At 38.9% G+C, this 55,150-nt stretch carries 70 protein-coding genes and 2 pseudogenes (1 of these 72 cut by a window edge); 55 read left to right on the forward strand and 17 right to left on the reverse strand.

The genetic code is table 11. The annotated features are described in order from the left end of the window. The 30 genes and pseudogenes from AB5903_RS10045 to AB5903_RS10190 form a co-directional block, all read left to right on the forward strand. Positions 1-200, forward strand: a 200-nt coding sequence (locus AB5903_RS10045; RefSeq protein ID WP_368117825.1) for an XRE family transcriptional regulator, incomplete at its 5' end; no start/stop codon positions are given. Position 201: 1 nt separating this feature from the next. Next, the gene (locus AB5903_RS10050) at positions 202-753 is read left to right on the forward strand and encodes a response regulator transcription factor (protein ID WP_005850390.1); all 552 of its coding nucleotides are present in this window, start codon (positions 202-204) and stop codon (positions 751-753) included. Positions 754-1,007: 254 nt separating this feature from the next. Then, the gene (locus AB5903_RS10055) at positions 1,008-1,295 is read left to right on the forward strand and encodes a hypothetical protein (protein WP_021971513.1); all 288 of its coding nucleotides are present in this window, start codon (positions 1,008-1,010) and stop codon (positions 1,293-1,295) included. Next, a complete protein-coding gene (locus tag AB5903_RS10060; protein WP_021971514.1) occupies positions 1,292-3,286 on the forward strand; it encodes an ATP-binding protein in 1,995 nt (664 codons plus the stop codon). The genes AB5903_RS10055 and AB5903_RS10060 overlap by 4 nt, the downstream gene beginning before the upstream one ends. 11 nt (positions 3,287-3,297) lie before the next feature. After that, positions 3,298-4,287, forward strand: a complete 990-nt coding sequence (locus AB5903_RS10065; RefSeq protein ID WP_050440888.1) for a recombinase RecT — start codon at positions 3,298-3,300, stop codon at positions 4,285-4,287. Further along, positions 4,287-5,021, forward strand: a complete 735-nt coding sequence (locus AB5903_RS10070) for an MBL fold metallo-hydrolase (RefSeq protein ID WP_005850380.1) — start codon at positions 4,287-4,289, stop codon at positions 5,019-5,021. Before AB5903_RS10065 ends, AB5903_RS10070 begins: the two co-directional genes overlap by 1 nt. Positions 5,022-5,023: 2 nt before the next feature. After that, positions 5,024-5,389 (forward strand): hypothetical protein, encoded by a 366-nt coding sequence (locus AB5903_RS10075; protein ID WP_005850378.1) that lies wholly within the window; start codon positions 5,024-5,026, stop codon positions 5,387-5,389. Further along, on the forward strand, positions 5,379-5,831 hold the full coding sequence (locus AB5903_RS10080) for a hypothetical protein (protein ID WP_195657409.1): 453 nt from the start codon (positions 5,379-5,381) through the stop codon (positions 5,829-5,831). The genes AB5903_RS10075 and AB5903_RS10080 overlap by 11 nt, the downstream gene beginning before the upstream one ends. A gap of 119 nt (positions 5,832-5,950) precedes the next feature. Further along, entirely contained in the window at positions 5,951-6,532 is a 582-nt protein-coding gene (locus tag AB5903_RS10085; protein WP_368117826.1) for a hypothetical protein, read from the forward strand. Then, complete coding sequence (locus tag AB5903_RS10090; RefSeq protein WP_005850373.1) at positions 6,529-6,903, forward strand: hypothetical protein; 375 nt, start codon at positions 6,529-6,531, stop codon at positions 6,901-6,903. The genes AB5903_RS10085 and AB5903_RS10090 overlap by 4 nt, the downstream gene beginning before the upstream one ends. After that, positions 6,900-7,328 carry a hypothetical protein gene (locus AB5903_RS10095; RefSeq protein ID WP_005850371.1) on the forward strand — a complete coding sequence of 143 codons (429 nt, stop codon included), beginning with the start codon at positions 6,900-6,902 and terminating at the stop codon, positions 7,326-7,328. The genes AB5903_RS10090 and AB5903_RS10095 overlap by 4 nt, the downstream gene beginning before the upstream one ends. A gap of 29 nt (positions 7,329-7,357) precedes the next feature. Further along, entirely contained in the window at positions 7,358-8,116 is a 759-nt protein-coding gene (locus AB5903_RS10100) for a hypothetical protein (protein ID WP_036633285.1), read from the forward strand. Positions 8,117-8,126: 10 nt separating this feature from the next. Beyond that, positions 8,127-8,960: a hypothetical protein gene (locus tag AB5903_RS10105; protein ID WP_227080982.1), complete on the forward strand. Its 834-nt coding sequence runs from the start codon at positions 8,127-8,129 to the stop codon at positions 8,958-8,960. After that, complete coding sequence (locus tag AB5903_RS10110; RefSeq protein WP_227080981.1) at positions 8,884-9,540, forward strand: AAA family ATPase; 657 nt, start codon at positions 8,884-8,886, stop codon at positions 9,538-9,540. Before AB5903_RS10105 ends, AB5903_RS10110 begins: the two co-directional genes overlap by 77 nt. Next, positions 9,537-10,100, forward strand: coding sequence for a hypothetical protein (locus tag AB5903_RS10115; protein WP_151851151.1), 564 nt, complete (start codon positions 9,537-9,539; stop codon positions 10,098-10,100). The genes AB5903_RS10110 and AB5903_RS10115 overlap by 4 nt, the downstream gene beginning before the upstream one ends. Positions 10,101-10,119: 19 nt before the next feature. After that, positions 10,120-10,607, forward strand: a pseudogene (locus AB5903_RS10120) (DNA N-6-adenine-methyltransferase). Between the two features lies 1 nt (position 10,608). Then, entirely contained in the window at positions 10,609-11,064 is a 456-nt protein-coding gene (locus AB5903_RS10125) for a hypothetical protein (RefSeq protein ID WP_195657406.1), read from the forward strand. Between the two features lie 4 nt (positions 11,065-11,068). Further along, on the forward strand, positions 11,069-11,335 hold the full coding sequence (locus AB5903_RS10130) for a hypothetical protein (protein WP_032532890.1): 267 nt from the start codon (positions 11,069-11,071) through the stop codon (positions 11,333-11,335). A gap of 139 nt (positions 11,336-11,474) precedes the next feature. Then, the gene (locus AB5903_RS10135; protein ID WP_005850354.1) at positions 11,475-12,287 is read left to right on the forward strand and encodes a ParB/RepB/Spo0J family partition protein; all 813 of its coding nucleotides are present in this window, start codon (positions 11,475-11,477) and stop codon (positions 12,285-12,287) included. Then, complete coding sequence (locus AB5903_RS10140) at positions 12,284-12,856, forward strand: 3'-5' exonuclease (protein WP_005850352.1); 573 nt, start codon at positions 12,284-12,286, stop codon at positions 12,854-12,856. Before AB5903_RS10135 ends, AB5903_RS10140 begins: the two co-directional genes overlap by 4 nt. Positions 12,857-12,860: 4 nt before the next feature. Continuing rightward, the gene (locus AB5903_RS10145) at positions 12,861-13,253 is read left to right on the forward strand and encodes a hypothetical protein (RefSeq protein ID WP_022400721.1); all 393 of its coding nucleotides are present in this window, start codon (positions 12,861-12,863) and stop codon (positions 13,251-13,253) included. Between the two features lie 83 nt (positions 13,254-13,336). Then, positions 13,337-13,690: a hypothetical protein gene (locus tag AB5903_RS10150; RefSeq protein ID WP_227080980.1), complete on the forward strand. Its 354-nt coding sequence runs from the start codon at positions 13,337-13,339 to the stop codon at positions 13,688-13,690. 74 nt (positions 13,691-13,764) lie between these two features. Continuing rightward, positions 13,765-14,127: a hypothetical protein gene (locus AB5903_RS10155; RefSeq protein ID WP_368117827.1), complete on the forward strand. Its 363-nt coding sequence runs from the start codon at positions 13,765-13,767 to the stop codon at positions 14,125-14,127. 1 nt (position 14,128) lies between these two features. Then, positions 14,129-15,247: a DUF4417 domain-containing protein gene (locus AB5903_RS10160; protein ID WP_005850346.1), complete on the forward strand. Its 1,119-nt coding sequence runs from the start codon at positions 14,129-14,131 to the stop codon at positions 15,245-15,247. Next, entirely contained in the window at positions 15,225-15,836 is a 612-nt protein-coding gene (locus tag AB5903_RS10165) for a hypothetical protein (protein ID WP_118441066.1), read from the forward strand. Before AB5903_RS10160 ends, AB5903_RS10165 begins: the two co-directional genes overlap by 23 nt. 36 nt (positions 15,837-15,872) lie before the next feature. Beyond that, positions 15,873-16,112 (forward strand): hypothetical protein, encoded by a 240-nt coding sequence (locus AB5903_RS10170; RefSeq protein WP_005850342.1) that lies wholly within the window; start codon positions 15,873-15,875, stop codon positions 16,110-16,112. A 103-nt stretch (positions 16,113-16,215) separates the two neighbouring features. After that, positions 16,216-16,683: a hypothetical protein gene (locus tag AB5903_RS10175; RefSeq protein WP_005850340.1), complete on the forward strand. Its 468-nt coding sequence runs from the start codon at positions 16,216-16,218 to the stop codon at positions 16,681-16,683. Beyond that, complete coding sequence (locus tag AB5903_RS10180; RefSeq protein WP_032532885.1) at positions 16,670-18,097, forward strand: phage terminase large subunit; 1,428 nt, start codon at positions 16,670-16,672, stop codon at positions 18,095-18,097. Before AB5903_RS10175 ends, AB5903_RS10180 begins: the two co-directional genes overlap by 14 nt. A gap of 11 nt (positions 18,098-18,108) precedes the next feature. Continuing rightward, positions 18,109-19,533 carry a phage portal protein gene (locus AB5903_RS10185; protein WP_368117829.1) on the forward strand — a complete coding sequence of 475 codons (1,425 nt, stop codon included), beginning with the start codon at positions 18,109-18,111 and terminating at the stop codon, positions 19,531-19,533. Between the two features lie 174 nt (positions 19,534-19,707). Next, positions 19,708-22,170, forward strand: coding sequence for an ADP-ribosyltransferase domain-containing protein (locus AB5903_RS10190; RefSeq protein WP_036633296.1), 2,463 nt, complete (start codon positions 19,708-19,710; stop codon positions 22,168-22,170). A gap of 86 nt (positions 22,171-22,256) precedes the next feature. Here AB5903_RS10190 and AB5903_RS10195 read toward each other — a convergent pair whose 3' ends face one another. The 15 genes from AB5903_RS10195 to AB5903_RS10265 all read right to left on the reverse strand — a co-directional run bounded on the left by AB5903_RS10195 (position 22,257) and on the right by AB5903_RS10265 (position 30,435). Then, complete coding sequence (locus AB5903_RS10195; protein ID WP_133303542.1) at positions 22,257-22,760, reverse strand: hypothetical protein; 504 nt, start codon at positions 22,758-22,760, stop codon at positions 22,257-22,259. Between the two features lie 324 nt (positions 22,761-23,084). Further along, on the reverse strand, positions 23,085-23,405 hold the full coding sequence (locus AB5903_RS10200) for a hypothetical protein (protein ID WP_005850329.1): 321 nt from the start codon (positions 23,403-23,405) through the stop codon (positions 23,085-23,087). 1 nt (position 23,406) lies between these two features. Continuing rightward, entirely contained in the window at positions 23,407-24,171 is a 765-nt protein-coding gene (locus AB5903_RS10205) for an ADP-ribosylglycohydrolase family protein (protein ID WP_195292006.1), read from the reverse strand. 1 nt (position 24,172) lies between these two features. Further along, a complete protein-coding gene (locus tag AB5903_RS10210; RefSeq protein ID WP_022402227.1) occupies positions 24,173-24,418 on the reverse strand; it encodes a hypothetical protein in 246 nt (81 codons plus the stop codon). Positions 24,419-24,443: 25 nt separating this feature from the next. Continuing rightward, a complete protein-coding gene (locus tag AB5903_RS10215) occupies positions 24,444-25,631 on the reverse strand; it encodes an RtcB family protein (RefSeq protein WP_120136939.1) in 1,188 nt (395 codons plus the stop codon). 309 nt (positions 25,632-25,940) lie between these two features. Next, positions 25,941-26,225 (reverse strand): hypothetical protein, encoded by a 285-nt coding sequence (locus AB5903_RS10220; protein WP_005850316.1) that lies wholly within the window; start codon positions 26,223-26,225, stop codon positions 25,941-25,943. Then, positions 26,222-26,527, reverse strand: coding sequence for a hypothetical protein (locus tag AB5903_RS10225; protein ID WP_005850314.1), 306 nt, complete (start codon positions 26,525-26,527; stop codon positions 26,222-26,224). Before AB5903_RS10225 ends, AB5903_RS10220 begins: the two co-directional genes overlap by 4 nt. Further along, on the reverse strand, positions 26,524-26,991 hold the full coding sequence (locus AB5903_RS10230; RefSeq protein ID WP_005850312.1) for a DUF551 domain-containing protein: 468 nt from the start codon (positions 26,989-26,991) through the stop codon (positions 26,524-26,526). Before AB5903_RS10230 ends, AB5903_RS10225 begins: the two co-directional genes overlap by 4 nt. Before the next feature lie 180 nt (positions 26,992-27,171). Then, positions 27,172-28,242, reverse strand: a complete 1,071-nt coding sequence (locus AB5903_RS10235; protein ID WP_195574588.1) for a DNA cytosine methyltransferase — start codon at positions 28,240-28,242, stop codon at positions 27,172-27,174. Positions 28,243-28,254: 12 nt separating this feature from the next. Then, positions 28,255-28,461, reverse strand: a complete 207-nt coding sequence (locus tag AB5903_RS10240; RefSeq protein WP_005850304.1) for a hypothetical protein — start codon at positions 28,459-28,461, stop codon at positions 28,255-28,257. Between the two features lie 11 nt (positions 28,462-28,472). Continuing rightward, positions 28,473-28,904, reverse strand: coding sequence for a hypothetical protein (locus AB5903_RS10245; RefSeq protein WP_005850302.1), 432 nt, complete (start codon positions 28,902-28,904; stop codon positions 28,473-28,475). Between the two features lie 18 nt (positions 28,905-28,922). Next, on the reverse strand, positions 28,923-29,450 hold the full coding sequence (locus AB5903_RS10250) for a helix-turn-helix domain-containing protein (protein WP_005850300.1): 528 nt from the start codon (positions 29,448-29,450) through the stop codon (positions 28,923-28,925). Between the two features lie 194 nt (positions 29,451-29,644). After that, on the reverse strand, positions 29,645-29,884 hold the full coding sequence (locus tag AB5903_RS10255; RefSeq protein WP_005850295.1) for a hypothetical protein: 240 nt from the start codon (positions 29,882-29,884) through the stop codon (positions 29,645-29,647). Between the two features lie 41 nt (positions 29,885-29,925). Next, the gene (locus tag AB5903_RS10260) at positions 29,926-30,066 is read right to left on the reverse strand and encodes a hypothetical protein (protein WP_005850293.1); all 141 of its coding nucleotides are present in this window, start codon (positions 30,064-30,066) and stop codon (positions 29,926-29,928) included. 3 nt (positions 30,067-30,069) lie between these two features. After that, entirely contained in the window at positions 30,070-30,435 is a 366-nt protein-coding gene (locus AB5903_RS10265) for a hypothetical protein (RefSeq protein WP_005850291.1), read from the reverse strand. Positions 30,436-30,813: 378 nt separating this feature from the next. Here AB5903_RS10265 and AB5903_RS10270 point away from each other — a divergent pair, with 378 nt between their 5' ends. From AB5903_RS10270 to AB5903_RS10390, 25 genes are all read left to right on the forward strand, one after another. Further along, positions 30,814-31,401, forward strand: coding sequence for a hypothetical protein (locus AB5903_RS10270; protein ID WP_005850289.1), 588 nt, complete (start codon positions 30,814-30,816; stop codon positions 31,399-31,401). 11 nt (positions 31,402-31,412) lie between these two features. Continuing rightward, positions 31,413-32,060: a hypothetical protein gene (locus tag AB5903_RS10275; protein WP_005850287.1), complete on the forward strand. Its 648-nt coding sequence runs from the start codon at positions 31,413-31,415 to the stop codon at positions 32,058-32,060. 13 nt (positions 32,061-32,073) lie between these two features. Beyond that, a complete protein-coding gene (locus AB5903_RS10280; protein ID WP_195292012.1) occupies positions 32,074-33,300 on the forward strand; it encodes a hypothetical protein in 1,227 nt (408 codons plus the stop codon). A 12-nt stretch (positions 33,301-33,312) separates the two neighbouring features. After that, positions 33,313-33,660: a hypothetical protein gene (locus AB5903_RS10285; RefSeq protein WP_022402213.1), complete on the forward strand. Its 348-nt coding sequence runs from the start codon at positions 33,313-33,315 to the stop codon at positions 33,658-33,660. A gap of 3 nt (positions 33,661-33,663) precedes the next feature. Next, positions 33,664-33,990, forward strand: coding sequence for a DUF6706 family protein (locus AB5903_RS10290; protein ID WP_005850280.1), 327 nt, complete (start codon positions 33,664-33,666; stop codon positions 33,988-33,990). Between the two features lie 3 nt (positions 33,991-33,993). Continuing rightward, on the forward strand, positions 33,994-34,305 hold the full coding sequence (locus tag AB5903_RS10295) for a hypothetical protein (RefSeq protein WP_005850278.1): 312 nt from the start codon (positions 33,994-33,996) through the stop codon (positions 34,303-34,305). Then, on the forward strand, positions 34,305-34,739 hold the full coding sequence (locus tag AB5903_RS10300) for a hypothetical protein (protein WP_022402211.1): 435 nt from the start codon (positions 34,305-34,307) through the stop codon (positions 34,737-34,739). Before AB5903_RS10295 ends, AB5903_RS10300 begins: the two co-directional genes overlap by 1 nt. Beyond that, a complete protein-coding gene (locus AB5903_RS10305) occupies positions 34,736-35,143 on the forward strand; it encodes a hypothetical protein (RefSeq protein ID WP_005850274.1) in 408 nt (135 codons plus the stop codon). Before AB5903_RS10300 ends, AB5903_RS10305 begins: the two co-directional genes overlap by 4 nt. A 3-nt stretch (positions 35,144-35,146) precedes the next feature. Next, complete coding sequence (locus AB5903_RS10310; RefSeq protein WP_195292014.1) at positions 35,147-35,620, forward strand: hypothetical protein; 474 nt, start codon at positions 35,147-35,149, stop codon at positions 35,618-35,620. Between the two features lie 7 nt (positions 35,621-35,627). Continuing rightward, positions 35,628-36,161 (forward strand): hypothetical protein, encoded by a 534-nt coding sequence (locus tag AB5903_RS10315; RefSeq protein WP_032532877.1) that lies wholly within the window; start codon positions 35,628-35,630, stop codon positions 36,159-36,161. 53 nt (positions 36,162-36,214) lie between these two features. Beyond that, the gene (locus AB5903_RS10320) at positions 36,215-36,373 is read left to right on the forward strand and encodes a hypothetical protein (RefSeq protein WP_154400022.1); all 159 of its coding nucleotides are present in this window, start codon (positions 36,215-36,217) and stop codon (positions 36,371-36,373) included. After that, positions 36,366-41,204 carry a tape measure protein gene (locus AB5903_RS10325; protein WP_368117830.1) on the forward strand — a complete coding sequence of 1,613 codons (4,839 nt, stop codon included), beginning with the start codon at positions 36,366-36,368 and terminating at the stop codon, positions 41,202-41,204. The genes AB5903_RS10320 and AB5903_RS10325 overlap by 8 nt, the downstream gene beginning before the upstream one ends. Then, positions 41,201-42,169 (forward strand): hypothetical protein, encoded by a 969-nt coding sequence (locus AB5903_RS10330; protein ID WP_032532873.1) that lies wholly within the window; start codon positions 41,201-41,203, stop codon positions 42,167-42,169. The genes AB5903_RS10325 and AB5903_RS10330 overlap by 4 nt, the downstream gene beginning before the upstream one ends. Beyond that, positions 42,159-42,896: a hypothetical protein gene (locus AB5903_RS10335; protein WP_032532872.1), complete on the forward strand. Its 738-nt coding sequence runs from the start codon at positions 42,159-42,161 to the stop codon at positions 42,894-42,896. Before AB5903_RS10330 ends, AB5903_RS10335 begins: the two co-directional genes overlap by 11 nt. 1 nt (position 42,897) lies before the next feature. After that, a complete protein-coding gene (locus AB5903_RS10340) occupies positions 42,898-43,659 on the forward strand; it encodes a hypothetical protein (protein WP_032532871.1) in 762 nt (253 codons plus the stop codon). A gap of 38 nt (positions 43,660-43,697) precedes the next feature. Further along, entirely contained in the window at positions 43,698-45,125 is a 1,428-nt protein-coding gene (locus tag AB5903_RS10345; protein ID WP_368117831.1) for a hypothetical protein, read from the forward strand. A 297-nt stretch (positions 45,126-45,422) separates the two neighbouring features. Then, entirely contained in the window at positions 45,423-46,463 is a 1,041-nt protein-coding gene (locus tag AB5903_RS10350) for an RNA-directed DNA polymerase (protein ID WP_032532866.1), read from the forward strand. Further along, on the forward strand, positions 46,444-46,821 hold the full coding sequence (locus AB5903_RS10355) for a hypothetical protein (RefSeq protein ID WP_032532865.1): 378 nt from the start codon (positions 46,444-46,446) through the stop codon (positions 46,819-46,821). The genes AB5903_RS10350 and AB5903_RS10355 overlap by 20 nt, the downstream gene beginning before the upstream one ends. After that, positions 46,821-47,135, forward strand: coding sequence for a hypothetical protein (locus AB5903_RS10360; protein ID WP_032532864.1), 315 nt, complete (start codon positions 46,821-46,823; stop codon positions 47,133-47,135). The genes AB5903_RS10355 and AB5903_RS10360 overlap by 1 nt, the downstream gene beginning before the upstream one ends. A 5-nt stretch (positions 47,136-47,140) precedes the next feature. Continuing rightward, positions 47,141-51,157 carry a hypothetical protein gene (locus AB5903_RS10365; RefSeq protein WP_032532863.1) on the forward strand — a complete coding sequence of 1,339 codons (4,017 nt, stop codon included), beginning with the start codon at positions 47,141-47,143 and terminating at the stop codon, positions 51,155-51,157. A gap of 4 nt (positions 51,158-51,161) precedes the next feature. Continuing rightward, complete coding sequence (locus tag AB5903_RS10370) at positions 51,162-51,644, forward strand: hypothetical protein (protein ID WP_149922828.1); 483 nt, start codon at positions 51,162-51,164, stop codon at positions 51,642-51,644. A 75-nt stretch (positions 51,645-51,719) separates the two neighbouring features. Continuing rightward, positions 51,720-52,334, forward strand: a complete 615-nt coding sequence (locus AB5903_RS10375; protein ID WP_050440884.1) for a hypothetical protein — start codon at positions 51,720-51,722, stop codon at positions 52,332-52,334. Then, positions 52,331-52,597 carry a hypothetical protein gene (locus AB5903_RS10380; RefSeq protein ID WP_022402196.1) on the forward strand — a complete coding sequence of 89 codons (267 nt, stop codon included), beginning with the start codon at positions 52,331-52,333 and terminating at the stop codon, positions 52,595-52,597. The genes AB5903_RS10375 and AB5903_RS10380 overlap by 4 nt, the downstream gene beginning before the upstream one ends. Then, positions 52,594-53,193, forward strand: coding sequence for an N-acetylmuramoyl-L-alanine amidase (locus AB5903_RS10385; protein WP_032532860.1), 600 nt, complete (start codon positions 52,594-52,596; stop codon positions 53,191-53,193). The genes AB5903_RS10380 and AB5903_RS10385 overlap by 4 nt, the downstream gene beginning before the upstream one ends. After that, a complete protein-coding gene (locus AB5903_RS10390) occupies positions 53,186-53,773 on the forward strand; it encodes a DUF6549 family protein (protein WP_032532859.1) in 588 nt (195 codons plus the stop codon). The genes AB5903_RS10385 and AB5903_RS10390 overlap by 8 nt, the downstream gene beginning before the upstream one ends. A gap of 243 nt (positions 53,774-54,016) precedes the next feature. On the opposite strand, the pseudogene AB5903_RS10395 reads toward AB5903_RS10390, so the two are convergent. After that, positions 54,017-54,799 (reverse strand): annotated as a pseudogene (locus tag AB5903_RS10395) (CapA family protein); the annotation flags it as partial. A gap of 8 nt (positions 54,800-54,807) precedes the next feature. Beyond that, positions 54,808-55,150 carry the 3' end of a bifunctional methylenetetrahydrofolate dehydrogenase/methenyltetrahydrofolate cyclohydrolase FolD gene (gene folD / locus AB5903_RS10400; protein WP_272710013.1) on the reverse strand. Its footprint extends 539 nt past the window's final position, so 343 of the gene's 882 nt are visible here — the last part of the coding sequence; the start codon falls outside the window, past its right edge; the stop codon is at positions 54,808-54,810.

A 55,150-nucleotide genomic window follows, 5' to 3' on the forward strand; every position in this document is an offset into this window, starting at 1 on the left:
ATAAGAATTTGCCCGAAAGAAGTAGTATCAAAGCTCCTAAAACTGAATTTGTAGAAAAGGTGGCTAAGATTACTAAGAAGTCCGTAAAAACCGTGCGGTGTTGGATCGCTGGAACACAAAAGCCGGATGCGTTGGCGCAATCTGTTTTAGAGAAAGAGTTTAAAGTTCCTGCCAAGTATTTATTCCCTGAAGCATCGTAATATGAAACCTATCGAATTTTACACCACACCAGAAGGCGAAGTTACTATGCGTCCTTTAGGTGAAGCGGAAAGGCAACTTAGAGAAAGTGATACTGAGTTTATCCAGGCTTTCTTGGAAATACTGAGAGAATTTTATACTGAGGCTTATACGGCTTTAATGGAAATTTACTCAAAGAGTTCTGAAAATAAGCGTTACCGTGATTTTTTGGCTGTACGGAGATTTATAAAGTGCAACTTTGGTCTATACGATAATGTGATAGATATTGATGAGAACTGGAATTTCCGTTTTGAATTTGTCGGGTGTCCTCTACGTGGCGAGTGTAAAAGCGATAAGATCATTTGCGCCCCCAAATTTAATTCAAAGCTATCGGATAGACAGCTTGAAGTGATGAGGCTGCTTTATGAAGGCAAATCAGATTCAGAAATAGCAGACAAATTATTTATCTCTTTGAATACCGTTAATAATCACCGAAAAAACAGTTTTAGAAAAGTCGGTGTACACTCGTTCCCTGAGTTTATGCGGTATGCTATGCAAAACAACTTATTCAAATAACAATAATGCAACATTGATATGAGTTCGGACACGTTTTTAAATTTGGTTGGTTGCTCCATATTCGGTGCTTTAGGGGTTACTTGCCTGGTATGCGCTATTGCGTTCTCAGCTTCGCACCAACTTCTATTTACGGCTATGTGCTTCCTGATGTTCTATGTACTTTATACAGATAACCAGTACAATACAGAAAGCGTACAGCACTATTTCAGAAAAATGTTGAGGGCTAAAAGATTACGGAAAAGGAAATGTAGATAATGGGTATTGTACTGGAGCTATACGAGCTTAAAAATCTCTGTAAAGATATGGCTGAGCTTGGAGCTGCCAATTACGCAAAAATGGTATTTCCGGCAAAAGATCTCATTTCCCAAAGGGAGGCTTATAAATCATTCGGTGAGGCTCGTGTAAAACGGTGGGTACGCCAGCAACTTGTACACCCTACAAGGAATGGAGCAGAGAAACGCTCCAAAATACTATACTCCAGAGCTGAATTATTAACTATCGAAAAGACAGAGAAAATAGACACTTATATAAACAAATTATGAAAGAAGTATTCTTAAAGAAATTGATCCTAAAGAATTTCAAGAAAATTCAGGATCTAACAGTAGAGTTTACAGATAAAAATACCTTTATCTGTGGTGGAAATGGCACAGGAAAGACAACGCTTCAAGATGCGTTCTTGTGGCTGTTATTTGGGAAGGACAGCACGAATAGGGCTGATACCAACTTTAACATTAAAACGTTGGGAGAAGATGGAAAACCAATCTTACACCTTGTACATAGCGTAACTGGTGTATTGTCTATCAATGGCAGAGATGTTGAACTGCAACGTAACTATGTTGAAAAATGGGGAAGTGGTGTAAACGCTGGTGTCCTTCAAAACCATGCTACAGAGTTTTATTTGAATGGTGTAAAACTCAAAACGAAAAAGGAGTATGATGCGGAAGTAGCAGCGATCTTGCCGGAAGATGTTTTTAGAATGATTACTAACCCGTTATATTTCCCGACCATGAAGGCGCAAGATCAGAAAGCTATGTTGCTTGAAATGGCTGGTAACGTTACGAATGAGGAAGTAGCCAATATCAATCCAAAGTTTCAAGAGCTGATTAGTCTTATTTCAGGCAGAACCTTAGAGCAATTAGCAAAAGAAATAGCCTCTAAGAAATCAGCTATCAAAGATGAGTTAAAGGGTATTCCTGGTAGAATTGATTCGGTACGTGATGCAATGCCTGAAAGTGAGGACTGGGCGGTTTTGGAGAAGGAAATAGCCGACAAAAAAGAGAAAATTAAAGATATTGATAGCCAGTTAGCCGATAAAAGCAAACAGATAGAAGCAGAGTTCAAAGCCAAATCTGAGTTGCAAAAGCAAATCGGGAACAAAAAACTTGCCAAGTCGCAAAGAGAAAATGAGATAAGACAAAATGCCAATAAATCCTACCATGACGTACTGGATAATATTTCAAAGCTGGAATATCAAGTTAAAAGCAAGGATGCTGAAATATCCCGTAAACAAGAGGATCATTCTCGTATCAAAGCTACTATCGAAGCTCTAAATAATGATTTGGAAGTATTGAGAGGTAAGTTCTATGCCATAGATGCGGAAACGTTACAGTACCCGGAAGGAGCTTTTATTTGCCCGACTTGTAAAAGAGAGTTGGAGGTAGAAGATATTCAAGCCAAGCAACAAGAATTACAGGACAACTTTAATCTCAACAAGGCAAACCGACTGAAAGCAGTGCAAAATGAAGGCAAGGAAAAAGCTGCAAAAGTTGAAGAGCTTAAAAAGCAGTGTTCAATTATTCAAGCTGCTATAACTCAGTTGAGTAACGAGAAAGAAATATTGGTGCATAATATCAATGAATGTAAAGGGAATATGCCGGAAGAACAAGATACACAAAAGATCATTCTTTCCGATCCTACCTGGCTTTCTCTCAGTAATGAAATCGTAGATCTTGAAAACCAGTTAAAGGCAGAAGCCAAACCTATAGACACAACAGAGTTGAAAGAAGCTAAGGCTATTCTTTCTGAGGCTATAGATGAGCTGAATAAGAAGCTGGGCAAACGTGATACTATAGAACGTTCCAATAAAGTTATTGAGGATCTGGAGGATAGAAGAGATAAAAACAATGAAGCTCTGGCAGAACAAGAACGTTTGGAGTTTTTGGTACAAGACTTCCAGAAAGAAAAAGACAACAAGCTGATGGAACGTATTAACGGAATGTTCTCTTTGGTTAAGTTCTCATTTATCAGCGAAAAGTTGAATGGGAATGAGGCTATAACCTGCTTTTGCTCTGTAGATGGTGTGCCGTTTGCCGATGTAAACAATGCTTCAAAAATCAATGCCGGGCTGGATATAATAAACGCTATATGTCGATCTGTAGGTATCACAGCACCCATTTTCATTGATAATCGGGAAAGTGTGAACGATCTTATACCTACCATGTCGCAAGTAATAAACCTCGTGGTTAGCAAAGATAAATCTTTGATGATACGTGTTGCCGGAAATGGAACAATGGAAGAATACAAACAACTTTAAATAATAATTTTATGACACAAGAAAATTCAAGTGGTACACAAGTAGTTAGTACCCAATCAACGAAAATGCCAGCACAGGCAAAAAAAATAGATGTGCTGAAAACTATGCTTAACGCTCCTTCTGTAATGGAACAATTTAAAAATGCGCTGTCTAAGAATGCTTCCACATTTGTTGCTTCCATTATTGATCTATACAACTCGGATTCAAATTTACAATTATGCGAGCCGAAAGCGGTTGTAGCGGAATGTCTGAAAGCTGCTGTTTTGAAATTGCCAATCAATAAGGCTTTGGGGTACGCTTTCATTATCCCCTTCAATAACAGCAAAAAAGTAGATGATTTGGACGAAAAAGGTAAGCCCAAAATAGGCTCAGACGGTAAGCCTATCCAAAAGTATATCAAGGTTATGGAGCCAACGTTTCAACTGGGGTACAAGGGTTATATTCAGCTTGCGGAAAGATCCAATCAATACCGTACCATTAACGCAGATGTCGTTTTTGATGGTGAAGTTCGTAAAGTGAACAAACTTACTGGCGAGATCGCTTTTGACGGAGAAAAGAAGTCTGATAAGATCATAGGTTACTTCTGCTATTTTGAATTGCTTAACGGCTTCTCTAAGACGTTGTACATGACTGTTGAACAAATGGCTACCCACGCCAAACGCTACTCCAAAGGGTTAAAGAAGGAAACAACCGTAGAAAGCCTTATGAAACTTGCCGAACTGCCTTTCTCGGCAGACAGTAAAACCGTTGGATGGCTCGGTAATTTTCATGGGATGGCTATCAAAACCGTTATCAGAAATTTACTTAGTAAATACGGCTATCTCTCTATAGAAATGCAACAAGCATTTGAAAATGATGTTGAGGGTGCGGAAGAACATACAGACGCTATGCCCACAATGGGAACACAACGTTTTGATGTATCAGATGTTAGCTTTGAGGAAGTTTCTAATACCAGTGCCAATACTGCAACGGCTTCCAATGAAAATAAGCCAGGTTTCTAATGGGAATGGAATTAAGAGTTTTGGGCAGCTCGTCCAGTGGTAATTGCTACATACTGGATAACGGCAATGAGGCTTTGATTATCGAGGCTGGAATACGTTTCATAGACGTAAAAAAGGCTTTGGATTTCAATATTCGCAAAGTCGTAGGCTGCTTAATAACTCATCAGCATAACGATCATGCTAAATATGCTAAGGCAATGGTAGATTGTGGCTTTCATGTATTGGCTCTTCCAGAAGTGATAGAAAGCAAGGAATTGAAAGGTTCCAGAGTAAAAGCCATTAAAATAGGATCGGGCTATCTGCTTGGTGGTTTTCGGGTGATCCCCTTCCCTGCTTTCCATGATGTACCTTGTGTTGGCTATTTCATTAAGCACCCGGATTGTGGTAGTATTATGTTTTTAACGGATAGTTGCCAGTCTGGATATACTTTTTCTGGATTGAATCATATACTGATTGAATGTAATTACTCTGATACAAAACTGATAGAAAGCATTAATGCCGGGCGTGTCCTTCCTACACAAAGAAACAGATTAATGGTTTCTCACATGGAGCTGGAAAGTTGCAAACAAGCTCTAAAAGAAAACGATTTGAGCAACGTTGCAAACATAGTTCTTTTACACCTCTCATCTAATAACAGCGATGAGCATTTATTTGTATCTGAGGTGCAAAAAATTACTGGAAAGGCGGTTTATGCTGCTAAACCAGGTTTGAGTATAACCTTAAACAATTTTTAGGTATGATACAAGGATTTTCAGAGCAAACAAAACCTCTAACCGATTATGAGGACAAAGTTATTCTGCCTCTCATAGTACAAGGACTTCACGGTAAGGTAGGTAAATATAAAGCGATTACAAATAAAGCGATGTGTTCGGCTTTAAAGTCTTATGGGTGTAAAATTGATAGTCCACGAATAAGAAAGATTATCAACCATATTAGACTTTCGGGTATGGTGATTGGGCTGATCGCCACAAGTGAAGGCTACTATATCGCAGAAACACGTAAGGAGCTGGAAGATTACCTGAGAAGCCTTGAAGGTAGAGAAGGTGCTATACACGCAGTTAGAAAGAGTTTAGAAAAACAGCTACAGCTATATGACAAATAAAGTTTTGATAGAAAAGAAGGGTGGGCTATTCAACCTTAGACCGTTATACGACTTGTTTTCTCATTCGGTAGATGGGATTTACCAGGTAATAGTGAAAAAGGTTAGGAAGCCACGTTCCAACGATCAAAACGGCTGGCTATGGGGGTGTATCTATCCAATGCTGTTAGATGGGTTGCTTAATGCCGGATGGGAGTTTACAAGCGTGGAACAAGTACACGAGTTTTTTAAGGCTCAAATGACTAAAGACAAAGTAGTAAACAAACATACGGGTGAGATTATAGAATTTCCCGGATCAACTGCAACAATGGACACGTTAATATTCTCAACATATTGCGAGAAGCTCAGAGAGTATGCTTTGGAATACTTGAATATAGAAATACCTGATCCCGATCCTAACTGGAGGAAAGCCGATGAAGAAAATACCCAATCACTTGGTAAATGAGCTTATCCGGCTTATTCCAGTGCTAATAGAAAATATCCCACACGAAGGTAGAAGTACCAGAGTGGATAATGCGATACGATTAACTAACAAAATTGTCAAACGATTAAAATCTTTAAAAGATGAAAGTAATTGAAATTACTGAGATTGAAGTAAAGGCAGCTTTAGACGTTGCTAAAAGTGAAGAAGTGAAAAACGTGTTGGTAGCCTTGTTCTGCAAAGGTGAAAAGAAACCAACCCCTACCCTTGATGATTACACGACAATCCGAAGTTATGAGGATGCGTGTGCTGCTTTAAAGTGTTCCCCTATTGATGAGAAGGCTTTGCGTTCTGCTGGAGTAAGAAAAGGGATTATTGCCTTAATCAAACTTGAAACAATCAGCCGGGCTTTGTGGGGTAAGAATTACCAGCCTAAACCGGATGCAAGCGGTAGCAGCCGTTTCTATTTCCCCTGGTTTGCTTTGTGGACTGAGAGAGAAATCAAAGAAACAGAAGGGCTTGTGTATATTCCAATTATTGACGCTCTAAACAATCTTGCGGGCTTCGGTTATGCGAATACGTATAACGCCCCCTCGGATACGGATGCGACTGTCGGCTCTCGGCTTTGGCAAGAATCAAGAGAGAAAGCAAAGTATTTCGGGCAGCAATTCATTGAATTGTGGTTTGATTATTTGATGTTTAATGTAAAGAAGGTGCAAGAATGACAACAATATTTTATATACTGATAGCCTTCTGCCTTTTCTTTGAAGTGCTGAATTTGGCAGCTTGCAAAAAAGTTTTCGCTGCTGTGGAAAAGTATAAGGACAAAAACGATCTCACTGAGATAAGCCCGGTTTTCGCTGTTTGGAGAATGTGCAACTGGATCTACCTTATATTGTGCTTCATAGGTTTAATAAGCTCTCAATGGATAGGTTTTCTTGCATTGATTGTTTTAAGCCTTATCCCTAAGAAGTGGTTTACATGGAGAATTATAGATAACATATTAGGAATCGCAATCTTACTGTTTGTTCTCTTGAATAAGTACCACTTTCAAATAGACTTCAATTCATTAATAATCAAACTTATTTTGCAATGAAAGATATAATGTTGGCTGATACTCCAGTGGAGCAAAGAGCGCAAATTTTACGTGATAGCTGCGATGAGGTCGTAGAGAAAAGTTATCTCTCAAAGTTCTCTCAGGAAGAAACTAATGAGCTTCGGGCTAACCTTGTAGAAGTTCAGATACAGATGCAAGAACTGACAGAAAATTTTGATGTAGTTAAAGCTGACTTCAAAGGAAAAATGAAGCCACTGCAAGAACGGATCGGAAAAATGCTTGATGATTTGAGAAAAGGCGGTGAGTACATTAAAGGTGAGTGCTACAAGTTCATAGATCAAGACGAAGGAAGAGTAGGTTACTATACGCCAGACGGTTATTTGCTGGAGGAAAGACCTATGAAGCCGGAAGAAAGGCAGAAAACAATTCAAATGGCAGTGCGCTTGACTGGCACAGATAATTAATTTATTAACATCTTAATTTTTAAAACATTATGGAAGAAAAAAACAAAGGTTTGAACATTAACATCGAACATTACACTGGAGAGAAACCTATTGAAGTAGTTTATAGACTTGGTGACGCAGCGCAAGCACAACAACCGCTTGCAACCAAAGCCCCGGAAAAGATCAGTGTTTCCGGCACTATCTCCACTCCGTATGAATGGCTTTCCAAGCGAATAGATACTGTAGATCAGAAACGTGCAAATGTCGTTGTGAATCGTGAGAAAATGACAATTCAGCTCACTGTAAACGAAGATGATTATTACAATAAAAACACGTTCACTGGTACGGTTGAAGTATCTGAAACATTTGAGAAGTTCGGTATTAATGATGGTGAAAAGGGCTGGATCCCTGCCAAATTAGGACAATTCTTGCGTCTGAATCGTGGTTTGTTTGAAGATAAAGAAAAGTGCATGGTACTTGTTTCCAATCTCAAAAACTTCAATGCAAAAGCAAAGGCAGAGATTGAGAAACAAAGAGATCCTTCTGGCTCCGTTGCTGATGTTTACCGTTGCCAGGTAGAAAGTAATTTACCGAAGAGCTTTACCGTAAACATGGCTATCTTCAAGGGAACTGCAAAACAGCCTATCGAAATAGAGTTCGATCATTATCTGACAAATGGAGAAGTGTTTTTGCAACTTGTTTCGCCAGGAGCAAATGAAGTGATGGAAAGTTACAGAGATAAGTGTATTGATGAAGTGCTGGATAAGATCAAGGATATTGCCCCCGATATTGCAATTCTGGAAGTGTAACCGTTCAAACATGATTATAGGAAAGCTGGGAATTATCCCGGCTTCCTTAAAAATTCTCTCTATGGCAAGAAAACAAGAAACTCCTATGCCTTTCTATGTTGGCGATTGGTTGAGGTGTCCTGAATTAAGGGTACTTCCACCAGACGTTAGGGGCTTGTGGATGGATATGTTATGCTATATGTGGGAAAGTGTAGAACGTGGTGTTATGGTTATGCCAAACGGACAGCCTTGTACGAAAGAAGATATAGCCCGTATCATAGGTACGGATTGCTCAGGATCTTCTAAATGGGTAGATTCTTTGATAGAAAACAAGGTGTGTGAAGTTCGGGAAGATGGAGCTATTTATAGTAGGCGTATGGTAAAAGACAACCTGATAAGTGAGAAAAGAAGGCTGGCAGGTAAGAAGGGGGGTGAGATCACTAAGGCAAGGGTTTTCATTCCAAAAGCAGAAGCAGAAACGATCCTACAAGAGCAGCCCCAACAACCGCAACAGGAAGTTTTACTGTTTCCACAAGAAAGCCCACCACCTTTAACGCCAGAGCAGCAAAAAAAGGCTGAGAAGGCAAAAAAATACAAGTATGCTGAGTTCGTAACACTAACAAGGGATGAATACGCTAAGTTATGCGCTGAATATTCTGAGGAAGGAGCCAAACGGATGATTGAAATACTTGATAACTATAAAGGATCAAAAGGGAAAAAGTATAGTTCTGACTATAGAGCCATACTAAACTGGGTAGTAAATAGATATAACGAAGAAATACAAAAGTATGGATATAAACATAAAGAATCAGCTTCAAAAGATCCTGGATCGGCAACTGGAAACGACTACAGAAACACGATTTAGAATAGAAGGATATTCTAAGGAAACGGTTCAGGAAATGCTGCTTATGTGCTATCAGCATGAGGTGCGCAAAAGACGTATTCCGTTTCAGGAAGATAAGGAAACACTGGAGAAAATAGAAAAGGCTGCAAAATGGCTTACTGGCGATTATAAAGTAGGATTGCTGCTATATGGAATAGTGGGATCCGGCAAATCTACTTTAGGCAAGGCGATTTGTAACCTTATCGGTATTCTACACAATAGCTCCATATCCAGTGAGCGAAAAGGTGTATTCCGGGTTTCAGCTTTGGATTTGGCAAAAAATGTGGCTAATGATCCTATGTACTTCAATAAGCTCAAAAATCAAGAACTGCTTTTTATTGATGATATAGGAACTGAACCAGCAAGTGTAAAAAGTTGGGGTAACGAGTTCTCGCCAGTGGTAGAACTGCTTTATGCCAGATATGATAGACAGTTATTCACTATCGCAACTTCCAATCTCAAAGATTCCGATTTTGGGGAACGTTACGGTATAAGAATAGCTGATCGGATGGAAGAAATGTTTGAACGTATTTATTACCAAAACAAGAGTTATAGAAAATGAATGAGATAAATTGGAACGAGTTAAAAGACAAAGCCCATTCTAACGCTGTAAAACATGGATTTTGGGAAGGCAAACCAAGCGATAAGCACTTTCTTTGCCTGGTTATTTCGGAGCTTATGGAAGCTGTGAACGCCCATAGAAGAAATAAGTTTGCAAGAGTACCAGCCAACAGAAAAGAAACAATATTCGATGATCGTACTTTCCACCATGAAAACAAGTATTTCAGAGAAAACTTTGAAGAGTATGTGAAAGATACAGTAGAAGATGAATTAGCGGATGCTGCTATTCGATTACTGGATCTTGCTGGAGCAAATAATTTGAATTTAAATAGATTCTGTTTGCAACACGTAGTTACTCCTAAGAAAAGTTTTACAGAAAATATATATGCTATCGTAAAAGATTTGGTGAACTATAAATATTCTCAGGAAGAACAGATTAACTATGCTCTTCACCAGATACGAAGACTATCCGAAATTCTCAAAATTAACTTACTGTGGCATATTGAGCAAAAGATGTATTACAACGAAGGTAGGGAAGATAAACACGGAAAGGAATATTAAAATTTACCAAGTAAACATTATGAATACGAGTTTTGAACGAAGTAAGCAGACAACGGATGAGTGGTACACTCCCAAATGGATAGTGGATGCTTTAGGGAGTTTTGATCTTGATCCATGCGCTCCTGAAAACCGTTTGTGGAACACCGCCAAAAGACATATAACGCCTTCTGAGGATGGTTTAAAAACTGAATGGGGGGGGTAAGAGTATGGTTAAATCCTCCGTATTCACGTCCTCTTATTGAGCGATTTGTGGAAAAGATGGTAAGGAACAATAACGGGATAGCATTGCTTTTTAATCGCTGTGATAGCAAGATGTTTCAAGATCTCATTTTCCCAAATGCAAGCGCAATAATGTTTGTGAAGGGTAGAATAAAATTCTATCGACCAGATGGTACACAAGGAGATAGCCCAGGGTGCGGTAGCGTTCTTATAGCCTTTGGTGAGGAAAACGCAAAAATACTGGAATATTCTAATATACCTGGTAAATATATAAAACTCAACAATTAAGATGGAAAAGAAAAAAGTAATATTGACCTTATGCAAGTCTTTCCCCGTAACTCATAGCAAAGCTGGCGAGGCTACAGACTTTGAAAAGAAGTTGAAAGACAAAAGTAAGATCCATACAATCCGATACAACGCAAAAAATGTATGGAATGGACGGTATAAAGATATTGTTTCTGGTAAAAAATATCTTTCAATACGTGAATGGACTGGCAGACCGTATAATTCGGAGCAAAAGGAAATAGCCCAATTACCCAAAATCGGACTGCAACACGTAACCATGACATATAGCTCTGAGGATGCTTACCCTGAAATATGGATAGACAACAAGAAAGTTTCAATCCATGAAGTAGCGAAAAATGATGGTCTGAGCGTGGAGGACTTTGTAGAATGGTTTTTCGGGAACAACAAAGAGAATGTTTTTGAAGGTGTAGTTATTCATTTTACAGGATTTAGATACTAAAGCTATGAAGAAGATTTATAAATATGCGATTGAAATAACAGACGATCAGGATATTGTAATGCCAGTTGGTGCTAAGATCTTGACAGTACAGAATCAGAACGGAGTTCCTTGTATATGGGCTATGGTAGATCCTAATTCGGAAAAAGAGAATGTGCATATCAGAGTGCATGGCACAGGGCATAATGTTCCAGACAGTGATAGGCTGGAATACATAGGAACTTTTCAAATGTGTGGTGGTTCGCTTGTGTTCCACGTTTTCAAAGTATTGTGATGAATGACGATAGGCATTGTAGCGAGTGTAAGCACTTCTGGAGTAATCCAAAAGTCGGTCAGATGTATTGCTGTAAACTTTCTAAGAGGATAACTGCAAGAAAGAAGCCATGTAAGTTTTACGAAAAACCAACGAAATAATGGAAACTAATGCAACAAAAAGAACTGATATTTTCCAGATAGATCCACGTAACATTGTGGTAATGGATGATTTCAATGCTCGTAGAGATTTCGATTTAGAGGAATTAAAGGAGCAAATCAAAGCTAAAGGAGTTCTTAACCCTATTACCGTACTTCCTTTCAAAGATGAGGACGGTATAGAACGGTACAAGCTGGTGGATGGTGAAAGACGCTATCGGGCTACTATGCTTGCGATTGAAGAGGGTACAAACATTCCTTACATTAAGGCTTTGAAGCTGCCTAAAGACACAAGTACGGAAGAGCTTCTAATCGAGCAGATGATGAGAAATGAGGGAAAGCGTTTTTCTGAATATGAGTGCGGTATCATGTTCAAACGCTTTAAAGAAGAGTTCGGATATACCCAAAATGAGATAGCTGAAAAGTTTAAAAAATCTCCGGCTTTTGTGAGTAAATGTTTATCCCTAATGGATCTCCCTATAGAGATTCAGGAACGTATTATAAACAAACAAATATCGGCTTCTGCTGCTAAGGACATTGTAGCCAATTACGATACGGAAGAGGAACAAGTAAACGCCACGAGAAAAGCCGTAGAATTAGCCGAAAAGCAAGGGAAAAGGACTGTTACCAATAAAGAGATTAACGCTGTACAGAAAGAGGCTAAGGAAGCCAAAGAGATAGCTCAGGCACTCCGTAAGGTGTGGGCTTATCTGGATGGCGGTGTTATGGTAGATGTGGATAAGCTGGCTATCCTTCTGGATAAAACAGAGAGTTTGAGTAATGCAATGAAACAATATAAAAAATTGAGTAAATGAAAGTAGTGTTTTTTGACCTGGAAACTACAGGAACGTTAGTAAACAAACATGGGATCCACCAAATTAGCGGTATGATCGTTATAGACGGTGAAGTAAAAGAAACCTTTGATTTCAAGGTACAGCCTAACCCTAAAGCGGAAATAGTGCAAGAGGCTTTAGATGTGGCTGGTGTAACCAAAGAGCAGATTCTATCTTATCCGGCAATGGGGTATGTGTACGGACAATTTACGGCTATTTTGAACAAATACGTGGATAAGTACAATAAGCAGGATAAGTTTTTCCTTGCTGGTTATAATAATGCTTCATTTGATAACCAGTTTCTCCGTGCATGGTTTTTACAGAATGGGGATAAATATTTCGGATCTTACTTCTGGAGTAATTCTATAGATGTAATGGTTTTGGCAACTCCTTATCTGGCTTCTCAACGCTCACAGATGGAAAATTTCAAGCAAGGAACTGTAGCAAAGGCACTCGGTATAGAAATAGACGAAAGCCGGCTACATGATGCCTTGTATGACATTCAAGTATGCAAATCTATTTACGATATTGTTTCACCATATAAAATGTAATGTTATGGAAAAGATTAATATTCAACTTCCTCAGTATTGGAAAAAGAAGAAACTTAACCCGGAGTTTATAAAAGAACTTGAATCAACTGCAAAAAGCGATCCGTTTACAAAAGATGAGTTCGGGGAATATCGGTTTGGTACATTTCTTCATGGTTGCGCTATTGTCAAAGTTGAAATGACTGATAACCTTCTGAGCGTTGCTATTCACAGCCAACATCCTATAGGTTTGCCAATGATTAAGGAGATTCGCTATAAATACGCTCCGAATAATTGTCTTATGACAATGCTAATGCCTTCAAGGGAACAGCAGATTAGCGATAATACCGTAGTGCTTTATCAGATTCCAGGATCTTTTAGCGATACGACAGATGTTGAATTTGAGGAAGGGAAAGAATGATCTATATAGGGATTGATACAGGTGTACATACCGGGATTGCTATCTGGGATAACCGAAAGCGTTCTTTGGAAATGGTAAAACAAATGCCTATTCATAGGGCTATGGCGGTTGTTCAGTCTTATGCGGATATGCAAAAGACGGGTGTAGGCGATAAAATCATAGTAAGAGTGGAAGATCCACGACAACGCACCTGGTTTGGTACAGAGAGAATGACACGTGAAGAGGAACGGAAGAGGCTACAAGGTGTAGGATCCGTAAAACGTGATGCTACAATTTGGGAAGATTACCTTACCGAACTTGGTGTTGAGTTTGAAATGGTTGCTCCTAAACGGAATATAACAAAGATGAGCCAGGAATATTTCAAGCAGCTTACGGGATGGAAAAAGCAAACCAACGAGCATAGTAGGGATGCTGCCATGTTAGTATTTGGCTTTTAGATGTTTTTTGCTCTTTATTGGTGTATATATACACCGAAATTTATATCTTTGCATTAATTGATAACATTGATATTATGACTATTACGACAACTATCTTTATAGTAGCAGGTGCTTTAGCGGTATTCATTACCGCTATGCACTTTGCAAATCTTTTCCTACCGTATGATCCGATTACACCAGGTAAATCTATTACCGTATATCTGGATGGTAAGTTTAATAGGGTGGCAACGATCACGAGTATAGAGAACGGTTGTATCTATGTGTATGATAAATTCCCGTTGCCATTGCATTATAGAGGAAAATTTTACGCTGTAGGCAGAATGACGGACGGGCATAAGGTTATGTTTTTAGGGAAGCGGAAACTTTATCAGTTGATGCGCTTTGTGGAGGCTTTCAGAAAGATTGCCCGTATTCCTGAATTTGAAAAGGAGGTTTAACATGGAAGAGATAGAGATTGTTTACCGTAAAATCTCGGATCTAACTCTGTTGGATGATAACCCACGAAAGATAAGCAAGAGAGATTTAGAGCGTTTGGTAGATTCCATCCGCATAAATGGTTTCTGGAAGCACCGCCCTATTGCCTTATCTGAGCGTGAAGGAAAGTTGTATGTACTGGCAGGACACCAACGGATAAAGGCTGCAAAGAAGCTGAAAATATCGGAAGTGCCGACAATCTTGTACCACAACCTGACCGAAGAGCAGGAAGCGGATATAGTTCTAAGGGATAACATCAACAATGGTGAATGGGATTTTGAAAAGCTACAGCTTGGAGATTGGAGCAACAAGGCTGATTTCTCTTTTATCGGTTTAGATATTCCAGTAGAGGATAAACAGCCGGAAGATGAGGAAGCAGCCGATGAAGAACAAGAGGACAACGAGAAAGAGGAAGGCTCGGAAGATGATCCGATAGCGGATGAAAAAGAGGATTTTTACAGATCCATGCTTAACGATTGTTTGTATGAGAGCAATAATGAGTTTGACATTCCTAATTTGTTGCTGGAAGAACAAGCCGGAAAACTTCTTTTGCCTTTTGCCCCCTGGGGAGCTGACAGCCGATTAAGGAAAGATGTTGCTACTTACCACTTCTATGTAGATGATTATCGCTTTGAAGCTATTTGGAAAGATCCGATCAAGGTGCTAACCAGTGGTGTAAAAGCGTTGGTAGAGCCGAACCTTTCCGTTTACGATACAACCCCGATAGCTTACGGTTTACAACAGATTTACAAGAAACGTTGGATAAGCCGATACTTTCAAGAGTGCGGTATCAAGGTGTACGCAGATCTGAATGTTTCTGTGAAGTTCAAAGAGTATAATAAACTGGGCTTACCAAAAGGGTATAACGCTTTTTTCACTCGTGGCTATGCTGGTCGGTTGGAATATCTGAAAGGAGAGCTTGAAGTAGCCAAAGAAATATCCGGCTTGCAAACTCCTAACTTGCTTGTGTATGGCGGTGGTGATGAGATCAGAAAGTTTTGCATAGATAACAGCCTGGTTTACGTCCAGGACTTTATTAACGATAAAAGTTCAAAAAAAGATGGCAAAAACAAGCGGAAGTAATGGAGGTTTGCCGAATGGCGATTCAAACTACAAAGGTAAGGTAGGCAAACTGGAACCTTTGGCTTCAATTAAGAACCCGAAGGTGTATAAGTCTGTAAAAGAAAGTATCTCACGTTTTCACTCTGTTTTGGGAGTAAGACAGAAAGATATTAAGATCGGACAACTGGAGGCTGGTACGGGTGGAGTGCATATTTCCCAAAATGGAGTATCTAAACAAGTAGTTTTGAATAAATCCGTTTTCAATGGGAAAAACACCACAACCCAAAGCGTTGCTAAATGGGCTGAGAAGGGCTACAAAAGCGGACACTTGACGAAAACCAACAAGCCAGTAGCACATATTGTTACTCACGAGCTGGCTCACGCAACTTGGAACAACCATTTAACAAGCCCCAATGCAAAGGCAGCAAGTAAAAGCATAAACAGCCTTTATAAGAAATGGGGTAATGATAAGTCGAAACAAGGTTATGGTAAATATGCCAAAACCAATGTAAACGAGTTCTGGGCAGAAGTATGTACAAAAGCCGTTCATGGTAAGGCAGATAAGTACACAAAAGCAGCTAAAGATATAATCAAGAAGTATAAATTATAACGTATATTTGCGGAAAACCCAATAAAATATTGAGCTATGGATAAAATAGAATTAACCGATTTGCAAAAGCAGCTTATTCAAAAGCAGCTAAATGAAAAGTACGATCCGTTTATGGCTACGGAAGAAGAACAAGAAGCCTTCAATGACGTAATAGACAAAGCCGAAGCATTATCGGATGAGCTGGACGCTGTAGATGATTACATAGACAACTACAACGGTGATATGATAGCCTGGTTTTGGGCAAAGTACCAAGAGCAGGAACAAAAGGAACAATGATAAATTAACCAGGTAAAGAATTAATCAGGTGGGAGTTCCTATCTGATTTTTTCTTTCCTTAATTGGTGTATATGTACACCAAAAACAACGAATAAACAACGGAATGGCACTCTTTGAGAAAGGCAATAACATAGGGAATAGATTCACAAGCGAAAACCAGCCAAAGAAAAATGGTCGGAAGCCCTCAATGTATAAACAGCTCAAAGAGCTTACAGGTAAAAAAGTAGATTATGAGCTGAGCAAAGAGGACTATTATAAAACAATTCGGTTTCTTCTTGAACGATCCAAAGGAGAGCTAAATAAAATCATGGCTGACGCAAACAGAGAAGATAGCACTACTCCTATTTGGGTGTGTAATATTATCAGTGCAATCTTCACAGATATTCGCTTTGGTCGGACTTCAACGGTTGAAATGATATTCGATAGAATTTTTGGCAAAGCAGCCCAACCGATAGAAGGGGATATAAACGCCAATGTGTCTGGTGGACTGGAGCCGGATCTATCCAAACTTTCAACCGAAGATCTTTTGGTTTATCATGGACTATTGGAAAAGATGAATGGCAAAAAATAAAAACATACAAATACCAATGGCTCTTGCAGTCAAAATAGAGCTGTTTAAACGTGGCTGTTTTGACTTCATTACTGTTAAGGATGGAAAGAAGCACGAAAAGCAGGAAAAGGCTTTGCAGATCCTTACAGACAATGAACACGCAGAGTTTTTGTATGGTGGTGGTGCTGGTGGTGCTAAGTCGTGGACTGGTGCTGCCTGGCTTCTTTTTATGTGCCTTTGTTATCCAGGTTCCAAATGGTTTATTGGTCGAGCTGAATTAAAGCGTATTACCCAATCTACCTTGATAACGTTCTATAAGGTTTGTAACCAATACGGAGTAGAAGATACTTTGTACAAATACAATGGGCAGTATAACTATATAGAGTTTTACAACGGATCCCGTATAGATTTGCTGGATTTGATGTATAAGCCTGGAGATCCTTTTTATGAAAGATACGGATCTATAGAATATACTGGCGGTTGGATAGAAGAAGGTGGAGAAGTAAACTTCGGTGCTTATGACACTCTTAAAACTCGTGTAGGTCGCCACTTGAATAATGAGTTAGGGTTAAAACGAAAGTTGTTTATCACGTGTAACCCTAAAAAGAACTGGATGTATGATACCTTTTACACTCCATTCAAGAAAGGTATATTGCCTGAGTATATGTACTATCTGGGTTGTTTGGTACAAGAAAATCCCTTCATAGATCCAGACTACATAGAAGGTTTGAGAACAACCAAAGATAAGGTTAAAAGAGAGCGTTTGCTAAAAGGTAATTGGGAGTATGACGACAACCCCAATGCGCTTTGTTCTCACGATGCGATTACAGCCATTTTTAATAATCTGCTATCAATAACCACTGGGAAGAACTATATAACAGCAGATATAGCCCGATTTGGATCCGATTACGCCCGGATTTGCGTTTGGGATGGTTATACGATCATAGACTTAAAATGCTTTCCACTAAGTAAAACTACGGACATACAGAAATGTATTCAACACTTCCAGAAAAAATACAGAATACCTAAATGGCGGTGTATCGCTGATGAGGACGGTGTAGGCGGTGGCGTGGTGGATAATTGCGACATACAAGGCTTTGTAAATAACAGTCGTGCTTTAAAGGATGAGAACTACCAGAACTTGCAAACACAATGCGGTTACAAGCTGGCAGAACACATAAACGCCTCAGAGATTGGGATCAATGAGGAACTGTTAAGCTCGGCAGACAAAGAGCAAATTATCCTTGAACTGGAGCAGTTGCAAACATGGGATGTGGACGGAGAAGGCAAATTAAAGCTAAAACCGAAAGAGGAAATCAAGCAGGAAATTAGATGTTCTCCAGACTGGCGAGATGTGTTTTTAATGCGCTGTTGGTTTGACTATAACGAGTATGATATACCAGATGATATAGAAGCAAGATTAGGAGTTATTTAAAAATTTGAATTATGGGATTTTTTAATGTTATCAAGAATGAAGTAAAAGCTGCTGTAGGCTATCAGCAAAATTTTACGTCTTTGTTGGAGGCTAAGGATATTTCAAGAGCCTTGAACTATATGCAAGATCGTTCCGGCTTTGCTGAAAAAGCCTTGCTGGAGTATAAGGTAGAAAACCATGAGGTTATGAAAAGGCAAGATAAAGCCGTTTATGATAAGAAAGGGAATTTCCTTAGATGGCAAAAGCGTTGGAAAATTCCTATCCCCTATCAGTCTTTTATCAATGAAATTGCGCTTGTTTTCTTATATGGCAGACCAGTAAAATGGACGCAAAGAAGCAAGGGTACTGATTATGCTTTTGAGCAATATATAAAACTGCTGGAGCGTTTACGCTTCAACGCCAATGTAAGAGAGGCTAAACGTGTTGCTGGTGCTGAGGGTACTTCCGCTATGCTATTTCATGTGTTCCGAAATAAAGAAGGAAAACCAGATGTATTATTGAATGTGTTATCTAAACAAAACGGTGATGATATTTACCTTATCAAAGATCAGTATAAGCGTATGACTGCTTTTGCTTGGGGGTATTATCTGAATGAATCCGGCAATCGGAGCATTTACCATGTGGATATTTACAAAGATGATACGGTTTACTACTGTAAGCGTGTTAGTGTAGGTTGGGAAGTGAAGGCAATCCCTAATGTGATAGGGAAAATTCCCGTTATCCTCTTTGAACAAGAGTTAGAGCATGAAGGAACACAGCCCATGATACACCGTGTAGAAAGCATGGAATCTACAGATGCAGATGTAAATGATAGATTTGCTAACCCGGCAATGGTAGCAACCGCAGAAGTGCTTAACAGCTTGCCTAAAGCAGAAGAAGAGGCAAAACTATTCATTCTAAAGAATGGTGGTAAGATTGAATACCTTACATGGGATCAGGCTTCACAAAGCAAGGCAAATGAATACGAACGGCTGGATAAGCATATTCTTTCAAAATCTTTCACTCCTAACATAGATTTTGACAATATGAAGAGTTTGGGCAATCTGTCTGCCAAAGCTATCAGAAAAGTAATGCTTCTTGCAGTGATTAAAGCTGAGAAACGAAAGGAAACCCACGATAATTACATGAATAGAACGGGTAATTTGCTACGTGCTATTCTGGGTAATGTTTTGGACTACCAGCACAAAGCCGAATATGAAGCATTACAGTTAGGGCATGAGTTTCAAGAGCCATTCGGTGAAGATGTGAGCGATATTCTTGCTGATATATCAAAGCAGTATAACGATGGAGCGATGAGCCGACAAACTTATGTGGAAATGAGCTACCTTATCAAAGATGCTAAAACGGAAATTGAGCGTTTGAAGCAGGAAGATTTAGAAGCCATAGCTAAACAGCAGAAGTTAAACAGAATAGATGTGTTCGGTGAAGGTGAATAATGGCAAAGAAAGTAAAACTATCAGAAACAAAGTACCATTGTAGGGATTGCAAGCACTCTTACGACTGGCACGAGAAGGATTATAAAGGTGAGTTCTTCCTTTGTCGGTGTCCTTTCTTCAAATACTCTAAATTCTTAAACAAAGATCACTGTGAACACTTTGAGTTAAAGCGCAATGGCAAAAACTAAATACGTCAATTCCACGCAGCTACAAAAAGAGCTGTTTAAACGTACAGAAGGGTACGCAGCTAATGTACGTGCGATTTATCAAAACTACTTACTCCAGATTATTAACCTGGTAAAAGGTACGGAGTTGGAAGAAGGTAAACCGTTCTCTTTCTCCGAATATGGCTATAGTGATGAGGCTACAGCCATATTTAGAGAAATGTACAGCCGTTTGTATCAAGAAATAAGGAATGACGTGCAAAATGAATGGCTGCTTTCCAACCAACATAACGATGAGCTGGTAAAAAGTGTGTTCGGTGAAAACTCTATCAATGATAACCACTTTGCCCGATTCTTTAAGCGCAATATGGAGGCTATGGACGCTTTCTTTGCTCGGAAAACTGGAGAAGAAGGGCTAAGCCTATCGCAAAAGGTATGGAGGTACACAGGACAATTTAAAGAAGAGCTTGAAAACTGCTTGGATTTGGCTATAGGAGAGGGTACAGGAGCCAACAAGTTAGCTTCCAAAATACAGACCTACCTACAAGATCCTGATCGCTTTTACAGAAGATTCAGAATAAAGGTCGGTGAGGATGAAAACGGAAATACTGTGTATGGTCGTGTATGGAAACGTAGAGTATATGATAAAGAAACCGAAAGTTATAAATGGGTAGATGATAACCCAAAGAAATATCATCCTGGACGTGGTGTATATAGATCTTCATACCGTAACGCCCAACGTTTGGCACGTACTGAAACCAATATAGCCTACAGAACTGCTGATTTTGAACGATGGGGGCAATTAGATTTTATAATTGGCTATGAAATCAAGCTGTCAAACAACCACCCATGCCATGATATTTGCGATGAGCTTGCTGGCAAATATCCCAAAACGTTTAAATGGACTGGTTGGCATCCGAATTGTCGGTGCTACATGATTCCTATTTTAGCTGGTGAAGATGATATAGAGGATATGCTTAACAAGATCCTGGCTGGAGAAGATGAAGAAATAAGCAAGAAAGGGCAAATAACGGAGTTTCCAGATGAATTTGTGCAATGGGTAAAGGATAACGAAGATCGCATGAATGAAGCCAAAACAAAAGGCACTCTACCCTATTTCGTCAAGGATAACTATACGGATATAGAAGAAATCTTGCATCCTCTCACACCTGAGCAAAAACACTACAAAGGGCTGGTTGCTCAATATGGGGAAGAAAACGTACAAAAGCTATATGAGGCTTTCGATTCATTCAAAGCCAAAATCTCTACTGGTGATTTGGAGTACCAAATCAAGAAGCTAAAGTTTGAGGCTAATTGGGTTGAGGAAAAGAATAAATTCCCGACTTCTCCCGAAATGGTGAAAATGCTTAAAAAAGAGCTGGCTATAGTTGAGGCAAAATTTCAATACCAACAAGCCGTAAATGCTGCCAAGCCTATTTTGAACTATAAAAGCAAGAGTAAACCGTTAAACTCGATTCTGGCAGAATTGAATGAGGCTATAGCCAATGAAGCTACTGCAAATGAGATACAAGCCTTGACAGCAAAAGCGACTGCCAAAATACAAGAGATAGAAAAGGCTCGGCTTGCAAAGCTGGTTAAACAAGGTGCGGACGGATCCACTTTGGATCTTTACGCAACAGAAAAAGAAAAGCTGGAAATAGCAAGGCTCCAATCTGAATATGATAAGGCTATGGATCTATACGGCAGTCAGTGGAATAGTGAAGTAAGTGCTTGTTATGTCCGGCTTGCTGATTATAAAAAGGAGTTGGCTTTAAAATATGTGTCAAAACAAGGCAAGCTGGTTAAGCTGAATGGAGAAACTGAGGAATTGGCAAAAAAAGCACTGGAAGAGTATATAAATGCGCCAGTTAATCATAGTGCTAATAACGCCATCGGTGGACGTTGGCAGAACTATAGTAGTGAAGCTGGAGCAATGGAGCGTTATAGCAAAAAAACGGGTATATCCGTAGATGAACTTGCTTTGATAAACCGCTATACATACGGCTCCAAGTGGTGTAATAATTACGGTTATGGTATTGTAGATCCGTACTTTGGCAAAATACAAGATTATGGGGGATTATGCCAAAAATATTATCCGGCTTGTAATGCTGCCTTAGAAAAAATGCCTCGCTATAATGGTACTGTATTCTCTGGTATCAGCTTTGACGCTATGAAGCTGGATAAGTATATTCAAGAAATGAAAGCGTGTCTATCATCCGGGCAACCCTATGTAAACAAAGCCTTCATGTCCTCTACTACCAATATTGATAGAACTGCTATCTTTGGAGATAACCTAATGCTGGTTATCAAAAGTAAGAAGGGTGTAGATGTAAAAGCCATTTCCCATTATGCCAGTGAAGATGAAATTGTGTTTCGTGCCGGATCCCGTTTTAAGGTGCTGAATGTTTATCAGGAAGAAACACGAAAGTACGGCTTTGGAAAAGGCTGGGTAGTTGAGCTGGAAGAGATATAAGAAAGAGCCATTACCAACGCTGGCAATGGCTCTGAACTGCCCTAAAGCAGCTATCATCAGCTCTCAACAGATGAAAACATACAATTTTACTTCAACAAACTAAATAGCTTCAGTATTTTTTTTGCTCGTTTTTCTGATACAGTTTCAGTTATATAGCCATCTGTAGTGTAAAATCTAACCGTCCGAATTTTATTCGTTTTCAACAAAGTATATACTTCATCTGGAATAATATATCTTGTTTTAAGATTAAAATGCTCAATAAAGGTTTTTCCAAGATTTAGACTCCAATATTCAGCAACGGCATCCTCTTCGTTGTTTAATGTAATGATACTATCATTTTCTAATTTGAGCATTAAATCGGCTCCTTTTTCCATGCTATAAACTTTATCACCGCAATTATAAGTAGTCTTTAAAAGTATTGTATTATTAACTTTATGCAAAGCGCAAGTAAAACCATCACTAAAGCTAATGTAATTTGTTTCAGTTATTCGATTACCTGTAAACTCATCTATTTCGTCTTTGACAATTTTTTGAGCATGAATAGAGTTACAAGTTATAAGACACATTAAAAATAAGAATAAATTTTTCATATCGTGCAATTTAGAGGTTAATAACCTATTAAAATTGGCTACCCATAAACCCACAAAAAAAACGTGGGCTTACTCTGCACGATCAAGAGGGACGACCAAGTACCCAACAGCCCATACAAGAGTAATGCCCACGCCATAGCGCAGGCATTAGCACATTGTTTCTGAGGGCTGTTTGAAATTTTGGTCGTTTTCTTGATCCTCGCAACAATAGCCAATGCTATATTAGTTCATATTTTATTTCTAACTGCAAATATAGTGCTATTTATGAGAAAATTAATCCGTTTATGTTATTAATTTAGGCACGACACAAAAAAGAGGAAGGCTTTACACCTCCCTCTTACCTGTTTCAAACGATTTTTCCCAGTTGGTTGTATCTCCTTCTGGATTCGGGCTTTTACCTGGTAAATGCTCTGATAATAGTTGCTCTTTCCATTCCTTGTACGCTTCATCTAAAGGCTTTTTTGTGTCGCAAGCATCCAAGTAGGAATAATGAAACTCCTTCTCATACTCCCAAAAAGAAGCTGCCAAAGGGTGAAAAGTATCACTTTTATACGGATTCTCTTTTTCTCCTTTGTACCAATGGTAATTTGAATAATCTTCCGTTATGCCAGAAAAAAATCCGGCTTTGTTCCAGTTATCAGCCATCTTATTTATTGTTTAAGTTATGATAGAAGTTACCTATAACATCAAGCATATCAGTAGGCAACAAATTGAATACATGATCTACTATTTCTTTAGGGATCTCATAGATAGCTGCTGCCATAGATCCTACAATAGCACCGATAGTATCGCTATCACCTCCCCACGAAATAGCCTTCCTTATTGCATCCTCAAAAGAATTACTGGAAATGATAATTTTCAAGCAAATAGGTACAGTTCCCTGGCAAGTTTCATCAAATACCCCAGCGTAATAGTTTCCGATCATAAACATAGGATAGTACGTTTGCATTTCGTTTTCAAGCCCGGATAGGTTTTTGGTAGTGCGCAAATAGTAAATAGCGTGCGCAATCGCTACAGCTCCTTTTATGCCTTCCGGGTGGTTATGGGTTACGATAGCGGTTTCTTCCGCTTCTTTCTTCACTCTATATAAGTCGTCAAAGAACCAAGCTACGGGGCTAACCCTCATTGCAGAACCGTTACCGAAGCTATTATATGGTTGTGGTGTATCTGAGGCTATCCAACGTGCAAAGCTGTTTCCGTATGCTCCTTTAGGGGTTGGATATTTTCTACACCATTTCAGTAACGTATCTTCGTAGTGTTCCCCATTGTTGATAGCGTCCGCAATAGCAATAGTACAAATCGTATCATCTGTAAAAGTGCTTTCTTCCGTAAACAACTCAAAGTTATAGTTATCTGTATTGTTAAACTCAAACCGTGAGCCTACAATATCGCCTATTATTGCACCTAACATATTAACCTCCAATTTTAGTATTACCTCTAAATGTTTTCTTCCTTATAAGCACGCCCATACGGATTGTACAATACTTGTTTTGATACTCAACCCGACTTAGATCTACATTCCAAAGACTTTCTTTCTTGATACCTATTTGTTCCTCTGAAAGCTCGTCAAAGATCGCAGCAATAGATCCAAAATAGAAGTGTCTTTTTCCATTGTACGGCTCTCTCAATTCTACATGAATAACTTTCGGTAACTTCATAATCCATTCCATTTATTAAAGCGTTCTAATCTGATGCTTTAAAATTATATATTGGCTTTATCGTATCAATGATCTCAACTGTATCAGTGATAGCATTTTTAATCTCTTCCATAGACTTATACGCTTGTGGGGCTTCATCTATTGTCGCTCTACTTACAGAAGTGGTATATATTCCGTTCATAGATTCTTGGTATTCCTCCATACTAAGCAACTCCTTTGCTTTACTCCTACTCATCAAACGTCCGGCTCCATGTGGGGCTGAATAGTTCCAGTCCGGGTTTCCTTTTCCAACACAGATAAGGGAACCATCACGCATATTTATAGGTATTAATAGCTTCTCGCCTAATTCAGCACTCACAGCACCTTTTCTAAGGATCATACGGCTAAAATCAATATAGTTGTGTATGGTTTCAAATCTATTTACCTCAGTAAATCCCATCCCATTAATGATAATCGCTGCCATAGTAGCACGATTAAGTACAGCAAAACGTTGCACTATTGCCATGTCATTAATATAGTCGTGAAAATCACCACCTGAAAGATGTGCCAACTCTTTGTCCTTACCAGGAATTGAAATATTCTTAATCGCTTCCTGAATATCCCTTTCCCTGCCTTCTGCTTTCAATCTGGCAATAGTATTGCGTACTTCAATCGCCCGATCGCTTTCTGTATTTGCAGCCAAATTTTGATAGTGTTTACAAACATCGCCTCCCAACTTTCTACTACCAGAGTGAATAACCAAATAGTACCTATGGTTTCTTTCTGAATAGTCCACCTCTATAAAATGATTACCGCCTCCAAGTGTACCGAGTGAGAGATAAGCTCTATTTAAATCTACTTGCTTCGCACATCGTAGGTTTGAAAAATCAAAATTTGCCTTTTGAGTATCATGTATATTAAACCCATTGGGAACCATTTCCCTTATGACGGAATCCAATTTCTCACAGTCTATATATTGATCTGCCAATTCTACAGTAAGCATACCGCAACCAATATCAACACCTACCAAGTTTGGCGTTACTTTATCGGTTATTGTCATTGTAGTACCTACAGTACACCCCTTACCAGCATGGCTATCCGGCATTATTCGTATAATAGAGTTTTCATAGGCAGGATAATTAGCCAGCCTCTTAATCTGATCGTATGCTTCGTTCTCAAAAGTTTCAGCAAAGATCTTGACTTCCTTTCCTGAATGTGTTCTAATTATTCTCATGTCAAATACAAATATAGTTTATTCTATTAAGTATAACAAATAAAATACTACTTCTTTTTACTTAGTAAAGTAACGTGCCGTTTTAGTTCTTTATGTAGATACTTGTTTTCGCTCTGTAGCTCTTTTATGATAGAATTACGCTTTTCAAGTTCTTTGTTATATCGTTCACGTTCAAATTGAGCAAACGTAAGATCCTCATTCCTACAAGTACAATCCCGTATATCATTGCTCAAAACAACAGCCCAACAACAAGGTATTAAGACTTTGCCAGCTTGCTTATCGTATATGTAATGGCACTTACTCATAAGTTTATCCTTTCATACGTCCTAAGAAGGATAGTTTTAATACATCGTATTGCTGACCTATAACGGCAAACTCCAACATAGCGTTATTATCCAAAAGATCGTTAATCCTTAAAAGTGGATAATCTTCTCCAGCACGGCTTACATATCCCTCTTGTGAAATATCATCTATTATGCGCTCATCATCGCATTTGCCAAAATAAGAATCAAGGCTGCTTATGATATGTTCTTTCAAATAAGCCTCACTATATACAGAAGCTATTTTATCCTGTTTCCTTAGTGCGTATCTCATAATTCATCTTTATCTCCTAATTCAGATAATGCTTGTTCAAACTCTTTGAGCTTCTTAATGGCATAATCTCTACGATAAGTAATTATATCACGAGTTGTGTAATCTATATAGAATCGGTCTATAAGATGTTGAACATAAAACCTTTCAGGCTCTTCGCAATGATTTAGTAGAATTACATAATTCGTGTTTCGTGGGTGGAAACATAGGAATCTATAATAATTTACTTTGCCACATGAACATTCTATTAATCGCTCATCTATCTTTAATTTCTTAATATCTTCAGTATTTAATATTGGCTTCATTTTTCAACTCCTTTCGGTTTGTTTATGGGTTTCCAGTGGGTTATCCTATATTCGTTGGCAATATCTGTTATTCGTTCCAAATAGTCCTCTGCCCAACCAAATTCCCCCCAAGTAGATGTTAGGTAATCAGTGTACCATTCGCCATCATCTAAATTCTGATATTCCACACGAAGGATGCAATTTGTTCCGATTTCCGGCATAGCTTCCGTATCATCTTTACACTCGTGCCAGTTCTCAAACTCATTAAACCGTCTTGCGATCTCTTCACAAAGAATGTTTGAGCTTTCCACATCGCCTAAATGAATTTCGGCTATTTGGTAATTCATCCCGTCCTTTATACAAAGTTCTGCATCCAATTCATCTGCACCAAACAAGCGTTTTCCTCGTGCTGGTAGGCAAATAAGTTTCAATGTATCAGTATCTAACTCACCTTTGGCGTATGTCCAATTCAATTTAATTTTCATTTTATACCTCCTTTTGCTTTTGTTGCAGCCATTTTACACCTTTTTTAAATCCTTCTACAAACGCATCTGAGCAAACCCTTTGTATTTCGGGTAAACAAACACCTCTACTTCGATTTAGAGGACACGTAGCGCAAGCCTGGCTTCGTCCGTTGGCTTGCTTTGCTGCTTTAGTTATTCCTTTCATAATTTCGACAACCATTGTTCATAAATACGTGTGGCTATCTGAGCCATCATTACGGGTGGAACACTCATACCACAAATGTAGTGTGGCGATAAACCACAAAAATTATAATCTTGTGGGAACGTGGATATATTACATACCTCAGAAGTGGATAGATAGACGGGCTGCTTAAATGGTATCAATGAATCCAGGTGTGCAGACAATGTATAACAAACTCTATCTTCATAACAGAACTGCTGATTAAAAAAGCCACGTTTACCAGTGAGTTTTTTATAGGCTTCTGATAGTGCTATATCCCCTTGTTCCCTGAGTTCAAAAAGTTCTCTCATTCTGCCTTCATAGGCTCTTCCTTTATAATCCGCAAAAGCACCATATACTATAGGATCCTCGTTAAACTCCATGTTTATATATGGTTCTACGTTAAACAGATTAGATACCTTCAAAAAATTGATCCCTAAATCATGTCTAATGCAAATAAAGAAGATCCGTTCTCTTTTCTGAGGAACACCCATTTTTGACGCATCAAGAAGGAAATGCTGACAATAATAGCCTGCGTTATCAAAATCTTTATATATGCGCCTAACATAGTCTATTGCACTTCCCATAAGTAAACCTTTCACATTTTCGGCTACTACAACTTTTGGTTGTAATACCCTTGCTAAAGCTATGAAATCAAAGAAAAGCGTATCAAGAACTTGTGCAGATTGCCCCTCTCTGAATTTCTTTTCTTTACCCCAATCCTTTTCACGATTTCCGGCAATGGAGAAGGTGGAGCATGGGGGAGAACCGTCCAAAATATCCAAATTGTAAAGATCGGGCGGTAGCTCTCTCTCTCTCTCTCTCAATGTTCGTATATCTTCCAAAAAATTATATCGGGGTGAGTGGTTAGCCACATAACACCGATTAACCTTTGCGTCTATCTCATTGCAGCCAATTACATCAAATCCGGCTAACTTGTAACCCATTGTAGAGCCACCACCACACGCAAAACAAGAGAACACTTTGCCTTTATCTTTCGTGAATTTGGCTTCTGAAAGCCTCCAATTATAGGGGAATTTATGTTTTTGCATTTTCCATATAAATTAAAATGGTAAATCACTTTCACCAGGTCGGCAATCCTCAATTTTGTATTGAGTATCTTCAACTGATTTTATAGTACACAAAACGTATGCTTTCTTTTTTAAAAGAGTTGCAAGCCTTTTCGCTTCTTTTTCCGCACTATCCAAGCTATCATGTTTGCAAGCTGGGGTAGCACACCCTTCCACAAATACCATGTAAAATGTATTCATACCTTTTCTATTTAGCGTTTATCTATAGTTGCCTTTTTACTCGGTGAACGCTTTACAATTATGGGAGAAGAAAGCATTATCTTAAAATACTTAGTACCATCGACTGTAATAGGCTCCTTCTCCATAAGGAAGGAAGCGTTATCCTTTACTTTTGCACAATCAAGTATCTTATTACTTAGGAACTTATTCATAAAGCGAATACCGCCTTTGTCGTACTTGATAGAAAAACCTTGTTCGCTATCGGTTTTGCAAATAAACCAGTCCTTTGTATTTTCTTCATCATTGGCAAACTGAACTTTATCTATATCCTTAATGCCTAATTCAGCAGCAAAAGACTTAGAAATGTAGATCATACCATTTTCACGATTAAATCTCAAAGTCCTTTCTCCGTTGCGTTGTCCTACTGGCTGGCTGTTTTCTTTATTGTATATTACAAGTTTCATAATTGGTAAATTTTAATATTATACGATTGCTATACATGAATATCGGTTTACAAAACTTATATTACTTCGGATAGCATTATTTATTGAATTGATTTTACGGTATATGGTGCTTACTGAAACACCCGTATAATCTGAAAGATCCTTATAAGAGCACCCGGTATCATAAACTTTTAACTTAAATAGCCTATAATCATTTTTCGGGTATTTATGCTTAATGAAGGAAAGAATATCTTTTGCAAGTTTATCCGGCTCTACAAGCTCCTCAACCGATAAACCTTCTTCCATACTTATTAACTGGAAAAATATCTCATTAGGTCTGTAGTATCGGTTTTCTTTAGCTATGTTCCGAAGCCTGGCTCTTTTATAAATTCCCCAAAATAAAGGCTCAAAGTCTATTATTGGCAAGTCTATAAATAGTAGATCCTTTCTCAGAAGCAAATAAGTATCGTGAAAAACGTCCTCATTTAGCTGCCATCCTAAGATACTTCGCAACCGTTTATAATTGAAAGAAAACCAGTAATCAAACCTCAAAACATTGCTTTTCATATCTCTATTGGCTTATACATACGTTTATAGGCACGATTAATTTATAAGTCGCTCCATTGGGGAAACCGTCTTTTATGGCTTCTTCAATCTCGCTGGCTGATGGTACACTTATTCGTTTCCCAAATTCAATTTTGCCCAAGCGTTTTCCCTTGTGATCGAAAATTATATATGTGTATTCATTCATAGGGCTATAATTATTTATTGGGGTAAATTGGGCGTATCACTTCCAGCGTGTCCGCACGAACAATAGCAATACGTTGGTAATATTTCTCACAAGCAGCTTTAAAACCACCACACCAAGCGGTTTTCTTCTCATAATTATCTACTATATCCTTTTCCGCTTTATCCAGATCAATAATAGGATAAGCCATGCCGATACGGATCTGATCGTTTGTATCATGCTGTAAAACTCTGATGTTGATTAAGTTTTTCATATCCGATGTTGCATTATGTGGGGCTTTAGCTCCACTGGTTATTATTTATTGATAACTGTTATAAACTTACATTTAGCCCAAAGCGAAATGTCGTTACTGTTTATGTATTCTTTGTTTCTTGCTTCAATAGCTTTTGCTTCTTGTTCGCTAATTTCTTTTCCGTTTATGAAGTATCGTTTCATAGTTTATTTTTTTAGAATTTCATCAAGTAATTTTTTATCAGCATCCCAAAGATTGTACCCTTTGGCGATCTTTCTTCTTAGATACTCTTTTTCCCCGATCATGGCGATTGCCTTTTCTCTCAAATCTGATGCGCTCCACTTTTCAGCTTGATCTATCAGAAGGTTTGTAAGGCACTTTCTTTCTTCGTAAAGTTCACGTACTAATACCGTCTTTCGCTCTATCTCTTTTAGGGCTGTTGGGTTCTCCATCCACAACTTACAAAAAGCGTCTTTATCAAGGTCTGTATTCATGTAGCACTCTTCTACTTCCGTATAACCATCTGCCGATAGTTTTAAACCCGTTCTTTCTTCAAATTCTTTCTGTGTCATATCTGAATGTATTTAGTTTTATATTCTTTTCGTGTAACTGTTTTTATTACGTTGCAAATATATGTAACATTGGTAATATTACCAAATGAAATAGGTAATATTTTCAAGTGATATTACCAATATTTACCAAGTAAAACATAGAAATATTATCATTATCAGATATATAGCTTTTCAAAAACACTGCAAAATAATTTCAGAAAAAGCATTTTTTAACATTGTGGGAATGTATGCTTTTTGATTTATTCTACTTATTAAAATAGATATTTTAGGATTATAGCTCTGATTTTGAAGAAAACAAGTATAAAAAACATTGGCGTATATATACACCGTTATTGAAAATATTACCTACATTTGCAGTATAACTAAAGTAATATTGATATGAATAAGACACTCTTTAAGAAAGTCAAAGACTTATGTAAGGACACTGGTTTATCAGAGAAGTACCTTACTGCGATAACCGAAAAAATGGGTGGCAGCATTGAGGATGATTCTACTGATGAAGCGGAAATCGAAAAAGTAGCAAACCAAATAGCGGATGTGGCAAAAGAAAGTCAAGGAGAAGCTACCAGGTGGGCTAACAAAGCGAAGGAACCAAAGGAGCCAAAAGAACCGAAGGAACCCAAAGAACCTAAAGAACCGAAGGAGCCAAAGGAACCTGATAACGATCCAAACAAACGGATCTCCGAACTTCAAGCGGAAATGGATAAAATGAAACAAGAGCAAGCTAAGAAAGATCGTGAAACAGCCGTTCAAGCAGCTCTTAACAAGCATGGTATTCCCGAATGGAGAAGAAAAGGTTTGGTTATTCCTGATGAAGAGGATCCAGATGCTTATTGCGCTGGTCTGAAACAAGACTTAATAACTCAAAACCTTATTTCGGAAGATCCAGAGAGTGTAAAAACAGCAAACGCAAAGAATGTTGAAGAGGCTTCTGATGCGTTGCTGGAATCAATTATTGTTAAATAAATCATTTTACAATGAAACGAACAAAAATCTCATTTGTCGGTGAAAAACCGATTTTCACAGGCAGTCCGCAAATTGTACCAGGCGGTTTTAATCTGGATCGGGAGAAACAGCGTTTTTCTGTAGGTGATATTATCCCTGCCGGAACACTCGCTATTTTCGATGAAGTTACAAGAAAGGTACAGATTGTAAAAACAGCGAAGGTTAAAGCTATCGGCACAAAGGATAAGAAAGTTATCACTTTGTATTCAAATGGCTATTGTTCACCCTGCTTTTCTGTTGGAGATAAGCTGTTACAAGCTAAATCCGTTAGTGGAACTTTTGAAGATGCACCTTCTATTGTGTCTATTGAAAAGCCTGGTGTGTCAAACGCTCCGTATGTAATTACACTTTCTGCTGAGATCTCAGGTTTGGCAGTAGATGATGTGCTTGTAGAGGTTGTTGAAAGCTCTACTAATGCTGCTGTTATTGGTGAACCTAACTCTTTAACAATCGAAGAAGTTACTGTAAAAGAGTTTGAAACAGCCATAGATGTTACAGAGGACACTATGCAATATGCTGTAATGGAAAGACGTGTTTTGCCTATTCCCGACAGCATGAAGGATAGCACGAAACGCTATTTAAAAGCGAACTCTCACATTCGATTGTCGCAAACTTATTAAAAGGAGGTGCTAAATGAAATCTATTTATTCAACTTTTACTGGTTTGTTTAAAGATGGCAAACCTATTGATTTTCTCGCAACGTGGAAAAAGACACTGGATAAGGCTTCAGAACGTGAAGTAGCATTATTCCAGAAAACTTATTCGGATGAGTGGTTTGATTGGGAGGCTCCGCAACTCTCTTTGAGAGCTGAGGGTATTATGGGCAAATATCATTTGCGTGTGATGGCAACCCTGATCGGTGATGAATCCCCCACTCCGTTAAGACGTTCTGACGGTTTTGATATTTGGAATGAAGAAATTCCACGTGTCGGACATAAGTTCTTTATGAAGGCTTCCACTTACCGCAAGTTGTTGGAAGTTTATAAATCTCCGTTCTTGAAAGACGGTCAAAAGGTTAAGCAGATTGAAAAGACTTTGCGTAACGATGTGGAAAACGCTTATCTGGGCTGCAAAGATACTGCTGATTTTATGATTCTGAAAGCTATATCAAACTTCGGTGTTTGTCGTTTCATTCCTTCTATCAACAATCCTGGTGGACGTGAGTTTGAAATTGATTACCTGATGGATGAAGCTAACAAACTCGTTTCAGCCTTATTGTGGAATGACGCTAACTCAAAAGCTGGCAAGTTGGATATTATTCTAACTCTTACCATGATCGTTACCTTGTTCAAAAACAAAGGTGTCGTATTTGAAGAGTTACTGATGGCTCCTGAACTGCTTGCATTTATCCGAAGAGATATTACAATTCGAGAAGCAGCCTACGGTAAGGACAAATCCGGCAAGGTTGTTACTATCCCAGACTTGAACACCTTGTTTGCTGATAACGGTCTGCCTAAAGTTCGTGAGATCACCCGTCTTGTGGGTATTGAAAAGGACGGAGAACGTGAGCCGTTAGATCCCTGGAATCACAATATGATTGTATTTAAACCTGCTGGAAAGATTGGCTTTATCCAGCCTTCTATTGAAGATAACGAGCTGTTTGAAGAGGACAATGTAGATTACATGAATGCTGGTAACGGTATTCGTATAGCCAAATGGCGTACTGGTGAATCTACAGGGCAAAAGGCTGGTGAATATACACAAGGATCTGCCCGTTTGATCCCGGTTATCACTGAAATTAACGGTATTGTCTGCTTGCAAGTTAGAGGCTTTGAAGAGCCGGAAGAAGCAGTAGAGGGAGTAACTTTTTATACGAAAGAACAATTCGATCAGAAGGCAGCAGCTTCTTTGGTCGGCTAAAAACGATGCAATATGGTAACATTAAAAGTATTAAAGAAGTTCCAAGATAAGGACAACAAGGAGAAAATTTACCAAGTCGGTGAAACTCTATCAACAAGCGATTTGGATCGTGTAAATAATCTTGTTTCACGAGGAATTTGCAGTATTTCTGCTATCAAGGAGGCTAACAAAGAAGAAAAGAAACCCGAAAAAATTAGCCTTTTTGATAAAGAGTTTGAAATCGGTGCTGTAAAAGGTGCTTTGGCTGAGATTGGTGTTTCAATCAATAAAAATGCTGGCGTTCAAGCAATCACCAACAAACTCGGTGAACTTACAGAAGAGCAAAACAAGGCTCTTTCTGAAATCTTATGTAAAGAGTAACCTATGACGAATTTAGACGCTATCCGTGCTTTATGCACTAAAATATGTTCCGGCTTCTACCCGGATCAGAATGTACTTGAATTTACCCTTTTGGATAATGGTATAGATCCTTCTAAAAACTTCATCCCCAAAGATGTTGAACTGGTGAAGGCTGCTATCAGTGTCGTTAAGGGAATGACTGAAAACAGCCATTCGGAAAGTGGAATTTCTGACGGGTGGGATGCGGATCGTATTAATAAAAGTATCTCCGCTATTTGTCGGGAGTACAATATAGATAGCTCTGATTTTGTCGAAGAATCTTCTGTATCAGACGGTTCTAACCAATGGTAAGTTATGCAATACAACGGAACAATACAGTATAAGGTTTTATCTGGTGGCGGTTTGGATGGTAACGGTGAGCCGATTATCTCTACCGTATCATGGAGTGAGCCTATACGTTGTCTGTACAAAACGGTAAAGCATAGCAACACGATCTATCAACAAGGTAAGTTTACTGATAAAAGCTATGAGATCCTAATTGAAAGTAGGGATTTTCAAGCTGATACGGTAAAACTTACCAATGATAGAACACAGTTTTTGGGTGAGTTTGAAGTACAGGATATTGAGTTTGTTAATCGCTCAGGAAGAGTAAAGATTACGGTTTGATGGGATTCACGAAGAAAACGCCGGATAGTGCTTTTAGCAACTTTCTTGATGATACCAAGAAAGCCGTTATAGGTAGAGCTATTAAGGCTTTTATCTATGTCGGTGAAGCGTGTCTGAAAGAAGCCCGTTTAAACGGCAACTATACAGACAGAACGGGAAACCTTAGAAACTCTATCGGTTATGCCGTACTTTTTAATGGTGAAGTTATGGAAGAAAGTGCTTTTGCCAACACAAAAGGTGGGCAAAACGGAAAGAAGCATTTGGATAGCTTGAAAAAGAACTATCAAAACGGTATTGTCTTGATTGTATCTACTGGAATGAGTTACGCAGCTTATGTAGAAGCCCGTAATTATAATGTCCTTACTTCTTCCGAACTGCTGGCTAACAAACTTGTACCTCAGATTATGAAACAATTAGGCTTTGAAATGAAATGAATAAGACAGGTGATGAAATAGAGCTGGACGTTTTCAACATTATCACAAACAGCCAACTTGCAAAGGAAATAAAAGGTAACGTTTATCGTGAAGGAACACGAGATCTAAACCCTATGGAAGAGGATATAATTGTATCGTTTCTTACTGGTTTGGATGGGCAGTTTCAAACTGGCTCCGTAACGGTAAATATTTATGTTCCCGACAAAGACAATGGCAGTAAGGTATTGGTTAAAGATGTTGGCAGATGCCGTTATCTGGCACGCAAAGCCGATGAGGTTGTTAGATCCTTGAAACCTACTGATTACAGATTTTCTTTAGGTGCAACAATTAAAAGCTACAAAGCAGAAAAGGTAGCTATGCACTTTGTAAACGTAAAGATCAATTTTGAACTAAAAACATTTTAAGTTATGGCAAACAGTGGTATTACATGGGGTAAACCCCTGGTCGAATTTGGGCTAACTGGTGCTGAAGATGCATCTCCTTCCAGTTTCAAAACAATGCCCACAGCCGAAGAAAATACAGTTCTTCTTACAACTGTAAAAGGAAGTGCGCAAGAATTGTACGGAGAAGGGCATGAACTGGTAGCTCGAAAAATGCAAAAGTCTTATAAGCAGCTTGCTATGAGTGTGTTTATTCCTTCTGGCACAGAGGATCCTATTCCGGAAGAGGACGGAGTTGTAAAAGATGAATATGCAGTACGCCTTACTCCTGAAGATGATACGCTGGATGGATTCATCATGCGTAAATGCTCTGTTGAGGTTGAAGAAGAATGGTCGTCCGCAAAGGGTAAAATGCTAAAATACATCTTTAGCTCATTGAAGCCCAAGACGGGTAAAATGATTGAGAAGTATAAAAAAGCAGAATCATTATCTGCAGGTTAATTGAACTATGAACAAGGGAAAAGACAACATAGAAGGGCTTGTGTCTGATACGATCTTACAAAAGCCGTATTCTATACAGATAGGACAAGAAACATACGAGGTTGCACCTCCTTCTATTGCTACTCTTATCCTTGCCTCTGAACTTATTTCTCAGCTTCCTAAAGTAGAGTTAGATAAAAGCCTGGTTACATTTGAATCGCTCCGTATTGCGAAAGATTGTAAGGTTTTAGGCGATATTGTAGCTACTCTCATTTTAGGAGCTGAGAATATAACTACAGAAGCAACCGTAGTTCAAAAGTCTTTATTCGGTTTGGTACGCACACGCAAAAAGGTTACGATTGATAACAGGGCTGTTTTATCCGATAAGATCTTGAAACAAATTTCACCAAGTAAAGTGAACGCTCTTACCCTTAAAATCATAAACAGGATGGAGATAGGAGATTTTTTCGGGCTTACCGCTTCCCTGATAGAGATAAACCTTCTCAAACCGACAAAAGCAGGAGAAGCGGATCCGAAGGAAACGATAGCATCTGGGCGGTAGTAGCAGGAATGGCAAAGGCTTATAATCTGACTTTTGATTATATCCTATACAAAATGAGTTTTGCGAATGTTCGTCTGTATAATGCGGTTCTGCCTTCTTTCTCAGCAAAGAAGGATGGTAAAAAAGATACTGGCATTATTCTAAATGGTGATGATCCTAATAATCAGGATGCAGTAAATAACGCAATATTTGACGTAAACGAAGATGAATAACAACGAAGGTACAACATGGTGGGCTTTAGGATTGGATAACGCCAAATTTGAAAGCGATGTGGCGAAATCTAACTCTCTTTTCCGAAGCATAGGCAACACAGCCGAAAAGGAAGGTAGCAGGATAGACAACATTTTCCGTAGAATAACGGTTGCTGCAACTGGATTTTTCACAGCTCAACAAGCGTTGGGATATGCTCAGAAGATAGCTCAGGTAAGAGGCGAATACCAACAGTTAGAAGTTGCCTTCAATACCATGTTGGGCAGTAAGGCTAAAGCTGATGCTTTAATGACACAGCTTGTTAATACTGCTGCTAAAACTCCGTTTGATCTCGTTGGTGTGTCAAGTAGCGCAAAACAATTACTTGCTTATGGTATAGCTGCTGACAAAGTGAATGACACTTTGGTACGGTTAGGAAATATCGCTGCTGGCTTATCTATTCCATTACAAGATATAGCCTGGTTATACGGTACAACCATGACACAAGGCAGATTATATGCTGAGGATCTTAACCAATTTACGGGTAGAGGTATTCCGATGATTCGTGAATTAGCTAAAGAGTTGGGTGTAGCTGAAAATGAAGTTAAGGCTTTGGTTTCCGAAGGAAAGGTAGGATTCCCCGAAGTTCAGAAGGTTATAGAAAACCTTACAAATTCTGGCGGTATGTTCTACAACCTGATGGAAGAGCAAAGTAAGACTATTACGGGTAAGATCTCCAACATGAGCGATGCTATTTCTGTAATGCTTAACGAAGTAGGGAAAGCTAACGAGGGAACAATCAATTCAATACTGGAAACTGGTATCTCCGCTATAGAGAACTACGAGGCTATCGGTGAAACTATACAAGAATTGATTGTTACTTATGGCTTGTACAAAGCTGCTGTAATTTCGGTTGCTGCTACAAAAAATGCCGTTACTACCATTAAAGCCACTGGAGAAGCTGAGGAACTAAGCAAATTGCTTACTGTAGAGCAGCAAGCAGCCATTTCAAAACAAAATCTAACCAAAGGCACGTTAGAGTATGCAACTGCCGTAAAAGCTGAAATGGCAGCAAATATAGAGGCTCAAACCGCAGCTTTAGCCAAAGCTCGTACAGAGGTTTCAGCAGCCAGCCAAGCCGTAGCAGCCAAGAAAGCCGAATACCTTGCTGCTAAAGAGTTGGAGAAGCAAAGATTAGCAGAACTTATGTCTATCGGTGCTACTGGCTCCGCAAAACAAGTAGAAGCAGCAGAAAGAAAATTAGTCGCAGCCGAAACAGCCAGAGAAACAGCAGCCTTACAATACCAAGCAGCCACACGTGATTTTAGCACTAAGAAAGTAGCGGTAGAAACGGCTGCTAAAACATTGAATACCACTCAGACAGCAGCCAACACAGCAGCACAAGCAGCCAATGTAACTACAACAAACTTGTTGGCAACTGCAAAGCTCAGGCTTACGGCTGTAGCTACCAGGTTGAAAGCCGTTATGCTGGCAAATCCTTATACTTTGGCAGCAGCAGCCATAGCAGCTCTCGGTTATGGTATTTATAAACTTATCACTTATCAGACTGACGCAGAAAAGGCGCAAGAAAAGCTAAATAACGCCATATCTGAGAGTGAAAAGGTTATTGGAGCTGAAAGATTGCAAATTGATGCGATGTTTGCACGTTTGAAAGCAGCCAAAGAAGGTACGGATGAATACCGTTCCGCAAAGGAAGCCATAATGAGCAAATACGGTGAGTATTTGAAGAGGCTGGGGGATGAAAAGAACGCTTTGGATGATCTGGCTAAGGCTTATCGTATCATTACGCAAGAAGCCGAAAAATCAGCTCGTGCAAGAGCTATGGATAAAGCGGTTAATGAGGCTTCTAATGACTACATGGATAAGGAGGTAGAAGCCAAAGAAAATGTAGAAGAATTACTAAAAGATAAGTTCAAGGGAAAGAAGGATAAAGACGGTATCGACCTTGCGGAAACTTATTACTGGAAGATTAAGCCAGTGTTGGAAGGCAAGGGGGAAATTACCAAAGAAATCCAGGATATTATAAAGCAGTTTGACGAAACCAAATACTTGCCTGGCGATCCCATGACTGGTATAGGTGCGCAAACCTACATAGCTAATGACTTGCAAGATGAAATAACCAAAGTATTCAAAGCTCGTGGCATTTATAATAATATCATAAAAGAGGCTCAAAAACGCTTCGGGGAGAATCCTAACCAAAATCAGAAAACGAGTAATCAAGAAGAGGTATTTTATACCAAAGGTAAATCCATTTCTGAGATAGAAGCAGCCATTACTAAAGGTCAAGAAAAACTGGAGGCTTTCAAAAAGGCTCTCAAAGAGAACAACGGCTTAATGTCTGATGGCAAAGTAGTAACCGATGCTGTTGTAAAAGGGCAGGAAAGCTATATAGCTAAATTAAAGGCTACCGTTCTTGAACGTGAAAACGAGCTGCAAATTATTAGCCAAGTAGAGAACCGTATTTCTAAACTGAAACAGGAGCAGAAAGAAACCGTTAAGGGTAGTGCTGAATACAACGACTATCAAAGACGTATAGATTCACTGAGTAAAAAGTTACCAGATAGAAAAACGTCCTCTTCTCAAAAGGATTATTCCGATGAGATAAAACGTAATGCACAAGAGCAGATCCGTATTAAAAAGGATATGGAATTTGCTGTAAGGCAAGCTGAGATCAACACCTATAAGGAAGGACTTTCTAAAACATTGAAACAAAACCAGCTCAACTATGAGCAGGAAATGGAGCAGATCAAACGTCAAAAGGAGGATAAGCTAACCAAAATTCAAGAGTGGGAAAAAACTATATGGGAATCTCAGGGCAAAAAAGGTACGTTTAAGCCAACTACCACCCAATTATCAGAGCAGGATGAGCAACAATTTAAAGCTCTTGAAAATGCTGCTGGAAAGAAATTGTCTACTGGCAATCAGACTGCAATAGAAGAAATGCTAAAGCAGTATCAGACCTATGCGGAAAAGCGCAAGGAGATAGAGGAAAATTTTCAGCAAGATATTGACGAAATGCGAGCTGTTAATGAGAAAGATAAGAAAGCCGGAAGGCAAGTTACTTTCTCCGAAGAAAATATCGCTCAGGCTGAAAGTGATAAACAAGATGCTTTGGACGCTTTAGATCAAGAGATAGCTACTCGTGAAGCGACTTTTAATGTATGGGTAGAACAAATATCCTCTATGGGGTTAAGACAGCTAAAGGAGGCTTTACAAACAGCCCAAGACACGCTGAAAAAAGAAGGTGGCAAGCTGGATGATAAAGAAAAAGCTACTCTTCGTGCGCAAATTAAAACCCTGGAGAAAAAAGTAGAGGTTGCTGAGGCAAAAGACGCAAGCATTTCATCTGCTGAAAAAAACAAAAAGAAGTGGAGCGATACCCTAAAGGTGATGAATGAGGTAGATGATACTGTTAATAATATCATTTCAGACTTTGACGGGATGGATGATGCAACCAAAGCTGCTTTGTCTGCTGCTACCAATATCGCAGGAGGTATAATTTCTATGATAACGGGTATTCAAGCGTTGGCGGTTACTGGTGCAGAAGCTATCAAAGGAGTAGAAAGAGCTTCGGTTATCCTTTCCATAGTCGGTACAGCCGTTTCCCTTATCACTTCATTGTTTGGGTTGTCCTCTAAGGCTGAAAAGGAACACCAAGAGGCACTTAAAGAAGTAGCCGAGAACAAACTGGAAATGCAACGCCAGTACAACTTATTGCTCATGGAGCAAAATTTACTTTTGGAGGAAGCAACATCTATTTTTGGTACAGATCAAATAGAAAAAGCTATCAATGCAATAGAGGTATATCGTGATGCGATAGCTGAATATAAAGAAGTCCTAAAGGGGGATAAACCAACTTATCAGTTTCAGTTTAACCCTAAAGGGAACTGGGGGCTTGATGAATACAATGCAAAATTAAATGCGTACAATCAGGGTATAGGTGCGCTTAATGATATAACCATAAAAACGGGAAGTTACACTACTGGAGCTTGGTTTTGGAAAAAGCAGCATGATATTTATACTTCGGTACTCCAGGTTTACCCGGATTTAATAGATGGTGAAAAAAATCTGAACAAAGAAAGAGCGCAAGCCATTCTTGACACTCAAACAATGAGCGATGAGAATCGGAATTTGTTGCAAAACCTTATAGACCTTCAAGAACAAGCGGAAGAAGCCCAACAAGCACTAAGAGATTACTTAGAGGGTACTTTTGGCTCTTTAGGTGATAGTATAATGGATAGTATCACTGAGGCTATTGAAAATGACGGTGTAGATGCGTGGGAAAAGTTTGGAGAAAAAGGATCTTCTGTATTGGAAGATTTGGGTAAACAGATTGCCTACTCTTTATTCTTCTCTGATAAGTTCAAAAGACTACAAGCGGATTTGGAGAAAATCTATGGATCCGGCAAAACAGAAGAAGAAATAGCTAAGGAAGCAAGGGATTTGGTTTCCTCTTTCTATCAAGGTATCGGTACGGATATGAATAATGCCCAACAATGGATGGAGCATTGGAAAGAAGAAGCAAACAAACAAGGCTTTCACCTTTGGGAAACAGAGAATCGTGAGGTTTCCAGCAATAACGGCATAGCAGCAAGCCAGGACAGCGTAAACGAGCTGAACGGAAGGACAACTGCAATTCAAGGGCATACCTATTCTATAAATGAAGGTATTAAATCATTGGTTAGCCATTGTGCCAAATTTCTTGAGGTATTAACTGGTATCAGAGAAAATACAAGCTATTGCAAGAATCTGGAATCTATCAATTCCAATATAAAGGAAATGAAAGAAAGCATAGGTAACATGAATGATAAAGGTGTAATAATGAGGAAATGAAAAATAACTTATACATAGACGGTACGGACGCTTTTACTCGGTTCGGGGTTTTTATTGCTGAGGGTGGGCATAATGAAGTTGTTGCTTTCCCGGCATTAAAAGCACCAGAAGTTTCTAATGATTGGGCAGAGTATGACGGTATCGAAGTGGATTTGTCGGATCCTAAACTTGATACTAAAGAACTTGAAATAAAGTTCAACGCAGTAGGTATGTATCAGACTGGAGATTTCATTTCTCTGTTGTCCGATGGAGCTTACCATACCTTTGAGTTTAAAAGAATCGGATATACTTGTAAACTCCGATTGGTTTCAGAGGTAAATGTAGCTCTGTATATCGGTGCTAAAAGTTTCTCGTTAAAATTCGCAGATGATTTCCCTTTGAGAGATTATAAATATACGGCTCCTTTATCGACAACCAATATACCTACGCAGGGGTATGAAATAGACGGGATAGATTTCTCCGTTTACGGTATTCGTGTATTGGAAGGAAGCGAGGCACAAATACTTAAAGCTCCAGCAGTGAAGAAAAATATGTTACGTAACCTTTCTACCCAAAATGGGGCTATTTATGATGGCAAACAAGTAGTGTACCAACATAAAGAAGTTGCCTTGAATTGTTGCTTAATCGCTAAGAATCTAACGGAGTTCTGGAGAAATTACAATGCTTTCCTTCACGATCTGATAAAGGTTGTGGAAATAGACGAAGGCGAAGGCGTGAAGGTACAAACGGCTGAAAGATCCTTGTTCGTTGAAAGCACTTACGAGGAATACCCATGTTACTACAAAAGCTCAAAAGTAAGTCTGTTTTCCCCTGACGATCAAGTTTGGTGCGTTTTTACCTTAACGTTGGTATTTACTGCCTTTAGAGTTGGAGGGGATGAATATTTACTTGCTTCTGAGGCTGGAGAATTGATAGTTACAGAAGATGGTGAGTTTTATATAGATTTGAAAAGCTATGGCTATTAAAAAGAAGAAAATAAGCGAGCTGACACTTTCGGATAACCTGAAAGGATTGTACACTATTGGAGTTAAATTAATCAATGGGGTACAAACCAGCGTGAAAGTAAGTTTGGAATACATTCAAACGGCATACGAGAACGCTGTAAAAGCAACCAACAGTGCAAATGAAGCTGCCAAGTCTGCTAACAATGCTGCTTCAAGTGCCAACACTGCAACCTCAAACGCAAATAAAGCGACTGAGGCAGCGAAAACGGCTACCAATAATGCTAATGAGGCTGCCCAACAGGCTAAAACTGCTACTTCCAACGCAAACTTGGCTACTCAAAAAGCGAATACAGCAGCTACCAATGCGGATAATGCACGAAAAGGATTGGAAGAGATAAAAAGTGCAACTGAAAGTGCTACAGCCAATGCCAATAAAGCAGCTACTAATGCGAATGAGAAAGCACAAAAGGCAGAAACAGCAGCTAACAATGCAAATACTCAGGCAAATAGGGCAAAAGAACAAGCGGATAATCCCCCGAAAATGGGTGAAAATGGCAACTGGTGGAAATGGGATGAAACGCAAAAGAAGTATGTAGATACCGGGATTTTGGCAAAAGGCGGTATTCTCTATCCTACTTTTACGATTGATCCCGATACAATGGAACTGATCATGTATTACCAGGATGATATAGCTGCTGATATGTTTGATATTGACAATGAAGGATTTTTAATTTTTAACCCCAAGTGATATGGCAGAAGGAAACATAAGATTAGGAAAGGTTGCTTTCGTGGATAAGGGAACTTATTCATCAGCTACCACATATAATACATTTGATTTCATTACTACGGATGATAGTTGCTATCTCTGTATCAAGGACGGGAACAAAGGACACGCTTTAACCGAAACTACCTGGTGGAAATGTATTGCTCGTGGAACAACCGCCACAGCAGCAGCTAAAAAGGCTGAGGACGCTGCTAAACTGGCTAATGAAAAAGCTACAGCAGCCGATAGCGCAGCAGGTAAGGCAGTAGAGGCTACCAACAATGCCAACGCAAAAGCTAATGAAGCTCACGAAAAGGCGGAAGAAGCCAATACTGCTAAAGATAATGCAAATGAAGCTACTGGCGATGCAAGGGTAGTTATCGCAAGGCTGGAGGAACTGGAAGAATCGCTAATCTCAAAATACAAGCTGATCCCTACTTCCATGAAGCTAAACTACCCGAAAAAAGTTACTTACAGGAATACCCAGCCTTTCAAAGTTGAGGTAGAATTACTTCCCGTAGATACTGGTAGGAATGTATTGTTTCTCGGTGATGATCGGGCGGTGTCTATCACTCCTGATGGCGTATTTATGATTAACGGTGTAGGAATGAGTAAAATTCACGTTATCCCAACGGAAAATACGGGTATTTATCAAACTATACAGATTGAAGTACAGGAGCCAGGAATAAGGTTTACTTCTGGTAAGGGTATGCGTTTATCCGGCTCTGGTGGTATCATATTAACTTAGTAAATTTTATTGTTTAACTTCTTAACACTATAAAAAATATGGCACTTACAGCAGAAGAGGAAGCTAAAGTAAAAAAGATTATTACAGCTTACGACAATGGCAAAAGATTAAATGAATTACCAGTAGCAGACAGCAGTAACCCTTTCGACCTCACAACTGAGGTGTTGGATAAAAGCGGAGAAAGCAAACAAGCTGGTCTGGCTGCTATGCTACCTTATGCAGAGGTTCAATGTAGTTATGGCGTAGAATTAGATGTAACAGTATCTTCTTCGGTTCTTACCCGTACTGGCAATATGACACTGCATAAAACATTGCCAATTCAAAGCAAGATGAAAGGGTGTTTGCTATCAGATGAAGGCAAGGTTATTGAATACCTAAACCCTACCAACTGGAAAGCGCATAAAAGGGATGGTTCCAATGGTATGGTTATGGTGGAAATCCCTGCTCACTGGAGAAGATTTTATACCAATGGAAACAAAAGAGGTGTACGAATCAGTGAATACCCGATACCTGGTTATCATTTCGTAAAGAAATGCTATATCTCGGCTTATGAGGCAACAATCCAACGTAGCACTGGTAAACTGGCTTCTGTAGTAAATACTTCGGCTGATTACAGAGGTGGTAACAACCAAGCAGATTGGGATGCTTTGCCTAAATCCCAATTAGGCAAGCCAGCTACATCTACGAGTAGAACAAACTTTCGTGCTGCTGCTCGTAAAAGGGGGGCTGGTACGCAATGGAACTGCATGGACTATAACGCTTATATCACTTTGGCATGGCTCTATTACATAGAGTATGGAAACCTTAACTGCCAGTTGGCTTTCAATGCCCAGAAAGATAGCAACGGGTATGCTCAGGGTGGTTTGGGTAATGGTGTAACTACATGGGATGGTACAAAGTGGAACAATTTTAGTGGTTATTATCCTATTATTCCTTGCGGTACGAGTGATGAATTGGGAAATGCTTCTGGTGAAGTAGCTTACACTTTAGAGAAAGCAGAAGGAGAAAACAGCAAAGTATTTACCGTACCTCGCTATCGTGGTATTGAAAATCCCTTCGGGCACGTCTGGAAATGGACGGATGGAGTAAATATAGAAGTGAAAACCAATTCAGACGGAGGAACTTCTAAAGTGTATGTTTGCGATGATCCTTCTAAATACAACGATAGTAACTACACAGGCTATACGCTTAGAGGATTGGCTGCACGTGCAGAAGGTTATGCAAAAGAAATGATTTTCGGTGAATTTGGCGATTTGATTGCTTCTGTAGTCGGAGGTGGATCTACTACCTATTGGTGTGATTACTTCTATAACAATATAGGATCTAACGCTCTTAGGGGTATCCTTTTCGGCGGTCGTACGGATGATGGCGATCTTGCGGGCTTCGGTTCTGCGTTTACGCGTAGCGCCCCCTCGGCTGCGGATGCGTTTGTCGGCTCTCGGCTTTGTTTTATTCCTGAATCGTGAAGCGAGCCAGGTTTAGACTGCAAAACTTAAATGATTAATAAACAAATAAATATAGGTTGGTTGCTGGTGGGTATCCTTTTCAGCGGTAATACGAATAATGGCGATCATGCAGGCTTCGGTTATGCGAATACGAATAACACCCCCTCGAATACGAATGCGAATGTCAGCTCTCAGCTATGATTTTTCAAAATTAACTCAACATACGAAGCAACGACCTTACCTATTGGTAGAAGATAACATAACTCATAAAGGTGCTGGTAGGGAAACCGAAGGCTCTGAGTACGAAAAACAAAGAATATGAAGAGATTAAGTAATTTATACGAGCAAATTATTTCACTTGACAACTTGCGCCTGGCTGATGAAAAAGCCAGAAAAGGCAAGTTGCGTTCTTATGGTGTCAAACGACACGATAGGAATAGGGAAGCAAACATACTGGCTCTTCACGAATCTTTGAAAAACAAGACTTTTGTAAATTCTAAATATGAAGTATTTATAATCAGAGATCCCAAAGAACGGCTTATTTACCGTTTGCCTTATTATCCTGATAGAATCTTGCACCATGCCATTATGAATATTCTGGAGCCTATATGGGTGTCCTTATTTACAGAAGATACCTATTCTTGCATTAAGGATCGTGGTATTCATAAAGCAGCAGATAAAGTAAAGAAGGCTTTGAAAGAAGATCCAGAACACACTACTTACTGCTTGAAAATGGATATAGTGAAGTTCTATCCAAGTATAGACCATGATATTTTGAAAACAATATTACGGAAGAAAATCAAAGATAAAGATCTGCTTTGGTTGCTTGACGTGATTATAGACAGTGCCAATGGCGTACCCATAGGGAACTATCTAAGTCAGTATTTTGCTAATATTTATCTGGCTTACTTCGATCACTGGATAAAGGAGGTTAAGAAGGTAAGATATTACTTTAGGTATGCAGATGATATTGTGATTTTAGGCGATGATCCTAAACAGCTTCACAAACTCCGTATAGAGATTGAAGAATATCTGCATGACAATTTAAAGCTATCACTTCGTAAAGTGGATCCTAAAACTGGAAAAAAGAAATGGAAGTTTCAAGTATTCAAAATTGATAGCCATAGAGGTATTGATTTTGTCGGGTATGTCTTTTACCATACCCATACCCTTATTCGGAAGGGAATCAAAAAGAACCTATGTAGGAAGGCAGCCAAGCTGAATAAGAAAAAGCACATTTCCGATATGGAATACAAGCAAGTTATTTGCAGTTGGTTTGGCTGGGCTAAATACAGTAATTCTAAGCATCTATTAAAAACAATAATTAAAAAGCAAGTATATGATACACTACGATTTTAAGCCTTCTAAGTTAGAGGCTAACGGGAATGGTTCTTACACATACCGTTGGGATATTCAGGAAGTTCAAGTAGAAAACCATTTTGGAGAAGCTGGAGATAATGGGCAAACTACAAAATGGACTTGTAACGAAGTTGTTGTTTGGGGAATGGTTACAAATGATAAGCTAAAAAAGGCAGTTATTACCCATTTGTGGGATTCGGATAAAGAAGCCAAAATTATCAATGATTATAACGCTGCCCAGCTCGGTATTCTCACTGAAAAATCAGCTACCAATGATTACAAGGAATATTTGCAAAAGAGAAAAGCTATCAAAGAAATGATAGATAACGATTGTAAGGAACTTAATATTATATTGTGATGAGAAAGTTTAGTGAGTTAGGTGTAACCGTACAAGATGAACGTAAAATGTTCAACTGTAGCCAGGTTTCTATTTCGGACGTGCTGAACTGTGAGATCATTGTAGAAGATTTCATTCCAGATGTAAAGACTTCGCACGGTGAAGGAAGATACCTTGTGAAATTTAAACATAGCAATGGTGCGGATGGTAAGTTTTTCACAAACGCAGCTTCTTTAAAGAAAACTTTGGATCAGATCCCCAAAGACGCTTTCCCTTTCAGCACTACGATTAAAGGGATGAAATGCGGAAATGGTAAGATCTATCAATTCACTTAGTAAACATGAAAATACATTTCAACAACAAGGAGATTGATATTCTGGTAGATACAAGCAGCTACCGATATACGGCTTTACAGAATGTAGGCACTCTTTATCTGTACTTTGCCAGTGAAGAGTTCATAAACATTCCCGTAGGAGCTTATTGTATCTACAAGAATATCACTTACTACCTTATGGATCCTGACGACTTCAAGAAGAAAAGCAGTCGGAATTTTGAATACACTCTTGTAATGTATGACATAGGCGCAATATTGGGTAAATACAAATGCCGGGATATTGTTTCTAAGCGTTTGAAGTTCGATTACACTGCAAAGCCTCACGAGCATCTACAGTTGATTGTAGATAATCTCAACATGAGAGATAGCGGTTGGAAAGTTGGCGAATGTATTGAAGCAGAAGAAAAGACTATTAACTACAACCATATCTTTTGTAGTGAAGCTTTGCCTACTATTGCCGATACCTTTAAGACGGAGTATGAAATAGATCCGGCTATCAAAACAATACACTTGCGTAAAGTTGAATATAACAAGGGTGAACCTTTGCCTCTTGAATATGGGAAAGATAAAGGTTTTGTTCCAGGTTTAGGACGCTCCAACAAGGACGGAAATAGACCAGTTACCATATTGTACGTTCAAGGTGGGGAGCAGAATATAGACTTTAGCAAATATGGATCTAAGGAATTGCTTTTGCCCAAAAATCAAAGATTGGAGTATGAAGGGCGTGCTTACGTTTCGGATGCGGAAGGCTTGTATATAAAACGGGCTGATACAACCCTTACGGATGTTCAAGAGGATAGTTTGGATTGTTCTCATATTTCACCTAAAAGAGTAGGCAGTGTTTCTAATGTTGTTGTTTCCGATAAAGAAAAGAATTTCTATGATTTTATAGATAGTTCTATTCCTGATGATCTGAATTTTGAGGATTATGTGATAGAAGGTAATAACATGACTGTTATATTTCAGTCTGGTATGCTTGCTGGTAGTAATAAAGAATTTGAAGTTAAATACGTTCATAAAGAACGTAAATTCTTGATAACTCCACAAGAAATAGACGGTCAGATTATGCCCAATGACATATATAAGCCTAACCTGGGGGATAAATACGCTGTGTTCGGAATACAGTTGCCGGATGCGTACATTTGCAATAACTCAACGAAAGAAGGTGCAAGCTGGGATATGTTCAGGGAAGCAGCCAAATATCTTTATGAGAATGAAGATCCAAAATTCACATTCAAAGGAGAATTGGATAGCATTTATTCCAAAAAGCGTTGGCTCTCTATTGGTGGCAAAATAAAATTGGGCGGTTACATACTCTTTAAAGATCCGCAATTCATACCAGAAGGTATAAAGATAAGGATTACCAGTATTAAGGAGTATATACACAGACCTTACAGCCCGATTATTGAATTATCCAATACGACTACTGGCGCAACGGTTTCAAGCGAATTAAACAAGATAGAGAGTAACGAGGTTAAAACTGATAACCAATATAAAAACTCTATTCAGTTTACAAAAAGACGTTTCAGGGATGCAAAAGAAACTATTTCAATGTTGAATGACGCTCTTTTGCATTTCTCAGGTTCTATCAGTCCGATTTCGGTACAAACAATGAGTTTGCTTGTTGGCGATGAAAGTTTGCAGTTCCGTTTCGTGAACAACAAAACCAATCCGACACAAGTAGAATATCTCGTTACCTATGACAGCAAAAAGAAAGTGCTTTCGGCTCCAGGTGGAATATTACAGCACATGACTATCGGGATTGATACACTTTCCTCTGGGCATAAAGCCAGTGAGTATAAGTTTTGGGATATTGAAAAATATACTTCTCCAACCTTAACAGAAACAGTAGGGTATTATCTCTATGTGAAGGCTAATAAAAATGGCACTACTGGATCATACGTCTTAAGTAAAAACGCTATCAAGCTGGAAGGTGTAGAGGGTTATTATCATTTCCTTGTAGGTATTCTAAACAGTGAATTTGAAGAGGATCGTTCTTTTGTCGAACTATTCGGATTTACAGAGATACTTCCAGGAAGAATAACTACAGACAGAATCGTTTCAAGCGATGGGCTAAATTTCATGGACTTTGTGAATAACGCTTTTCGTGTAGGAAATTCAGACAGCTATTTTGATTGGAATACCAAAGGAGATAAAAAATTACGTCTGAAAGGCACAATCGTGCAAAGTGAAAGTGGCGATGAAAGCCCTATAGGTTGTTTTCGTGGCGTATATGACAACTCTTATACCTATTATTGGGGTGATGAGGTTATCTATGATGATGGAACTGGCTATTCTATGTATCGTTTTGTATCAAAGAATCCCGTTAAAGGTATTTCTCCAAATAATAGTAACTATTGGATTATTGTAGCCCAAAGAGGTGTGGGTATTTCAAATACAGACGTTCTGTATGCCATATCATCCAGTAATACTACAGCACCAACATCCGGTTGGCAGACAACAGCTCCAGCCTGGAAAGATGGATATTACATTTGGAGTAAAACTAAAGTTGTTTACACGGATGGCGACATAGTATATACAGATGCAGCTTGTATCACAGGTGGCAAGGGAGAAACAGGCAATGGTATAAGTTCAATAATTGAGCAATATTATTTATCATCCTCTGCAACTTCCCTTTTAAATGGTAGCTGGTCTAATTCACGTCCAACTTGGAAAAATGGTTGGTATATATGGACACGATCCGTTATTAATTACACAAACGGCAACAGCATTACTACAGAGGCTATTTGTGTTACTGGAGAAAAAGGAGAAACTGGGGATGATGGTATAAATGGTGATTATTTTGAATATCGGTACGCTGTTAATGGCTCCAGAAGTACACCGCCTTCACTGAGTAAAACGAGCCGTAATCCTTCGGGATGGAGCACAACCGTTCCAACTGTAGGAAACTTGCAATACTTATGGTTTACAGTAGCAAAAATCAATGGTGAAACAAATTCATTGATACAGAACTGGAGTACACCAGCCCGGCAAACTCCGTATGATGGAGTGGATGGTAGAAATGGAGATACTGGTCCGACTATGGTTTATCGTGGTGTCTATGGCAGCTCTAAAGTTTACTATGGTACTTCAAAGCGTGTAGATGCAGTAAAATATAACGGACACTATTATGTTGCCAGAGTGGATGCCGGAAATGGCTTTCAAAATCATGTACCTACCGATACTGCTTATTGGAATGATTTCGGTGCTGAGTTTGAGAGTATAGCAACTAATTTGCTATTGGCTGAGGGTGCTAATATCGGAGATTGGTTTATGAGTGGTGGAAAGATTGTTTCTACACTCTTGGATGGTAATAAGATCATTCTTGATGCTTCTATGGCTCGTATATTGATAGAATCCAGCCGTTCTGGTGGTGATTATTCAGAAAGCCAATATCAGGGATCTAAAATTACGATAGATGCGAATAACGGCTTGATTGAAGCCCGAAGTAAAAGCAATAGCCGTGTAGCCTATATGTCGCCTACGGGTATCTTTTGTAATAATGCAGAAACACAAGCTGTTTCGGCTATTTTGGGTTATACGCATAAGGCTTCTATCGTAGGGCTTGGATTTGGTACTGTGAATAAAAGTGATTGGAACAATGAAAACTTTTTAGCTGGCGTATATGGTAGAGCTTCAAACAGTGGCACAGCCCCCGCTTATGGTGGCTTCTTCCAGAATTTGATGGCAGCAGGTCTATTTTTACATAGAAAGGCTATAGAAGAAAGCTCTTCTTCTGTTTATTTGTCTGAAACAGACAGCTTGGTTATTGGATATTCAAGAAACCAGCAAATCGTTTACCTCCCTTCTGATGGTGTGATTGGTAGGACTATATTTTTTAAGCAATGGTGGACAGGATATATGAGAGTTTACCCACGTAGCGGAAATGTGTTGTATGATGATCACACCCAAAATGATTATTATGATATTGGCGAAGGTCAGGGTGCTATATTCCATTTTACAGTGGGGTATGTCGATGGTGTAAAAAAATCAGCATGGTTAGTTAGTAGATATAAATTTTAATATTATGATTGAATATGGCTATATAGACGAAAACGGATCTCTTGTTTCTAAATTTTTAGAGGAATACAGTGAGAAGTTTAAAAATGAAGAAACTGGAGAGATTGAAACGAGAATAGTATCAATCCAGGAGCAACAAGCTGAGTTGTCCGCTTTAGGATGGAAACATGTAGAGCTTGTGGATGATACTAAATTACAATGTCCTGAATACTATAGTGTTCGTATTGTACCTTATGACGCTGGAGATAAAATAAGCTATAAATACGAGCAAAGATTTAACGCTAAACTTGTTCGGAATAAGATAGATGAACTGAAAGCCTCTCTTACCAGCAATGACAGCGTTATAGGTGATTATCGTATAACGAAATGTTATGAGGCTTCTTTAATCGGGCTTGATATGCCGTATGATATAGAGAATCTTCACCAGCAAAGGCAGAGTGTACGGGATGAAATAAACAAATTGGAAGCCTTAATAGCTTCAAAAATATAATTCTCTGTATTAAATGGTGTATATGTACACCAAATAAATTATATTTGCAGTTATTAATCAATAACTTAATAAAATATGGATTGGGCAGCATTATTTGCGTGTATAACAGCTTTGGGTACGGGCTGGTTTGCGTATAATCAGTTAAAGCATAATCGGCTTGCTGATATTAAGGCTAAAGAACTTGAAAGACAATTAGAAAGAAAAAGCACTCGCAGAAGTGAAAACTCTGCTCGTGTGTATGGTGAAATTCATAAAGTGTTGAATGATCTTTCATGTGATCGTGTGTATATTATACAACCATATCCTTTAGGAGATAATCATTATCTCACAATCTTGTATGAAGTTACCGCTAAAGGGGTTGCCCGTATTAGTGACTTTTGGCAAGATATTAAGATGTCTGAACTTCCAAAGTTTACGGCTTCAATGGCTCGAAATGAACTTATGCTGATACGTGATATTGATAGTTTGGATGGAACACGTGCAAAGGCTATGTTTAGCTCCAATGGAACACAGTCTTTAATCGTTCAAAAATTACATGATACTACCCATGATTGGGTTGGTTCTTTGGTCTGTGATTTTACAGAATCCATCCCTGATGATTTTGATGAGGAAGCAATCAGGAAAAAACTTCATTTTGCAGCCATGCACATTCAGTATATCCTTCCAGAAGTAAAAGAGCGCAAGTTATGAGAGTAACAGAATATCTGAAAGAACTTATCAAAAATGGATCAGGGCACAGTAGCAAGAGTTTTTTTCTTGTTGCCGTTACCTTAATGGGGTGCTTCCTTCTGCTTATTGTCGGTTTTATTTTGGTTTATGAAGTAATCGTAAACAAGTCTATCAAAACCGATCTTATGGGATTATCGGCTTTTGTCGGTGCTATCACTGCTTTGTTTGCTTCGGCTGGAGTAACTAAATGTTTAAGCGAAAAAAATGAAAATAAAAACGTATGAAAGTATTATTAGACAACGGACACGGAGAAAATACACCAGGTAAAAGATCTCCGAAGTGGTCGGACGGATCACAGTTATTTGAGTGGGAATATGCCAGAGAAATTGCCAAAGGCGTATATAACCAATTACGAGCAAAAGGTATAGATGCCGAATTGTTGGTAAAGGAAAATATAGACGTACCTTTAGCAGAAAGAGCCAGAAGAGCAAACGAGATAGCAGCCCGATACGGTAAGACAAAAACGCTTCTTGTTTCTATTCATTGTAACGCTTCTGGAACTGGCAAGGGTACAGGATGGGAAATACATACCAGTCCTGGAAAAACAAAAGCTGATGATTTGGCGCAAGTTTTCTGGGATATGGCTAATAGAATGTTTGGAGGAACTTGGAAAATTAGAGGTGATTGGTCGGATGGGGATGGAGATTGGGAAAATAATTTCTACATTCTCAAAAAGACTTCATGCCCGGCTGTTTTAACGGAAAACTTCTTTATGGATAATGAAACAGATTGCAAGTATCTACTATCTCCTGAAGGAAAGGCTCAAATTATCCAGTTGCACGTTGATTCAATCCTTAAATATATAGAAGAGTATGCGTAAATTTTTATTTATTGCGCTTGTTTTACTCGTAGGAACAAATATCTTTCTGTTTAAACGATTGGATAGCGTAAGGAAAGAACGTGATCGCTTGGATAGTAATCAAGCAGCATTACTTTCAGATGTGGAACACTACAAAACGGAAGCAGGGAAAAACGCTACTTCTGTTTTAAGGCTGGAATTGACGAAAAATGAGTTGGAAAAGAAAAACAAGGATCTTACCAAAACAGTAGATGATTTGAATATAAAGCTCAAACGCATTCAGGCAGCTACAACAACAGCCACTAAAACGGAAATAGAAATAGAAACAAAAGTACGTGATAGCATAGTGTATCGCAACCAGCTTGATACTCTTTTAAATTTTCGATGGCGTGATTCTTGGATAGATTTAAGGGGAACTATTGATAAAGGGGTATTATTCGCTAAGATAGAAAGTGCCGATACATTACACCATATCATACACAAGATACCGAAAAAGTTTCTTTTCTTCCGATTTGGGGTGAAGGCTATAAAGATGGATGTTGTAAATTCAAATCCACACAACAAAATTACATATACTGAATATATAGAGCTAAAAAAATAGCTTTTGTAGAATACTTTTTTCATTTCAGAACGTGCATACTGAGAAGTACGCACGTTTTTTGTATCTTTGCAGTGCCGAATTTATATCGGTGTTGCATTAGTGAAAACCTCGCTTCTTTTTGTAGAAGTGGGGTTTTCCATTTTCTTTGTAGAAAGCCTAATTATTATACTATTTCTACAAATATTCTACAAAAATCACAATATCCGTTGTAATCCACTGATTATTAGAGTTAGAACAAGACTTTCCTAAAGAATAGACGATGGCATGCTGTTGATTGCCGTTCGTGCGTAATTCCATAGGCTGGATTACGTGCGGATGCGAACCGATAATATGGGTCACCCCCTGTTTCAGCAACCAGTCGGCAAGCTCGCATTGCTCACGGTTCGGGAGTGATTGATATTCTTCTCCCCAATGCATACAGGCTATAATAGCATCCGGGCGTACGGCTTGGGCGCTATGTATGTCTTTTAGAATTGTTTTTTTGTCAATGTAATTGACTATGTTGGGTGCAGATACCTTGATTCCATTAGTGCCGTAAGTGTAGTTGAGTATGGCTATGCAGAAACCTTTTTTCCGGATGAAGAGAGGATAGAGTTGTTTACGTTCTATAGCGTTCCGGTAAGTACCTGCATAGGGTATGGAAAATGATTCGATTTGTGTGATGGTTCGTTCCAATCCGGTCTTGCCGCGATCCAGGCAATGATTGTTTGCTGTGAGAAGAACGTCGAATCCGGCATCTTTGATAGCTTGCAGATATTCGTCGGGTGCACTGAAAGTAGGATAGCCTTGATAAGGTTTTCCACCGAGAGTCACTTCAAGATTACCTATTGCAATATCGGCACGGGAGATTTCTTCCTTTACAAGGGAGAAACAAGGAGAATAATCATATTTCCCGTCGGAAGTGCGGGCGGCATCTATTTGCGCCCGGTGTTGCATTAAGTCTCCTACAAATAATAGCGTAATCCTTTCCTGTGAGGAAAGGGTTACGCTATATAGTAGAAAGATAAGGGAGATGAGCGCTTTCATCATCCTTATTATTGATAAATAGCTTTCTTGCCTGCCAACAATGTATTCTTCATTAAAGAGACAATGGTCATGGGACCTACACCACCAGGTACGGGAGTGATGAATGAACATTTGGGAGCTACTTCATCGAACTTGACATCACCGGTCAGCTTGAAACCGGATTTTCTGGTTGCGTCCGGTACACGGGTAGTACCTACGTCAATGACAACTGCGCCTTCTTTCACCATTTCCACTTTTACAAAGTTAGGTTGTCCCATAGCTGCGATGATAATATCGGCTTCTTGGCACTCTTTTACCAGGTCTTTACTGCGGCTGTGGCAAACGGTTACTGTGGCGTCACCGGGATAAGCC

This window comes from Bacteroides sp. 2201st1_D9_2201SCRN_220225 (assembly GCF_040928965.1).
GTDB lineage: Bacteria > Bacteroidota > Bacteroidia > Bacteroidales > Bacteroidaceae > Bacteroides > Bacteroides stercoris.

What these genes read in the sequence shown, in the direction of transcription:
- AB5903_RS10050 (WP_005850390.1), top strand. Translation starts at nt 202, where the DNA reads ATGAAACCTATCGAATTTTACACCACACCAGAAGGCGAAGTTACTATG.
- AB5903_RS10055 (WP_021971513.1), top strand. Translation starts at nt 1,008, where the DNA reads ATGGGTATTGTACTGGAGCTATACGAGCTTAAAAATCTCTGTAAAGAT.
- AB5903_RS10060 (WP_021971514.1), top strand. Translation starts at nt 1,292, where the DNA reads ATGAAAGAAGTATTCTTAAAGAAATTGATCCTAAAGAATTTCAAGAAA.
- AB5903_RS10065 (WP_050440888.1), top strand. Translation starts at nt 3,298, where the DNA reads ATGACACAAGAAAATTCAAGTGGTACACAAGTAGTTAGTACCCAATCA.
- AB5903_RS10070 (WP_005850380.1), top strand. Translation starts at nt 4,287, where the DNA reads ATGGGAATGGAATTAAGAGTTTTGGGCAGCTCGTCCAGTGGTAATTGC.
- AB5903_RS10075 (WP_005850378.1), top strand. Translation starts at nt 5,024, where the DNA reads ATGATACAAGGATTTTCAGAGCAAACAAAACCTCTAACCGATTATGAG.
- AB5903_RS10080 (WP_195657409.1), top strand. Translation starts at nt 5,379, where the DNA reads ATGACAAATAAAGTTTTGATAGAAAAGAAGGGTGGGCTATTCAACCTT.
- AB5903_RS10085 (WP_368117826.1), top strand. Translation starts at nt 5,951, where the DNA reads ATGAAAGTAATTGAAATTACTGAGATTGAAGTAAAGGCAGCTTTAGAC.
- AB5903_RS10090 (WP_005850373.1), top strand. Translation starts at nt 6,529, where the DNA reads ATGACAACAATATTTTATATACTGATAGCCTTCTGCCTTTTCTTTGAA.
- AB5903_RS10095 (WP_005850371.1), top strand. Translation starts at nt 6,900, where the DNA reads ATGAAAGATATAATGTTGGCTGATACTCCAGTGGAGCAAAGAGCGCAA.
- AB5903_RS10100 (WP_036633285.1), top strand. Translation starts at nt 7,358, where the DNA reads ATGGAAGAAAAAAACAAAGGTTTGAACATTAACATCGAACATTACACT.
- AB5903_RS10105 (WP_227080982.1), top strand. Translation starts at nt 8,127, where the DNA reads ATGATTATAGGAAAGCTGGGAATTATCCCGGCTTCCTTAAAAATTCTC.
- AB5903_RS10110 (WP_227080981.1), top strand. Translation starts at nt 8,884, where the DNA reads ATGGATATAAACATAAAGAATCAGCTTCAAAAGATCCTGGATCGGCAA.
- AB5903_RS10115 (WP_151851151.1), top strand. Translation starts at nt 9,537, where the DNA reads ATGAATGAGATAAATTGGAACGAGTTAAAAGACAAAGCCCATTCTAAC.
- AB5903_RS10125 (WP_195657406.1), top strand. Translation starts at nt 10,609, where the DNA reads ATGGAAAAGAAAAAAGTAATATTGACCTTATGCAAGTCTTTCCCCGTA.
- AB5903_RS10130 (WP_032532890.1), top strand. Translation starts at nt 11,069, where the DNA reads ATGAAGAAGATTTATAAATATGCGATTGAAATAACAGACGATCAGGAT.
- AB5903_RS10135 (WP_005850354.1), top strand. Translation starts at nt 11,475, where the DNA reads ATGGAAACTAATGCAACAAAAAGAACTGATATTTTCCAGATAGATCCA.
- AB5903_RS10140 (WP_005850352.1), top strand. Translation starts at nt 12,284, where the DNA reads ATGAAAGTAGTGTTTTTTGACCTGGAAACTACAGGAACGTTAGTAAAC.
- AB5903_RS10145 (WP_022400721.1), top strand. Translation starts at nt 12,861, where the DNA reads ATGGAAAAGATTAATATTCAACTTCCTCAGTATTGGAAAAAGAAGAAA.
- AB5903_RS10150 (WP_227080980.1), top strand. Translation starts at nt 13,337, where the DNA reads ATGCCTATTCATAGGGCTATGGCGGTTGTTCAGTCTTATGCGGATATG.
- AB5903_RS10155 (WP_368117827.1), top strand. Translation starts at nt 13,765, where the DNA reads ATGACTATTACGACAACTATCTTTATAGTAGCAGGTGCTTTAGCGGTA.
- AB5903_RS10160 (WP_005850346.1), top strand. Translation starts at nt 14,129, where the DNA reads ATGGAAGAGATAGAGATTGTTTACCGTAAAATCTCGGATCTAACTCTG.
- AB5903_RS10165 (WP_118441066.1), top strand. Translation starts at nt 15,225, where the DNA reads ATGGCAAAAACAAGCGGAAGTAATGGAGGTTTGCCGAATGGCGATTCA.
- AB5903_RS10170 (WP_005850342.1), top strand. Translation starts at nt 15,873, where the DNA reads ATGGATAAAATAGAATTAACCGATTTGCAAAAGCAGCTTATTCAAAAG.
- AB5903_RS10175 (WP_005850340.1), top strand. Translation starts at nt 16,216, where the DNA reads ATGGCACTCTTTGAGAAAGGCAATAACATAGGGAATAGATTCACAAGC.
- AB5903_RS10180 (WP_032532885.1), top strand. Translation starts at nt 16,670, where the DNA reads ATGGCAAAAAATAAAAACATACAAATACCAATGGCTCTTGCAGTCAAA.
- AB5903_RS10185 (WP_368117829.1), top strand. Translation starts at nt 18,109, where the DNA reads ATGGGATTTTTTAATGTTATCAAGAATGAAGTAAAAGCTGCTGTAGGC.
- AB5903_RS10190 (WP_036633296.1), top strand. Translation starts at nt 19,708, where the DNA reads ATGGCAAAAACTAAATACGTCAATTCCACGCAGCTACAAAAAGAGCTG.
- AB5903_RS10195 (WP_133303542.1), bottom strand. Translation starts at nt 22,760, where the DNA reads ATGAAAAATTTATTCTTATTTTTAATGTGTCTTATAACTTGTAACTCT.
- AB5903_RS10200 (WP_005850329.1), bottom strand. Translation starts at nt 23,405, where the DNA reads ATGGCTGATAACTGGAACAAAGCCGGATTTTTTTCTGGCATAACGGAA.
- AB5903_RS10205 (WP_195292006.1), bottom strand. Translation starts at nt 24,171, where the DNA reads ATGTTAGGTGCAATAATAGGCGATATTGTAGGCTCACGGTTTGAGTTT.
- AB5903_RS10210 (WP_022402227.1), bottom strand. Translation starts at nt 24,418, where the DNA reads ATGAAGTTACCGAAAGTTATTCATGTAGAATTGAGAGAGCCGTACAAT.
- AB5903_RS10215 (WP_120136939.1), bottom strand. Translation starts at nt 25,631, where the DNA reads ATGAGAATAATTAGAACACATTCAGGAAAGGAAGTCAAGATCTTTGCT.
- AB5903_RS10220 (WP_005850316.1), bottom strand. Translation starts at nt 26,225, where the DNA reads ATGAGATACGCACTAAGGAAACAGGATAAAATAGCTTCTGTATATAGT.
- AB5903_RS10225 (WP_005850314.1), bottom strand. Translation starts at nt 26,527, where the DNA reads ATGAAGCCAATATTAAATACTGAAGATATTAAGAAATTAAAGATAGAT.
- AB5903_RS10230 (WP_005850312.1), bottom strand. Translation starts at nt 26,991, where the DNA reads ATGAAAATTAAATTGAATTGGACATACGCCAAAGGTGAGTTAGATACT.
- AB5903_RS10235 (WP_195574588.1), bottom strand. Translation starts at nt 28,242, where the DNA reads ATGCAAAAACATAAATTCCCCTATAATTGGAGGCTTTCAGAAGCCAAA.
- AB5903_RS10240 (WP_005850304.1), bottom strand. Translation starts at nt 28,461, where the DNA reads ATGAATACATTTTACATGGTATTTGTGGAAGGGTGTGCTACCCCAGCT.
- AB5903_RS10245 (WP_005850302.1), bottom strand. Translation starts at nt 28,904, where the DNA reads ATGAAACTTGTAATATACAATAAAGAAAACAGCCAGCCAGTAGGACAA.
- AB5903_RS10250 (WP_005850300.1), bottom strand. Translation starts at nt 29,450, where the DNA reads ATGAAAAGCAATGTTTTGAGGTTTGATTACTGGTTTTCTTTCAATTAT.
- AB5903_RS10255 (WP_005850295.1), bottom strand. Translation starts at nt 29,884, where the DNA reads ATGAAAAACTTAATCAACATCAGAGTTTTACAGCATGATACAAACGAT.
- AB5903_RS10260 (WP_005850293.1), bottom strand. Translation starts at nt 30,066, where the DNA reads ATGAAACGATACTTCATAAACGGAAAAGAAATTAGCGAACAAGAAGCA.
- AB5903_RS10265 (WP_005850291.1), bottom strand. Translation starts at nt 30,435, where the DNA reads ATGACACAGAAAGAATTTGAAGAAAGAACGGGTTTAAAACTATCGGCA.
- AB5903_RS10270 (WP_005850289.1), top strand. Translation starts at nt 30,814, where the DNA reads ATGAATAAGACACTCTTTAAGAAAGTCAAAGACTTATGTAAGGACACT.
- AB5903_RS10275 (WP_005850287.1), top strand. Translation starts at nt 31,413, where the DNA reads ATGAAACGAACAAAAATCTCATTTGTCGGTGAAAAACCGATTTTCACA.
- AB5903_RS10280 (WP_195292012.1), top strand. Translation starts at nt 32,074, where the DNA reads ATGAAATCTATTTATTCAACTTTTACTGGTTTGTTTAAAGATGGCAAA.
- AB5903_RS10285 (WP_022402213.1), top strand. Translation starts at nt 33,313, where the DNA reads ATGGTAACATTAAAAGTATTAAAGAAGTTCCAAGATAAGGACAACAAG.
- AB5903_RS10290 (WP_005850280.1), top strand. Translation starts at nt 33,664, where the DNA reads ATGACGAATTTAGACGCTATCCGTGCTTTATGCACTAAAATATGTTCC.
- AB5903_RS10295 (WP_005850278.1), top strand. Translation starts at nt 33,994, where the DNA reads ATGCAATACAACGGAACAATACAGTATAAGGTTTTATCTGGTGGCGGT.
- AB5903_RS10300 (WP_022402211.1), top strand. Translation starts at nt 34,305, where the DNA reads ATGGGATTCACGAAGAAAACGCCGGATAGTGCTTTTAGCAACTTTCTT.
- AB5903_RS10305 (WP_005850274.1), top strand. Translation starts at nt 34,736, where the DNA reads ATGAATAAGACAGGTGATGAAATAGAGCTGGACGTTTTCAACATTATC.
- AB5903_RS10310 (WP_195292014.1), top strand. Translation starts at nt 35,147, where the DNA reads ATGGCAAACAGTGGTATTACATGGGGTAAACCCCTGGTCGAATTTGGG.
- AB5903_RS10315 (WP_032532877.1), top strand. Translation starts at nt 35,628, where the DNA reads ATGAACAAGGGAAAAGACAACATAGAAGGGCTTGTGTCTGATACGATC.
- AB5903_RS10320 (WP_154400022.1), top strand. Translation starts at nt 36,215, where the DNA reads ATGAGTTTTGCGAATGTTCGTCTGTATAATGCGGTTCTGCCTTCTTTC.
- AB5903_RS10325 (WP_368117830.1), top strand. Translation starts at nt 36,366, where the DNA reads ATGAATAACAACGAAGGTACAACATGGTGGGCTTTAGGATTGGATAAC.
- AB5903_RS10330 (WP_032532873.1), top strand. Translation starts at nt 41,201, where the DNA reads ATGAAAAATAACTTATACATAGACGGTACGGACGCTTTTACTCGGTTC.
- AB5903_RS10335 (WP_032532872.1), top strand. Translation starts at nt 42,159, where the DNA reads ATGGCTATTAAAAAGAAGAAAATAAGCGAGCTGACACTTTCGGATAAC.
- AB5903_RS10340 (WP_032532871.1), top strand. Translation starts at nt 42,898, where the DNA reads ATGGCAGAAGGAAACATAAGATTAGGAAAGGTTGCTTTCGTGGATAAG.
- AB5903_RS10345 (WP_368117831.1), top strand. Translation starts at nt 43,698, where the DNA reads ATGGCACTTACAGCAGAAGAGGAAGCTAAAGTAAAAAAGATTATTACA.
- AB5903_RS10350 (WP_032532866.1), top strand. Translation starts at nt 45,423, where the DNA reads ATGAAGAGATTAAGTAATTTATACGAGCAAATTATTTCACTTGACAAC.
- AB5903_RS10355 (WP_032532865.1), top strand. Translation starts at nt 46,444, where the DNA reads ATGATACACTACGATTTTAAGCCTTCTAAGTTAGAGGCTAACGGGAAT.
- AB5903_RS10360 (WP_032532864.1), top strand. Translation starts at nt 46,821, where the DNA reads ATGAGAAAGTTTAGTGAGTTAGGTGTAACCGTACAAGATGAACGTAAA.
- AB5903_RS10365 (WP_032532863.1), top strand. Translation starts at nt 47,141, where the DNA reads ATGAAAATACATTTCAACAACAAGGAGATTGATATTCTGGTAGATACA.
- AB5903_RS10370 (WP_149922828.1), top strand. Translation starts at nt 51,162, where the DNA reads ATGATTGAATATGGCTATATAGACGAAAACGGATCTCTTGTTTCTAAA.
- AB5903_RS10375 (WP_050440884.1), top strand. Translation starts at nt 51,720, where the DNA reads ATGGATTGGGCAGCATTATTTGCGTGTATAACAGCTTTGGGTACGGGC.
- AB5903_RS10380 (WP_022402196.1), top strand. Translation starts at nt 52,331, where the DNA reads ATGAGAGTAACAGAATATCTGAAAGAACTTATCAAAAATGGATCAGGG.
- AB5903_RS10385 (WP_032532860.1), top strand. Translation starts at nt 52,594, where the DNA reads ATGAAAGTATTATTAGACAACGGACACGGAGAAAATACACCAGGTAAA.
- AB5903_RS10390 (WP_032532859.1), top strand. Translation starts at nt 53,186, where the DNA reads ATGCGTAAATTTTTATTTATTGCGCTTGTTTTACTCGTAGGAACAAAT.